The following is a 57,671-nucleotide window of genomic DNA, read 5'->3' as shown; positions in this document are numbered from 1 at the left end:
ACTGCGAGTCCAGGCCGGACCGCTGCTGGAGGGCGTGCAGCTCACGCAGATGGGCACGGTCGTCGGCGTCGAGGGCGACGGCGAGCGTGCCACAGGCGCGGTAGCCGGTGTCCTGGCCGCTCGCTTCCTCCAGCTCGGCCGTGAACGCCGGATAGCGCCGCGCGGAGGCCAGATTCAGGGCGAGCAGCCGCTGCTCGCCGTGGTGCAGCTCCGTCACGGCGGCGAGCATGCCCGCCGCGACCAGGGCCGCGCCGCCGCCGGGCGCGGGGTCCGCGACGACCGTGCGCAGACCGCGCTGCGCCGCGCGCCACGCCGTGACGAGACCGATGACACCGCCGCCGACGACGAGCACGTCGCAGACGGTGTCCGACGGCGTGCCCCGACTCAAAGGCATGGTGGAAGACGCGTGCATGGGCGTCCAGCTCCTCCCTTCGCCGGCATGACCCGGATCAGGTTCGTACGGTCGGAGGCCGTCCAGCCTCCCTCTCAGCCCGGTCGTCCGGGCTCCCGCGAGTGCTTTGCACGGCCACCCTAGTACGCGCCGCGAAAGGACCGGAAGGGCGGCCGGACGGGGGAGCGTCGTACCGTTCCGCGGCCCCCGACGGCCAAACCCGGTGACGCTGTGTCAGAGGTCTCCGTACCCGGTGCTCCGGTACGGCCCGGCCGCAGCCCTACAGTGATCGGGTGAGCGAGCACGGGAAAGCAGCGAAGACCTCCACCGAGCAGCGGGTCGTCATCGTCGGCGCCGGGATGGCCGGGGTACAGACCGCCGTCGCCCTGCGCGAGCAGGGCTGGCGCGGCGCGATCTCCGTCCTGGGCGCCGAGCCCCACCAGCCCTACGACCGGCCGCCGCTCTCCAAGGCCGTCCTGCTCGGCAAGGCGGAGGGGTCGGCCTTCGAGGTGGACTTCGAGTCGCTCGGCATAGAGCTGGAACTCGGCCGGGAGGTCACCGGCCTGCGCGCCGACGAGCACCTGCTGGAGACCGGGGCCGGGACCGTGCCGTACGACGTGCTGGTCATCGCGACCGGCGCCGAGCCGCTCGCCCTGCCCGGCAGCGAGGACATGCCCGGCGTGCATCTGCTGCGCACCCTCGACGACGCCGAGCGGCTGCGCCCGGTGCTGGCCCGGCAGCACGACGTGGTGGCCGTCGGCGCGGGCTGGATCGGCGCGGAGTTCGCGACCGCCGCGCGCGAGGCGGGCTGCCGGGTGACGGTCGTGGAGGCCGCCGAGCTGCCGCTGGCGGGCGCCATGCCGCCCGAGGTCGCCGTCCACATGTCCCGCTGGTACGCCGACAGCGGAGCCCGGCTGCTGACCGGCGCGCGCGTGGCCGCCGTGGAACCGGGCGCGGTGCTGCTGGCCGACGGCACCCGGCTCGCGGCGGACGCGGTGGTCGTCGGCATCGGCGCGCGGCCCGCGACCGGCTGGCTGGCCGGTTCCGGCATCGCACTCGCGGCGGACCACTCCGTCGTCACCGACGACCGGCTGCGCACGTCCCTGCCCGACGTCTACGCCGTAGGCGACTGCGCGTCCTTCCCCTCCGCGCGCTACGGCGAGCGGCTGCTCGTGCACCACTGGGACAACGCCCTCCAGGGCCCCCGGACCGTCGCCGCGAACATCGTCCACGGCCCGGCCGAGAGCCCGGTCTACGACCCGGTGCCCTACTTCTGGTCCGAGCAGTTCGGCCGCTTCGTGCAGTACGCGGGCCACCACGCGGCCGCCGACGAGCTCCTGTGGCGCGGTGACCCCACCGGCGCCGCCTGGACGGTGTGCTGGCTGCGCGCGGGCGTCCTGGTGGCCCTGCTGGCCGTGGGCCGGCCCCGCGACCTGGCCCAGGGGCGCAAGCTCATCGAGCGCGGCGCGGCCATCGACCGGGCGAAGGCCGCGGACGCGTCCGTGCCGCTGAAGTCCGCCGCTCTGTGACATGCCGTTCGCCTGTCCGGCGAATCGCCGGACAGGCTTGTCCGGGCCCGGCTCGGGTCAACCCGGCTACCGACTGTCAGTCCTAGATGGCAGGCTTGTCCCGTGACCGAGATTGACGCAAAGATCGATGCTCTCGTCCCCGCCTGGCTCAACCTCCCCGACATCGCCGAAATTCTCGATGTCGAGGTGACGCGCGTCCGGCAGCTGGTCAAGGAAGGCCAGCTGATCGCCGTGCGCCGTGGCGAGAACCGAGTGCTCCAGGTGCCCGCCGACTTCGTCGGCGAGGGCAAGGTCGTCAAGGGCCTGGCCGGGACCCTGACGCTGCTGCGGGACGACGGCTTCAGCGACGAGGAAATGCTGGAGTGGCTGTTCACCCCGGACCCGACCCTGCCCGGGACCCCCGCGCAGGCGCTGCGCGAGAATCGTGGCACGGAGGTGAAGCGCCGCGCCCAGGCGCTCGCCGTCTGACACGCCACGAGGCGCCGTAGACGCGAAGTGAAAACCGTCCGGCGTACGGGCACGGGAGCCTCCCGTGCCCGTACGCCGCCGACCCGGGGGGACCCACCGAATGTCCGTCACCGCACGCGAGCGGCTCGCCGACGCCCGGCTGTATCTGTGCACCGACGCCCGTAAGCGCCAGGGCGACCTGCCGGAGTTCCTGGACGCCGTGCTCGGTGACGGAGGCGTCGACATCATCCAGCTGCGCGACAAGGGCATGGAGGCGGGGGAGGAGCTGGAGCACCTCGCCGTCTTCGCCGAGGCGGCCCGCCGCCACGGCAGGCTCCTCGCGGTGAACGACCGCGCCGATGTCGCGCACGCCATCCGCTCCGACGTCCTCCACCTCGGCCAGGGCGATCTGCCGGTACCGGCCGCGCGGGCCGTCCTCGGCGACGACGTACTGATCGGCCGCTCCACCCACGCCGAGGCGGAGGTGGCCGCCGCGGCCGCCGAGCCCGGCGTCGACTACTTCTGCACCGGCCCCTGCTGGCCGACCCCGACCAAGCCCGGCAGGCACGCCCCGGGCCTCGCCCTGGTGCGCTACGCCGCGTCCCTGGAGACCGAGGGGCCCGGGCGGCCCTGGTTCGCCATCGGCGGCATCGACGCCGGCAATCTGGACGAGGTGCTCGAAGCCGGCGCGCGCCGGGTCGTCGTGGTGCGCGCCATCACCGAGGCGGACGACCCGGGCGAGGCTGCGGCCCGGCTCGCGCGGCGCGTGCGCGATTACGCGGGGTAACCCCACCCGGGGTGACCAGCGGCGCGAGGGGCGGACGGTCATGGAGCGCCCACGATATTTCCACGGAATGTCCAAGGTGTGGACAGTGGTCGGGCGAAAAGGGCATATCGAAAACGTTGGTTGGGGCGTCCGCCGCACCGCTGGTTAACTTGCCGGTATGGCCCTTGGCACTGCTTCCACCAGGACAGACCATGCGCACACCGTGCGTGAGCTACTCGCCCGCGGCGAGCGGTCGTATTCGTTCGAGTTCGCGGCCCCGAAGACCGAGAAGGGCGAGCGGACGCTGTGGAACGCCATTCGCCGCATCGAGGCCGTCGCGCCCACATTCGTCTCCGTGACCTATGGTGCGGGCGGCTCCTCCCGTGAGGGCACCGTGCGGGCGACCGAGCGCATCGCGACCGACACCACCCTCACCCCCGTCGCGCATCTGACGGCGGTCAACCACTCCACGGCCGAACTCCGCAACGTCATCGGCCAGTACGCCGACGTCGGCATCCGCAACATGCTCGCCCTGCGCGGTGACCCGCCCGGCGACCCCATGGGCGAGTGGGTGCGCCACCCGAAGGGCATCGACCACGCCGCCGACCTGGTGCGGCTCATCAAGGAGTCCGGCGACTTCTGCGTCGGCGTCGCGGCATTTCCCGAGATGCACCCGCGCTCCACCGACTGGGAAACCGATATCGGGCACTTCGTGGACAAGTGCCGCGCGGGCGCGGATTTCGCCATCACCCAGATGTTCTTCTACCCCGAGGACTATCTGCGGCTGCGTGACCGTGTCGCGGCGGCGGGATGCGACACCCCGATCATCCCCGAGATCATGCCCGTCACGAATGTGCGCCAGATCGAACGATTCGCACAGCTCAGCAACGCGGCGTTCCCACCGGATCTGGCGGAACGGATCCTCGCGGTCAAGGACGACCCGGCGGCTGTACGCTCGATCGGGATCGAGTACGCCACGCAGCTGTGCACTCGATTGATGGCCGAGGAGATTCCCGGGCTGCATTTCATTACCCTGAACCACTCCACGGCGACTCTGGAAATCTACGAGAATCTGGGACTGCACCAGCGGTCCTGACGGCCGGCCCGCGAACGGCGGCCGTACGAGAGGGGCGTTAATGGGCTGGACGGTCCTCTACATCGCGTTCGGCGTCGTCGCGCTCTGGCTGCTGGGCGAGGTGCTGCTGCAGTACAAGGCGCGGTTGCGCTGGCGGCTCCTCGCCTTCGTCGGCTTCCTCGGGGTGGTCGTGGGCGTGCTCATCCCCTCCGTGGTGGTCATCGGGGTGGGCGCGATCGCCTTCGCCATCGGGCAGACCTATGTGACGCTCTCCTTCCGTCGCGGCTTCTCCACCGGCTGGGCGATCCGCCGCGGCAAGGCCGACGCCGCCGACGCCGGGGACGGCAAGGAGTCCGCGGGCGCGGAGAAGACCCGGGCGGGCCGCCGACGCCGGGGCGGCGGCGCGGCCCCCCTCGCCGAGCCGACCCTCGAGGTCTCCGGTCTGGAGGTCCACCCGGTCCCCGAGGCCGACCCGGGCCCGGCCCTGCTGCCCAACGCGGCCCACCAGCCCGCCCCCGCGGCGTCGGAGGAGACCGCCCCCGGCCCGTACGGCGGCTACGGCGACTCCACCGGCTACGACCAGGGCCAGGACACGAGCGTCTTCGGCACCTACGACCCGTACGGCGGTCAGACCCCCGGCGCCCCCACCCAGGGCGATCAGAGCGGCCAGGGCGCCTACGCCGGGCAGTTCGACTACGGGCAGGGGCAGTACGCGCCCTACTCCGACCCCTACATCGGCAACCGCCAGCAGACCTACGAGACCTACGAGGGCTACGGACAGCAGGACGCCTACGCCCAGCAGCAGTACGGCACGGCCGCGCCCGCCGGCTACCCCCTCGACGCGTACGGCATGCCGCAGCAGTACGACATCGACACCCCGCCCGGCGGTGTCTGGGTGCCGCAGCAGCGCGACACCGACACCCCGCCGCCGCCCCCCGGGCAGCAGCCGCCCCACCCCGAGCAACTGCCGGGCCACGGCTACGACGGGCAGCCCTACCGCTACTGACGCACGGCCGGCCGCCCGAGCCGTCCACCTCGCCTCTCGCATCCGCCCGGCGGGTGCGAGAGGCGATGCTCATTGCGAGCCGCGCCAGTCGGCCCCGGACACGATGAGACCGGCGACCAGTGCCCCGGACATCCCGGCATGGGCGAGCCCGCCGCCGGGGTGGGCGAAGCCGCCCGCGAGATGGAGACCGGGCACCGAGGTCGCGTTGCCGGGGCGGAGGAAGCGGCCGTCCGCACCCGCCAGCACCGGCGCGGGCACCCCGCCGCCCTCGGCCCCGAGGGCGGCTTCCGTATCGGCCGGAGTGCGGACCTCCCGCCACAGCAGTCGCTCCCGCAGCCCCGGCACCGCCGCCGCCGCGGCGTCGACCATCCGGTCCGCGAAGCCGTCGGCGGTCGGCCCGTCGGTCCAGTCGACGCGTCCGTGCGGTGCGACCGTGGCGCTGAGCGTGACGGCCTCGTGCCCGTCGTCCGGGCGGGTGGCCGGATCGTCCGGACGCAGCACGGTCACCGTCGGCCGGTAGTCCGCCCGACCCGAACCGGAACCGGATGCGGAACCCGCACCGCGTCCTGGGGCCGGCCGGTCGTCGTCGCCGAAGACGGCCGCCAACTCCGCCGCCCGGTCGCCGGTGTGGACCACCGTACGGTGGACGACGTCTTCGGGCCGGGCCCCGCGCAGCGCGAGGAAGACCGTGAACCTGCCGGGCGGCACCGGCGCGTCATGCGGCGCGGCCGCGCCCGGCGCGATCTGTGCCAGCCGCCCGGACGAGACCCCGGCGACCACCTGATCCGCCTCGGCCACGCTCCCGTCGGCCAGCTCCACCCCGGCGGCGCGCCCGTCCTTCTCCAGCAGCCGGACCACCTCCGCCTCGAAGTGGAACTCCACCTTGCGGGCCCTGCACCGCTCGTACAGCGCGTCGGCGAGCGCCCGCACGCCCCCGCTCACATACCAACTGCCGAAGGTCTGCTCCATGTAGGGCAGCACGGTCGCGCTCCCGGGCGCGTGGCGCGGGTCCAGCCCGTACGCCAGGGCGTGGCTCTCCAGGAGGGCGGCCAGCCGTGCGTCCCCGAGCTCCCGCTCCGCGACGGACGCGAGGGTGACCGGGCCGCGCCGCCTGAACAGACCGCGCTTGCGCACCGCGGGGTAGGGATCCTGGCCCAGGGCCGTGCGGTCCTCGCGCAGCGGCTCCTCCAGCAGCGGCCGCCGGGTCGCGTCCCAGACCTCGCGCGCCCGGTTGACCAGGTCGCTCCAGCGCTCGCCCGCACCCGGGCCGATGGCGTCGTCCAGGGCGCGGACGACCCCGGCCCGGGAGGCGTTGGGCAGCGAGACGTCCGTGCCGTCCGCGAAGACGTGCCGGCTCGCCGGGTCGACCTGGGACAGGCCGACGCATCGCTCCAGCGGCTCCTTGCCCGTCTTGACGAACAGGTCGCGGTAGACGGCGGGCAGATGCAACAGCCCCGGCCCCGTGTCGAAGACGAAGCCGTCCCGGTCCAGGCGCCCCACGCCGCCCCCGTGCGTCGCCGCGCGCTCGTACACCGCTACCCGGTGGCCCGCGACGGCCAGCCGGGCGGCGGCTGCCATCGCGCCCATCCCGGCGCCGATCACCACAATCCGTGCCATGCCAGTGACTTTATCCGGCGGCACCGGCGCCTTTCCCCCGGCCGCCCGGCACCTTCCCCCGGCGCTGAACGCTCAGGCGTGAGTACACGTACTCAGTGCCGGAGATGAGTAGCTGCGCGGATGGGGCGGGGCCCGCTCGGAAGGAAGAGTGGTGCCCACGGAAGAGCCGGAGCGCCGGACCGCCGACACGGGGCGGCGGAACGGGGCGACGGCTCGGCCGTGACGGGGGAGAACCGGGTCTCCACGGGGGAAACGCGGAGGCCCGGGGAGCACGGGGGGAAGACGGGGGAAGTACGGGGGAACACTGTTCCGGTGCGGACCGAGGGGGATCGGACCGCACCGGAACAGCGCCGTTCCCGTCAGCGGCCGGCGCCGCCGACCCGCCCCTGCAGCAGCCGTGACAGCGCCGAGTGCACCTCCTCGACCGACCGCTCCGGCTGGTACGACTGCCAGTCCAGGGCCGCCACCAGCACCATCCCGAACAGCGCCGACGCCGTCAGCGGCACGTCGATCTCCGGGCTCAGCTCACCGGCGGCGACCGCCTCCCGCAGCACGGACTCGATGACCGCGATCGCCTTCTGCCGCACCTGCATCAGCGTCGACTGCCAGGCCCGGTTGGTGCGCCACAGCTCGGCCACGTACAGCTGGGTGAGCGCCGGATAGCGCGAGATGAAGTCCAGCCCGGCCCCGACCATCGCGTCCAGCGCGTCGACCCTGCGACCGCCGCGCTCGGCGCTCTCGTCGGCAGCCCGCTGCAGGGAGTCGGCCAGCAGCTCGATGCCGTGCCGCAGCAGCTCCTCGAACAGCACGGACTTGCTGGCGAAGTTGTAGTAGACCGTGCCCTTGGCGACGCCGGCCCGTTCGGCGATCTCGTCCACCGTGGTGGAGGAGAAGCCCTGCTCGGCGATGAGGGTGACCGCCGCCTCGAAGAGCTTCCGCCGGGTGTTCTGACGGCGCGTACCGCTGCTGTCCATGGGGATGATTCTCCCTGCCGACGAGGTGCCGTCGCTCACACGGCTCACGCGGCTCACAGGCTCAGCTCCGGATGCAGCCGGTCCACCGTCCAGACCTGCTTGCGCCGGGCCGTCCACGCGGTGAGCGTCAGCGCGCCCAGCGTGAACGCGGCCAGCACACCGCAGGCCTGCCACACCGGGGCGGGACCGCCCCCGGTGATGAGGTGGCGCAGCCCGTCCACCACGTAACTCATCGGCAGGAAGGGGTGGACGGCGTTGAAGAACCCCGGGCTGGTCTGCACCGGATACGTGCCGCCCGCCGACGTCAGCTGGAGCATCAGCAGCGCCAGGACGAGGATGCGCCCGGCCGGGCCGAAGCGGGCGCCCAGCCACTGCACGATCGCGGCGAAGCATGCCGTGACCAGGACGAGGAAGCCCATCGTGGCCGCGGCGCGCGGCAGTTCCAGCCCGAGCAGCCAGTGCAGCACGGACAGCAGTGCCCCGGCCTGGAGCACCCCGATCGCGGCGACCGGCAGCCAGCCCGCGAGGGCGATCCGCCAGCCGCCCGCACCGATGGCCAGGGCCCGCCGGTTGAGCGGCTGGATCAGCATGTAGGCGACCATCGCGCCCACCCAGAGGGAGAGCGGGATGAAGTAGGGCGCGAAACCGGTGCCGTAGTTGGCCGCCTTGTGCGTGGCCTCGGAGGCCAGCGCGACCGGGTCGGCCATCACCCGGGTACGGGCGTCACGCTCCTTCTTGCCGTAGTCGGGGATCCGGTCCACGCCGTCCCGCAGCCCGTCGGCGAGTTCGGCGGAGCCGTCGGAGAGTTTGAAGATGCCGCCCTGGAGCGTGCCCGCGCCCTCGCGCAACTTCCCGATCCCGCCGTCCAGATCGCCGGCGCCCTCCTTTGCGGTGCCGAGTCCGCTGTACAGCCTCCCGGCCCCGGAGTGCAGCGCCCCGGCGCCCTCGGCGACCTTCCGCGCGCCCGCGTCGAGGGCGTTGACCTTGCGTACGGCACCGTCGATGTCCCGGGCGAGGTGCGGGGCCTCCTCGGCGAGCCGCACGGCGTAGGTGTGGAGGGTGTCCAGTGTGCCCGGCAGCCGGTCCAGTGCGCCGTTCTCGTTGTGGACCAGGGCGCTGAGGGCCGCGGCGCCGTCCGCCGACTTCCGGGCGGCGAACACCGCCTTGCGCAGCTCCGGGCAGACGGTATCGGGGGCGGCCGGTGCCGCCGTCCCGCACGACCTCTCGTACGCGGCGGACAGGGCGTCCGCGGCGCGGCGGCTGCTCTCGGCGAGACGGGCGGCGGTGGCGGGGGAGGGCAGGTCGTCCAGATGGTCCCGCAGCGTCTTCGTCTCCCTGGCGACGACGCGGGCGGTGCGGCCGATCTCCTCGGCGTTCTCCTTGACGAAGGCGCCCTCCTCGGCCGCGGCGCCGTTGACCTTGGCGGCCAGTTGCCGGGTGCCGTCCGCGACCTTCCGTGCGCCCGTGGCCAGCTCCTGGGACTTGGTGTCCAAGGTGCCGGCTCCGGTGTGCAGTTCGGCCACGCCCTCCTGGAGGTCGCCGCTGCCCTTCTTCGCGTCGGCCAACCCCTTTTGGAGGTCCCCGGCGCCCTTCTTCGCCCTGCCGATCCCGTCGTCGAGCTGCCCAGCGCCCTTCGCGGCCTGCGCCGTCCGGTCGTGGAGGTCGGCGAAGGAGACGAAGATCTTGTCGTAGAAGGACCGGGAGGTCTTGCGGGAGGCGGCGGCCCGCACCTCGGAGAAGACCGTGCGGGAGATCTGGCCGACGATGTAGTTGTTGGAGTCGTTCGTCCGCACCTGGAGCGCGCCCGTCCGCGGGGTCCGGCCCGAGCTGGAGGCGACCTGTTCGCTGAAGTCGGCGGGAACGGTCAGCGACAGGTAGTACGTGCCGTTCTCGACGCCCTTGCGCGCCGCCTCGGCGCTCGTTTCGTGCCACTGGAACGACTTGCTGTCGCGCAGTCCCTTGGCGATCGTGTCGCCCGCGCCGATCCGGTGACCGTCCACGGTGGCGCCCCGGTCGGCGTTGACCAGCGCCACGGGCACCTTGTCGAGGCGCCCGTAGGGATCCCAGAAGGACCACAGGTACAGCGCACCGTAGAGCAGCGGCAGCAGCAGGAGCGCGACGAGTGCCGCGCGGGGGAGCCTTCCCCTGCCGAACCGCCTCAGCTCAAGCGCGGCCAGTTTCGGCGAGCGCATCTGCCGGGCCCTCCTCTTCGCCGGTGTCCCGCACGGCTTCGCGGCGGGCGGTCGAGACGACGACCGTGGCCTCGGGCGGCGCCGTGCCGCACACCGCGAGCACGGTCGTGCCGGCGTCGGCCACCGACCGCAGCAACGCCCACGCGCGCGTGCGCTCCGCGTCGGAGAGCTTGAGATCGGTGTCGTCCACGGCGAGCAGCCGTGGACCGCCGATCAGCGCGAGGGCCACCGACAGCCGCAGCGACTCCAGCCGCTCCAGGTCCCGTACGGCCGTGCGGCCGCCTTTGGGCAGGGCCGTCGGGTCCAGCCCCGCGGCCGCCAGCGCCGCCTCGACGCGGGCCCCGGCCTCCGCCGTCCGCTCGGCGCGCGGCCGCAGCAGGCCGCGCAGCGGGCCACCGAACCGGCGGCGCAGCAGCGCGCGTTCACGCAGGTGCTCGGCGACGGTCAACGAGGTGTCGAGCTCGGCGACGCCGGGTACGTGCGCGAGAGCGCTGATGCGCCGGACCGCCGCCATGTTCCTCCGGTGCGCGCCGCGGCCCGTCCCGGACAGCGGCAGTCCGGCGACCTCGGCCCGGCCGGCGCCGACCCGCATCCGGCCGGTGAGCGCGAGCAGCAGACAGGTGCGGCCCGAGCCGGAGGGGCCCTCGACGGCGACGAGTGCGCCGGGCGGGGCCGTGAGGTCCACATCGCGGAAGGCCCAGCCGCGCGGGCCCCGGACGCCGAACCCCTCGGCCGTGACGGCGGCCCCGGGCGGGGCGTCGGTCGGCGGAGCGCTGTTCACACGAACCTCCCGTACCAGAACCTGCACTGACCGGTCAGTGCAAAAGCATGTGGGGGAGGACCCCGCGACCGTCAACCACGGACGCACGTTTTCGGCCTCCCCCGCCCGCGGTCGAACGCGCCAACTGCCCCCAGGCACGGTGTTCGCGCAGGTCAGGGCGATTGTCAGTGGTGTGCCCCACGATGGGGGCATACGGCGGCTCCGCCCGTGTGCGGACCGCCCCCGACGAAGGAGGTTCGTCATGGCCGGTAGCGCGAGCGACGTCCGTCCCGTCCCGCCCCTCCAGCCCGTCCCGCCCGTCCCGCGCCGCGCGGCGACCCCGCCCGCGGCCCTCGACCTGCTCGACCAGGCCCGGCACGGGCTGGCGGAAGCCGCCACGCTGCAGGCCCCGCACGAGCGGTACGCCACCGCGCACCTCGCCGCCCTGCGCACGGCGGCCGCCGTCCTCGCCGTGCGGGGCCGCCCCGAGACCTCCGAGCGGCGTCGCCGCAGGATCCGCAGCGCCTGGGACGTGCTGCCGGAGGTCGCGCCCGAACTCACCGAGTGGAGCGCCCTGTTCGCCTCCGGTGCCCCTCGCCGGGCCCGCGCGGAGGCGGGCATCCGGTCCGCGGCGAGCCGCCGTGACGCGGACGATCTGCTGCGGGACGCCGCGGTCTTCCTCCGGCTCGTCGAGCGGATGGTCGTGCTCCAGCCGAAGTTGCCGCTGGAGCAGCCCGACCGCCCTGCCCGGGCCGGCCGCCCGATGCTGCCCCGGCAGCCGGCCGCCGAGCGCGACAAGGCGGGCTGACGAGGGTCGACGTGGGCGGGTTGAGGTGGGCCGCCCCGCGGCCGCGGCGGCCCCGCCGGGCGCGGGCGCGAGGGTTGTGTGGCCCCGCCGCGCCGCCCATTAGGCTGGGCACCGCCGAACAGTCCTTCGTTCGCCGCCGCCGAGGCGGCGACACCGCGCCGAGGAGCCACCCGCCGTGTCAGACCCGCTGCGCCCCCGGGCGTCCCTCCGTACCGCCGTGGTCTGGGAGGTCCTGCGGGACGCCCTCGGCCGCCGGGCCAAGGCCGTCGGCGGGGACGCCGCGGGCGAGCTCGAGGTCCTCGACACCGGTGGCGGCTCCGGCTACTTCGCGGTGCCCCTCGCCCGTCTCGGACACCGGGTCACCGTCGTCGACCCCAGCCCCAACGCCCTGTTCGCCCTGGAGCGCCGGGCCGCCGAGGCCGGGGTCGCCGACCGGGTGCGCGGGGTCCAGGGCGACGCCCACGGCCTGTTCGACGTGGTCGAGCGCGGCGGCTACGACGCCGTCCTGTGCCACGGCGTGCTGGAGTACGTCGACGACCCCGCCGAGGGCATCCGTAACGCCATCGACGCGCTCCGCCCGGCCGGCACCCTCAGCCTGCTGGCGGCGGGCCAGGGCGGTGCCGTCCTCGCCCGGGCCCTCGCCGGTCACTTCAGCGAGGCCCGGCAGATCCTCGCCGACCCGGCCGGCCGCTGGGGCGACGGCGACCCGGTCCCGCGCCGCTTCACCGCCGACCAGCTCACCGAGCTGGTCACCGACGCCGGGCTGGCCGTCAGCTCCGTGCACGGCGTGCGGGTCTTCGCCGATCTGGTGCCCGGCGTGCTCGTCGACACCGAGCCCGGAGCCATCGACGCGCTGCTCCAGCTGGAGGCCGCGGCGGCCGAGCTGCCCGCCTTCCACTCCGTGGCCACTCAGCTGCACGTCCTGGCCGAGCGTGGCTGACCGCAAGCGGTAGGTCACAGGCCACCCGATCAGCCCGTTCGCCCCGTATGATCGGTGCACACCGTCCGGCATGGCGGATCGGCGGGCAGGGAATGTACGTCCCGACGTCATCGATCGCCACACCACATCGGTGGGCGGATTGGCGCAGAGGGGCGGGTTTCACGGGGGCGATTCCCTGCCTATCCTGAAAGGGTCGCACCCCGGTCGCCCCCCGCGACCGACGAGTAGGAGGACTCCGTGCCGCTCTCGGAGCACGAGCAGCGCATGCTCGAGCAGATGGAGCGAGCGCTGTACGCCGAAGATCCCAAATTCGCCACAGCGCTCGAGGGCAGCGGCCTGCGCACGTACACCCGGCGACGGGTCTACCAGGCGGTCGCGGGTTTTCTGGTGGGCATCGCGCTCCTCATGGCCGGAATGGTCGCCCAACAGATCTGGATCAGCGTGGTGGGGTTCCTCGTCATGCTGGGATGTGCCGTGCTCGCGGTGACGGGGTGGCGCAAGGCGCCCAGGCCCGGAGCACAGGCGGGACCCGCCGCGATGGGCGGGGCACCCCGGCGGCAGGCCCGACAGCGCCGTACCGTGATGGACCGGATCGAGCAGCGCTGGCAGCGCCGCCGTGACGAACAGGGCCACTGAGCCCCGCATTTCTCGCAGGACCGCGCGGCTGACGCGCGCGGAGTGCTTCGCAGGCGGCAGGGGCCGGGACATCGTCCCGGCCCCTGCCGCCTTTCCGTCTCCCGCTACCGAGGGCTGAACCCCGCTGAACCCCCGGCGGCGGTCAGCCCCGCTGCCGCGAGGGGCGCAGTGCCCCGCCCGCCCGGCGCCACACCGCCACGATCCGCCCCGTCCGCAGCCGCTCCCGCGCGGCCGACCAGCGCCGCGAACAGGCCCACGCCACACGGGCGGCCGAGCGCGGAGCCAGCACGGCCCGCAGCCGCGCCCCCCGCCCCGCCGCCGCGCGCAGCCCGGCCCGAACGGACTCGACCTCGGCCGCCAACGCCCCGGCCGGGCGGGGCGCCGGTGCGTACAGTGCCTGCTCCACCGCGGTGGCCACCCGGACGGCGGACTCGGCCGACGGGCCGTCCAGCGCGCCGATCCGCACGATCCGCGCCGCCGCCCTCCGCGGGGTCTGGGCGTCGTCCGGCAGGATGCCGTAGTCCCAGGCGGAGTCGGTCAGCTCCCGCCAGGCCGCCAGCGTGCGCTCCACCGTCTCCCGAGGATCGTCGTCCGGCAGCACCGCGGGCGCCCCTGGCCGACCTGCCGCTCCCTCTCCTTGGCCGGGGCCGCTCGGCTGAACCACGGCGGCGCTCGCGGGGCGAAGACGCCGGGCCCGTACCCGGCGGCGCCACAACATCGGCAGCACGGGCAGCAGGAGGACCACCAGCGCGGCCACCACGAGGGCCGTCACCGTGCCCGTCGGCGGCCCGTCGCCGGCCCGGCCGCCGCCCGGCTGCTGGGCGAGGGCCGGGCAGCCGTCGACCTTCTTCAGCTGCGGGGTGCAGTCGTCACCCGGCCTGGCCGGCGCCGACGGCGCGGCGGACCGGTCGGGGCGTGCGGAGGGCGCGCCCGGGCCCGACCCGGCGGGCGTCTCGGCGACCGTGTACTCCGGCGGGGTGCCGCGGCTCGGCGTGGGCTCGAAGCGGGTCCAGCCGGCGCCCTCGAAATACAACTCGGGCCAGGCGTGCGCGTCCTTGGAGCCGACCGACATCGAGCCGTCCGCCTGCGGGGTGCCCGGGGTGAAGCCGACGGCCACCCGCGCGGGGATGCCCAGCGTCCGTGCCATGGCCGCCATGGCGAAGGAGAAGTGGACGCAGAAGCCCTCCTTGGCCTGGAGGAATCTGGCGACCGCGTCGGGCCCGCTGCCCGAGCGCACCTCCGTGTCGTAGCGGAAGCCGCCGTCGACCGCGAACCACTCCTGGAGCTTCACGGCCTGCTGGTACGGGTTCGCCGCCCCGGCCGTCACCTTGCGCGCCGTCTGCGCCACCACCGCCGGCAGCGAGCCCGGCACCTTGGTGTACTCGCGCAGCAGCCGCTGCGGGGGCGCGGGCGCGGCGGCGAGCTGCGCCGCCGTCGGCTCCACCAGCAGGCTCGTCACCTGATAGCGGGCGCCCCGGGTGGTCTGCGCGTGGCCGCCGACCACCATCCGCCCCTCCGGCTCGTACCGCCACCGGCCGCCGATCCGCACCTGCTCGGCCGGATAGGGGAGGGGCAGATAGGTCTGCGCGTACGAACCGGACGCCGCGACGGAGGTGTTGACCGGGTCCGTGCGCACCCCGGGGGCCAGCCCGGCGGGGGTGGGCAGCGGGTCCGGCACCGCGGTGACGGGGCGGCCGGGGGAGGTGCGCCAGGTCGAACCGTCGAACTGGTCGAGCGTGACGATGCGCAGATACAGATCGCCGGTGTTCCGCGTGGAGGTGCGATAGCGCAGCACCTCGCGGTTCTCCGGCTGGCGGAGGCTGTCCTGGAGGGCGACCAGCGGGCTGACCGCGCCGGTCCCGCCGCCCGTGCCGCCCTCGCCGGGGCTCTGGCCGTGCGCCTGGAGCAGCCCGCTGTCCATCGTCGGCAGCACGGCCGGCACCAGCAGGGCGATGCCGAGCGCGAGCGCCCCGATCCGCCGGCCCGTACGGACCGGCGCGATGGCCGACGCCTGACCGGGGCCCAGCGGATGCGCCGCCGGGCCCGGCCGGGCACCGCCACCACCGAAGACCCGGCCCCACTGGGCGAGCCGGTCGCGGCCCTCGGCCAGGAGCAGCAGCAGATAGCCGGCCGCCGCGGCCAGGAACCACAGCCAGTCGGTGCCCTCCGCCAGTCCGGCCGCCACGGAGTACAGCGCGAGCAGCGGCAGCCCGGCCGGGGCGGCGCTGCGGTACGTGACCGCCAGCGCGTCCACCACCAGGCCGATCACCAGCACCCCGCCGACCAGCAGCAGCCGGATGGCCGTGGTCGTCGGCGCCGGGATGGCGTACCGCCCGACGTCGGACGCGCCCTCCCGCAGCAGCTGGCCGAACTCCTGGAAGACGTCCGGGCCCGGCAGCAGCCCGCCGATCGCGTGCGCCCGCGCGAAGACCACGGTGAGCAGCAGCAGCGCCACCAGGGCCTGCACCGCCACCGTCAGCGCCCGGGCCAGCGGCACCCGGCGGGCGAGCATGCCCACCGACGTCTGGATCGCCAGCAGGAACGCCGCCTGGACGATCCACACGGACCGGTCCACCAGCGGCAGCAGCGCACCCGCCGCCGCCAGCGTGGCCGCCGCCGCGCACACCGCCAGCCGGATTCCCCCGCTCATGACCTGCCTCCCGCCACGCCGCTCCAGCCGCCTGCCGCCCCGCCCGTCGCGTCGCCCGGGGCCGGGCCGGCGGAACCCGCCAGCCGCCACAGGTCCGCCAGCGGCGCGCCCGGGGTGACGGGCAGCGCCGTCCACCCGGCCTCCCGCAGCATGCGCAGCCGCCGCTCGCCGTCGAACCCCGCCCGGGAGCCCTGGCCCCCTCGGCCGGGCGGGTCGTACGCCCACGCGGCGGGGTCCAGGACGAAGGCGACCGCCGTCACGCCGCGCTGCCGCATCCGCCCGGCCAGCACCGTCTGCTCCTCGTCCAGCTCGCCGAAGAACGCCACCAGCAGCCCGCCGGCACCGCCGCGCAGGATGTCGTGGGCGGCGGCCAGCCCGGTCTCCTCGGAGTGGTCCACCACCGCGAGGGTGTCCAGCATCAACCCGGCCGCGTCCGCGGAGTCGTGCGCGGAACCGCCGTACCCGCCCGTGCCGTCGGGGCCGGGCACCGAGCTTCCGGTGTCGGTCAGCAGCCGCACCGAGAAACCCCGCTCCAGCAGATGGACCGCCGTGGAGGCCGCCCCCGACACCGCCCATTCGAAGGGGGAGTCGGGCCCGGCGCCCTCGTAGGCGATGCCGCGGGTGTCCAGCAGCACCGTGCAGTGCGCCCGGTGCGGCTGCTCCTCGCGGCGCACCATCAGCTCGCCGTAGCGCGCGGTCGAACGCCAGTGCACCCGGCGCAGGTCGTCGCCGTGGCGGTAGCCGCGCGGTATGACATCGTCCTCGCCGGCCAGCGCGAGGGAGTGGTGCCGGCCGTCGCCGTAGCCCGACGCCTCGCCACCGAGCCGAACGGGCGGCAACGGCTCCACGCGCGGCACGACCGTCAGGGTGTCGAAGGCGCTGAAACCCCGGGTCAGCTCGCACATCCCGAACGGGTCCGTCAGCCGCAGCTGCAACGGCCCCAGCGGATAGCGGCCGCGCAGATCCGAGCGGACCCGGTAGGACACCTCGCGGCGGCCGCCCGGCTCGATCCGGTCCAGGACGAAGCGCGGGCGCGGCCCCAGCACGTACGGCACCTGGTCCTGGAGCATCAGCAGCCCGGTGGGGAGCCGCGAGACGCTGTCGATCCGCAGGTGCACCCGCGCCTCGGCGGTCGCGGGCACCCGCGACGGCGAGAGCCGTCTGCTGCCGGTGACCCGGTGCCGGGTGCGGTGCAGCACGATCACGCACACCACGGGCAGCACGGCCAGCAGCAGCCCCACCCGCAGCAGGTCCGACTGGCCGAGCACATACGAACACCCGGCGGCGGCGACGCCCGCCGCCAGGAAGGAGCGGCCACGGGTGGTCAGCCCGCCGAACGCCGCCCACAGGCCGCTGCGCGCGGCCCCCCTCGCCCCGGCCCCGGCCGGGCCTCGCGAGGGGGATCCCCCGGATGACATCACAGCCTCCGCGCCCCCGGGGGCTGGTGGGCGGGCGGCGGCGGCAGCCGCCACGCCTGCGCCGACGGATCGGGCACCGGGGTCCGCTGGAGGATGTCGACAACGACCTGCTCGGCCGTGCGCCGGCCCAGCTGCGCCTGCGCGGTGGGCAGCAGCCGGTGCGCGAGCACCGGCACGGCCAGCGCCTGGACGTCGTCGGGCAGGGTGAAGTCCCGGCCGGCCAGCGCCGCCGCGGCCTTGGCGGCCCGCAGCAGGTGCAGCGTCGCCCGCGGCGACGCCCCGAGTCTCAGATCGGGGTGCTGCCGGGTCGCGCCCACCAGGTCCACCGCGTACCGCCGCACGGACTCGGCGACGTGCACCGCCCGGACCGCCTCGACGAGCTTGACGATGTCGTGCGCGTGCGCGACGGGCTGGAGGTCGTCCAGCGGCGAGACGCCGCCGTGCACGTCCAGCATCCGCAGCTCGGCCTCCGGGTGCGGATAGCCGATCGAGACCCGCGCCATGAAGCGGTCGCGCTGCGCCTCGGGCAGCGGATAGGTGCCCTCCATCTCGACCGGGTTCTGCGTGGCCACCACCATGAACGGGCTGGGCAGCTCGTAGCTGTGCCCGTCGACGGTGACCTGGCGCTCCTCCATCGACTCCAGCAGCGCCGACTGGGTCTTGGGCGAGGCGCGGTTGATCTCGTCGCCGATCACGATCTGGGCGAAGATCGCACCGGGCTTGAACTCGAAGTCCCGCCGCTGCTGGTCGAAGACGCTCACGCCGGTGATGTCGGACGGCAGCAGGTCCGGCGTGAACTGGATGCGCCGCACCGAGCAGTCGATGGACCGCGCCAGCGCCTTGGCGAGCATGGTCTTGCCCACCCCGGGCACATCCTCGATCAAGAGGTGCCCCTCGGCGAGGAGCACGGTCAGCGAGAGCCGTACGACCTCCGGCTTGCCCTCGATCACACCCTCCACCGCTCTGCGGACCCGCTCCGCTGTGGTGGTCAGATCGCTGAGGCTCGCTCGTTCGTCATAGGTCGTCACCCGGCCCTCCTCGGCCCTTCCCCGCGCTCTTCCAGGAGCAGGGGGTTCCCCAGTCCGAGCCGGGCCCGTGGGTACGGACCGGCCCTCCCCGAAACGTGTCCGCCGCACCCCCGCAGGTCGCGGGGGCGGGCGTCACGTACGCATTCTGGCCGCTCAGGCGGTCTTGCGTCACCGCCTGTGGACAATCAGCGCTGCGGGTCGATCTCGCGCAGCAGACCCGTCGTCACGTCGAAGACGAAGCCGCGCACGTCGTCGGTGTGCGGCAGGAACGGCGAGGTGCGGACCCGCTGCATGGACTGCCGGACATCCTTGTCGAGGTCCTTGAACGCCTCCACCGCCCACGCCGGGCGCTGCCCGACCTCCGCCTCGATCTCGTGCCGGAAGTCCTCGGTCAGGTTCAGCAGACCGCAGCCGGTGTGGTGGATCAGCACCACCGAGCGGGTGCCGAGGGCCCGCTGGCTGATCGTCAGGGAGCGGATGATGTCGTCGGTGACCACACCGCCGGCGTTGCGGATGGTGTGGCAGTCGCCGAGCTCCAGGCCGAGCGCGGCGTGCAGGTCGATGCGGGCGTCCATGCAGGCCACCACGGCGACCTTCAGCACGGGACGGGCGTCCATGCCCGGGTCGACGAACGCCGAGGCGTATTTGGCGTTGGCCTCGACCAGACGGTCGGTGACCGTCCGGTCGGAGTGGTCGCGGTCGGAGGTCGGCTGCGAGGGCTGAGACGCGGATATCGACATATGCACGAAGGTAGTCGGCCAGCGGCTGATCGGCCCGCTATAAGGGCGGGCAAACATCGCCAACGCGGCTTCTGTGAGGTAAGCCACAGGCCGGACGCCCCTGCCGCCGTACGGGTGAGGGCGCCCCCGCCGCGGCCCGGTCACGGCGTCCTCCGCCCGCCCCCGGCGCGTTCTGACGGCCGCGCCCAAGGCCGGGGCGGGACGCGCTGGCCGGTTGATTGACCGAAGGGACGAGTGGACTAAAGTGGCGCGAAGTGGGAGGCCTGACGCTCCCCTTGGAACCGAAAACCCGCACGTGCGCGCCGCGTACGTACCCCTCGGCCTCCTCCCGCTCCCCGGTCGCCCGACACCACTTCCCCGGTGCCGGACCGGCCGCTTCCCCTTCGAGCGGGCGGGGACCCGGGGATGCGTACGCCCGCGGACCTCCCCGGACTCTCAGAAGGGCGCATGAGCAGCAACGCGCGACACGTCCCCGTCATGCTCCAGCGTTGCCTGGACATGCTCGCCCCCGCTCTCACCGAGCCCGGCGCGGTCGTCGTCGACTGCACCCTCGGCGCCGGCGGCCACAGCGAGGCGCTGCTCACCCGCTTCCCCGAGGTCCGGCTCGTCGCCCTCGACCGCGACCCCACCGCCCTGGCGCTCGCCGGGGAGCGGCTCGCCCCCTTCGGCGACCGCGCCACGCTGGTGCGCGCCGTCTACCACGAGCTCCCCGAGGTGCTGGACAAGCTGGGCATCCCGCGCGTCCAGGGCGTCCTCTTCGACCTCGGCGTGTCCTCCATGCAGCTCGACGAGGCCGACCGCGGCTTCGCCTACGCCCAGGACGCCCCGCTGGACATGCGGATGGACCAGACGACGGGCCTCAGCGCCGCGGAGGTCCTCAACACCTACGCGCCCGGCGAGCTCGTCCGCATCCTGCGCGCCTACGGCGAGGAGAAGCAGGCCAAGCGGATCGTCAGCGCCATCGTCAAGGAGCGGGCGAAGGAGCCCTTCACCAACAGCGCCCGGCTCGTCGAGCTGATCCGCGACGCGCTGCCGCAGGCCGCCAAGCGCACCGGCGGCAACCCCGCCAAGCGCACCTTCCAGGCCCTGCGCATCGAGGTCAACGCGGAGCTCGCCAGCGTCGAGCAGGCCATCCCCAACGCCGTCGCCGCCCTCGCGGTCGGCGGCCGGATCGCCGTGCTGTCCTACCAGTCGCTGGAGGACCGCATCGTCAAGCAGGTCTTCGCGGCGGGCGCCGCCAACACCGCGCCGCCTGGGCTGCCGGTCGTCCCCGAGCGCTACCAGCCGCGGCTGAAGCTCCTCACCCGCGGCGCCGAGCTGCCCACCGAGGAAGAGATCGCCGAGAACCGCCGGGCCGCCCCCGCCCGGCTGCGCGGCGCCGAGCGCATCCGCGAGGACGCCCCGTGACACCGGCCGCCCGTGGCCCGGGCGCGCGCCTGATCCGGCTGCTGCCCGCCGGAGCCGTCGGAGCGAAGCGGACCCCCTTCGTCCTGCTGGTCGTGGTGCTGCTCGGCTCCGGGCTGCTCTCGCTGCTGGTGCTCAACTCCTCGCTCAACCAGGGCTCCTTCGAGCTCAGCCGGCTCCAGCGCAAGACCACCGAGCTGACCGACGAGCAGCAGGCGCTGCAGCAGGAGGTCGACCAGCTCGCCGCCCCGGACGCCCTGGAGCGCCGCGCCCGCGAGCTCGGCATGGTCCCCGGCGGCAGCCCCGTCTTCCTCGACCCGGACGGCACCGTCCACGGCGCCCCGTCCCCGGCCGCCGCCGACCCCGCCTCCATGACCGCCCCGCTCGAGACCCCGGTCGAGACCCCGGTCGAGGCAGACACCCCGCCCCCGGCTCCGGCGGCCCCCGCCCCACCGCCGCTCCCGGTTCCTGTCCCCGAGGCCCCCGCTCCCCAGGCGCCCCGGAATCCCCAGGTCCCCGCCCCCGACGCCCGTACGGCAGTGAAGACCGTTCCGACCACCGGCAGGTGACGCAGTGCCGCAAACCCCCGGGGTACGGCCCCCGCGCTTCTCGCAGGCCCACCCGGCCACCGGTCCGGCCGGGCCCACGGCCGCGCACCGGCGGCGGCCCCGGAGGGGGAGCGCGACATGACGGCCCCCCGCCGCCCCCGAGAGCCCCGCGACCCCCGCAAGCGCGTCCCCGGGCCCGCCCGCCCCGCCCCCCGGCCCGCGGGCTACCGCGGCGGCGCCCGGCCACTGCGGCTCGGCAGCCCCCGGCCACGGCTGCGGATGGTCGGCGCCGGGCTCACGCTCGTCCTGCTGGTCTTCACCGTGCGGCTGCTCCAGGTGCAGGCCGTGGACGCCAGTGCCTACGCCGCCAAGGCGAACGTCAACCGCTACATCCCGGTCACGCTGGCCGCCGAGCGCGGCGCCATCACCGACCGGGCCGGCATCGACCTCGCCACCACCGTCGACGCCTACGACATCACCGCCGCCCCCGACCTGCTGACCCCCGAGCGGATCAAGACGCCCGACGCGGCCCGCCAGGCCGCCGAGCTGCTCGCCCCCCTGCTCGCCGAGCGGCCGGCGGAGCTGGAGCAGAAGCTCACCGCCAACCCCAAGTCGAAGTACGTCGTGCTCGCCCGCCGGCAGTCCCCCAAGGTCTGGAACCGGATCAAGGAGCTGAAGAAGACCGTCGCCGACCGGGCGAAGGCCAAGCAGGGCGCCGACGTCCTGGCGGGCGTCAACCGCGAGTCCCACAGCAAGCGCGTCTACCCCAACGGTGACCTCGCCGCCGGGATACTGGGCTTCGTCAACGCCGAGGGCCGGGGCGGCGGCGGCATCGAGGCCCAGCTGAACAAGGAGCTCGCGGGCAAGGACGGCAAGCTCGTCTACGCCCAGTCCGGCGGCCGCCAGGTCCCCACCGGCGACCTCAAGGAACAGCCCGCCGTGCCCGGCTCCGACGTCGAGCTGACCATCGACCGCGACATCCAGTGGGCCGCCCAGAACGCCATCGCCGAGCAGGTGAAGGAGTCCGCCGCGGACCGCGGCTACGTCGTCGTCCAGGACACCCGCAGCGGCGAGATCCTGGCCATGGCCAACGCCCCCGGCTACAACCCCAACGACCTCGCCCACGCCGACGGCAACGCCATGGGCAACGCCGCGCTCCAGGACGCCTACGAGCCGGGCAGCGTCAGCAAGGTGATGACCATCGCCGCCGTCCTGGAGGAGGGCAAGGCCACTCCGGCCACCCATGTCGAGGTGCCGAACCGGCTGCCCCGCGCCGACCGGGCCTTCGCCGACGACATCGACCACGCCACCTGGCACCTCACCCTCAACGGGGTGCTCGCCAAATCCAGCAACATCGGCACGATCCTCGCCGCCGAACAGCTCGGCAAGGACCAGCCGCAGGCCAACCGCGTCCTCTACTCCTACCTGCGGAAATTCGGCATGGGAGCGCCCACTGGCCTCGGCTTCCCGGGCGAGACGCCCGGCATCCTCGCGAAGCCGCACAAGTGGAGCGCCTCCCAGCAGTACACGATCCCCTTCGGCCAGGGACTGTCCCTGAACGCCGTACAGGCCGCGTCCGTCTACTCCACCATCGCCGGCGGCGGCGAGCGGGTGCAGCCCACGCTCGTCCGCGGCATCAAGGGCCCCGACGGCCGCTTCACCCCCGCCCCGGCCCCGCCGCGCACCCGCGTGATCAGCGAGCGGACCGCCAAGACCCTGTCCACCATGCTGGAGTCCGTCGTCGACGACCGGGAGGGCACCGGCACCAAGGCGAAGATCCCCGGCTACCGCGTCGCGGGCAAGACCGGCACGTCCAACCGGGTGGATCCGCAGACCGGCCGCTACCACGGCTACACCGCCTCCTTCGCCGGATTCGCCCCCGCCGACCAGCCCCGGATCACCGTCTACTGCGCCATCCAGAACCCCACCGAGGGCAGTTACTTCGGCGGCCAGATCTGCGGCCCCGTCTACAAGAAGGTCATGGAGTTCGCGCTCAAGACCCTCCAGGTGCCGCCGTCCGGCACCCAGCCTCCCCGGCTGCCGGTGAACTACGGCGACCGCTGAACCGGGGGCGGCCGTGACGACGATCACTCCTGATCCGGGGAACCACGACCCGGCGCGCCCCTCGCTTCGCGGCCGGGCGGGTGCGCCCGGTACGCTCACCGCCGTGCCCCACGCTGATCAGTCCCACACCAGCCCCACGGACGCCCCCGCCATGTACCCGGGAGCGCCCCGCCCCACCCAGGTCCGCCCCGCGCCCCTCGCGGAGCTCGCCGGTCAGCTGGGCATCGCCGCCACCCGTGACGCCGGGGCCGCCGACGAGGCCGCCGCGACCGCCACGGTCACCGGCATCACCCACGACTCGCGAGCCGTGCGCCCGGGCGACATCTACGCCGCCCTGCCCGGCGCCCGCTTCCACGGCGCGGACTTCGCCGCCCAGGCCGCCGGGCTCGGCGCGGTGGCCGTGCTGACCGACCCGTCCGGCACCGACCGTGCCCGGGCCGCCGGCCTGCCCGTCCTCACCGTCGACGACCCGCGCGGCCGCATGGGCGCGCTCGCCGCGACGATCTACGGCGAGCCGGGCCGCGATCTGCTCCAGATCGGCATCACCGGCACCTCCGGCAAGACCACCACCGCCTACCTCATCGAGGGCGGGCTGAAGGCCGCCGCCGGCGCGTCCGGGGGCCTGACGGGCCTCATCGGCACGGTGGAGTCCCGGATCGGCGACGAGCGCATCAAGTCCGAGCGCACCACGCCCGAGGCGACCGACCTCCAGGCGCTCTTCGCGGTCATGCGCGAGCGCGGCGTCCGCTCGGTGGCCATGGAGGTCTCCAGCCACGCCCTGATGCTCGGCCGCGTCGACGGCTGCGTCTTCGACGTCGCGGTCTTCAACAACCTCAGCCCGGAGCACATGGAGTTCCACTCCGGCATGGAGGACTACTTCCAGGCCAAGGCCCGGCTGTTCACCAAGGCCCGCAGCCGCCTCGGCGTCGTCAACCTCGACGACGAGTACGGCCGGCGCCTCGCCGAGGGCGCCTCCGAGGTCCCGGTCATCACCTTCTCGGCGGAGGGGCACCCCGACGCCGACTGGCGCGCCACGGACGTGCACGTCGGTCCGTTCGACTCGGACTTCACCGTCCTCGGCCCGCAGGGGCAGTCGATCACCGCCCGGGCGCCGCTGGCCGGCCCGTTCAACGTCGCCAACGCCCTCGCCGCCATCACCGCGCTCGTCGCCGCCGGCATCGACCCGCAGACCGCCGCCGACGGCGTCGCGGCCGTGCCCGGCGTGCCCGGCCGGCTGGAGCGCGTCGACGCGGGCCAGCCCTACCTCGCCGTCGTCGACTACGCCCACAAGACGGACGCCGTCGAATCGGTTCTCCGCGCCCTGCGCAAGGTCGGCAAGGGCCGGATCCACGCCGTGCTCGGCTGCGGCGGCGACCGCGACCAGACCAAGCGCGCCCCGATGGGCGCGGCCCTGGCCCGGCTCGCCGACACCGCCGTACTGACCTCCGACAACCCCCGCTCCGAGGACCCCCTCGCGATCCTCGCGACCATGCTCGCGGGCGCCGCCGAGGTGCCCGTCCACGAGCGCGGCACCGTCCTCCTCGCGGAGGAGCGGGCCGACGCCATCGCGGCCGCCGTCGCCCGCGCCGAGCCGGGTGACACCGTCCTCGTCCTGGGCAAGGGCCACGAGCAGGGCCAGGACATCGCCGGAGTGGTCCGCCCCTTCGACGACCGCCAGGTGCTGCGCGAGGCCATCGAGGCCGAGCGACTGCGCCTGTCGACCAAGCACCGGAACGACCAGGGATGACAGACCGCCATGTGCGCACAACCCTCCCCACGGAAGCCCTCCCGAACGGCCGGAGGTAAATCTCAGTGATCGCTCTGTCTCTCGCCGAGATCGCCGCCATCGTCGGCGGGCAGCAGCACGACATACCGGACCCGGGCGTCGCCGCCCACGGCCCGGTCGTGATCGACTCCCGTGACGTGCGGCCCGGCAGCCTCTTCGCGGCGCTGCCCGGGGAGAACGTCGACGGCCACGACTACGCCGAGCGCGCGGTCGCCGCGGGCGCGGTGGCCGTACTGGCCGCCCGGCCCGTCGGCGTGCCCGCCATCGTCGTCGAGGACGTCGTCGCCGCCCTCGGCGCCCTCGCCCGCGCCGTCGTGGAGCGGCTCGGCACCACCGTCGTCGCGCTCACCGGCTCGGCCGGCAAGACCAGCACCAAGGACCTGATCGCCCAGCTCCTGGAGCGACTCGGCCCGACCGTGGGGCCGCCCGGCAACTTCAACAACGAGATCGGCCTGCCGCTGACCGCGCTGCGCGCGCAGGAGAGCACCGCCCACCTCGTGCTGGAGATGGGCGCCCGCGGCGTCGGCCACATCCGCTACCTCGCCGAGCTCACCCCGCCGCGCATCGGCCTCGTGCTGAACGTCGGCACCGCGCACATCGGCGAGTTCGGCGGCCGCGAGCAGATCGCCCTGGCCAAGGGCGAGCTGGTCGAGGTGCTGCCCACCGCGGCGGAGGGCGGCATCGCCGTGCTCAACGCCGACGACCCCCTCGTCCGGGCCATGAGCACCCGCACCAAGGCCCGTACCGTCCTGTTCGGCGAGTCCGAGGACGCGGACATCCGGGCCGAGAACGTCCGCCTCACCGCGACCGGGCAGCCCGCCTTCACGCTTCACACACCCACCGGGTGCGGGGACGTGACCATGCGGCTGTACGGTGAGCACCACGTGTCGAACGCGCTCGCCGCCGCCGCCGTCGCCCATGAGCTGGGCATGCCCGCGCAGGAGATCGCCACCGCGCTCTCCGAGGCGGGCCAGCTCTCCCGCTGGCGGATGGAGGTCACCGAGCGTGCGGACGGCGTGACGATCGTCAACGACGCCTACAACGCGAACCCCGAATCCATGAGAGCCGCGCTGCGCGCGCTGGCCGCCATGGGCCAAGCCGCCACGGCGAAGGGGGGCCGCACGTGGGCCGTGCTCGGTCAGATGGCCGAGCTCGGCGAGGACTCACTCGCCGAGCACGACGCGGTCGGGCGGCTCGCCGTCCGGCTCAACGTCAGCAAGCTCGTGGCAGTCGGGGGCAGGGAAGCGGCCTGGCTGCAAATGGGTGCCTATAACGAGGGTTCGTGGGGTGAGGAGTCGGTGCACGTGTCCGACGCGCAGGCGGCGGTCGACCTGTTGCGCAGCGAGCTGCGTCCGGGAGACGTCGTGCTGATGAAGGCGTCCAGGTCGGTCGGCCTGGAGCGGGTCGCGGCCGCGCTGCTCGCGGCCGATGGTGAGGTCTCCGGCTGATGAACCAGATCCTGTTCGCGGGTGTCATCGGCCTGCTGCTGACCCTGGTCGGCACCCCGCTGCTGATCAAGTTCCTGGCCCGCAAGGGCTACGGCCAGTTCATCCGTGACGACGGCCCGCGCGAGCACCACAGCAAGCGCGGTACGCCCACCATGGGTGGCATCGCCTTCATCCTGGCCACGCTCATCGCGTACGCCCTCACCAAGGTCATCACCAGCCACGAGCCGACGTTCTCCGGCGTGCTGGTGCTGTTCCTGATGGCGGGCATGGGCCTGGTCGGCTTCCTCGACGACTACATCAAGATCGTCAAGCAGCGGAGCCTGGGCCTGCGCGCCAAGGCCAAGATGGCCGGCCAGCTCATCGTCGGTATCGCCTTCGCGGTCCTCGCGCTGCAGTTCGCGGACACCCGGGGCCAGACCCCGGCCTCCACCAAGCTGTCCTTCACCCAGGACTTCGGCTGGTCCGTCGGCCCCGTGATCTTCGTGGTCTGGGCGCTGTTCATGATCCTCGCGATGTCGAACGGCGTGAACCTCACCGACGGTCTCGACGGCCTCGCCACCGGCGCGTCCGTGATGGTCTTCGGCGCCTATGTCTTCATCGGCACCTGGCAGCACGGCCAGTCCTGCGGCAACCCGCTGACCGCCGGCGCCGCCTGCTACGAGGTCCGCGACCCGCTCGACCTCGCCGTCGTCGCCTCCGCCCTGATGGGCTCCTGCTTCGGCTTCCTGTGGTGGAACACCTCGCCCGCCAAGATCTTCATGGGTGACACCGGCTCGCTCGCCCTCGGCGGCGCCCTCGCGGGACTGGCCATCTGCTCCCGCACCGAGCTGCTGCTCGCCCTCCTCGGCGGTCTGTTCGTCCTCATCACGATGTCCGTCGTGATCCAGGTCGGCTCGTTCCGTCTCACCGGGAAGCGCGTCTTCCGGATGGCCCCGCTCCAGCACCACTTCGAACTCAAGGGGTGGAGCGAAGTCCTTGTGGTGGTCCGCTTCTGGATCATCCAGGGCCTCTGCGTGGCCGTCGGTCTCGGACTCTTCTACGCCGGATGGCTGGCCATCAAGTGACCCCCACCACCTCTTCCGCCGCCCAGGAGTGGGCCGGTAAGCACATCACCGTCGCCGGCCTCGGCGTGAGCGGCGTCAGCGCCGCCCGCGCCCTGGCCGGCCTCGGCGCGCGGGTGACCGTCGTCGACGGCGGTGACAGCACCACCCACCACGAGCGCGCCGCCGAGCTGGAGCGCGAGGGCATCGCCGTCCGCCTGGCCGACGCCGACACCCTGCCCCCGGGCACCGAACTCGTCGTCACCTCGCCGGGCTGGAAGCCGGGGAGCCCGCTCTTCGCCGCCGCCGCCGAGGCCGGCGTGGACGTCGTCGGCGACGTCGAGATCGCCTGGCGGCTGCGCGGCGAGCAGGCGGCCCCCTGGCTCGCCGTCACCGGCACCAACGGCAAGACCACCACGGTCCAGATGCTCGCCTCCATCCTGGAGGCCGCCGGACTGCGTACCGTCGCCGTCGGCAACATCGGCACCCCGATCATCGACGTGGTGCTCGCCCAGGGACGCGACGGAGCCGAGCCGTACGACGTGCTCGCCGTCGAACTCTCCAGCTACCAGCTGCACTGGGCGCCGTCCGTGCGCGCCCACTCCGCGGCCGTGCTCAACCTCGCGCCCGACCACCTCGACTGGCACGGCTCCATGGAGGCGTACGCCGCCGACAAGGGCCGCATCTACGAGGGCAACGAGATCGCCTGCGTCTACAACGTCGCCGATCCCGCCACCGAGCGCCTGGTCATGCAGGCCGACGTCGAGGAGGGCTGCCGTGCCATCGGCTTCACCCTCGGCACCCCCGGCCCCTCCGAGCTCGGGGTGGTCGACGGCATCCTCGTCGACCGCGCCTTCGTGGAGAACCGCCGGGAGCAGGCCCAGGAGCTGGCCGAGATCTCGGACGTGACCCCGGCCGCCCCGCACAACATCGCCAACGCCCTCGCGGCGGCGGCCCTGGCCCGCGCCTTCGGCGTCCCGGCCACGGCCGTGCGGGACGGACTGCGCGCCTTCCGGCCCGACGCGCACCGCATCGCCCACGTCGCCGACGTCGACGGCGTCGCCTACGTGGACGACTCCAAGGCCACCAACACCCACGCCGCCCAGGCGTCCTTGGCGGCCTACGAGTCGATCGTGTGGATCGCGGGCGGCCTCGCCAAGGGCGCCACCTTCGACGGCCTGGTCACCGCCTCCGCGCGACGGCTGCGCGGCGTCGTCCTCATCGGGGCCGACCGGGAGCTGATCCGCCAAGCGCTGGCGCGACACGCCCCCGATGTGCCGGTGGTGGACCTCGACCGGACCGACACTGGGGCGATGGCGGCGGCGGTCCGGGAAGCGGCGCGGCTCGCCCGGCCCGGGGACACCGTCCTCATGGCCCCGGCGTGCGCCTCGATGGACATGTTCGCCAACTACAACAAGCGCGGCGAGGCCTTCGCCGACGCGGTCCGGGGACTGGCCTCCGGCCGACACCCGGAGGAGTAGCCGCCGGAACCCCCCGCGGCGCGGGCCGGCGGCGCAGGAGACCAGCGGAGGGGACACCCGGATGCACGCCGACGACACCGCGCGCCCCGGGGGCGCACCGGGCGGCCTGTGGGCCCTGCGCGGGGCCCCCGCCCGGCCCCGGCCCCAGCGCGCCCCCCGCCCCGCACGGATCCGCGCGGGGGGCCCGCGCCCGCCCGGGCGGCCGTCCGGCAGTGGACTGCGCGCCCTGCACGCGCGCGTGAAGCGCGCCTGGGACCGCCCGCTGACCGCGTACTACCTGGTCCTGGGCGGCTCCCTGCTGATCACCGTGCTCGGCCTGGTGATGGTCTACTCCGCGTCCCAGATCAAGGCCCTGCAGAACGGCCTGGCGCCCAGCTTCTTCTTCCGCAAGCAGCTGCTCGCCGCCGCCATCGGCACCGTGCTCCTGCTGGCCGCCGCCCGACTGCCCGTCAAGCTGCTGCGGGCGCTGGCCTACCCGCTGCTCGCCGGTTCGCTCTTCGCGCTCTGCCTGGTCCAGGTGCCCGGCATCGGCGAGACCATCAACGGCAACACCAACTGGATCTCCCTCGGCGGGCCCTTCCAGCTCCAGCCCAGCGAGTTCGCCAAGCTCGCCCTCGTGCTGTGGGGCGCCGACCTGCTGGCGCGCAAGCAGTCCAAGAAGCTGCTCACCCAGTGGAAGCACCTCCTGGTGCCCCTGGTGCCCGTCACCTTCCTGCTGCTCGGCCTGATCATGCTGGGCGGCGACATGGGCACCACCGTCGTCCTCACCGTGGTCCTGCTCGGCCTGCTGTGGGTGGCGGGCGCCCCGACCCGGCTCTTCGCGGGGATCTTCGGCGTCACCGCGGTGCTCGCCGCGCTGTTCATCAAGACCAGTGCCAACCGCATGTCCCGTCTCGCCTGCATCGGCGCGACCGAACCGGGCACCGACGACCGCTGCTGGCAGGCCGTGCACGGAATCTACGCCCTCGCCAACGGCGGCTGGTTCGGCGCGGGACTGGGAGCGAGTGTGGAGAAATGGGGCGAACTCCCCGAACCCCACACCGACTTCATCTTCGCCATCACCGGCGAGGAACTCGGTCTCGCGGGGACGCTGTCGGTACTCGCCCTCTTCGCGGCTCTAGGCTATGCGGGTATCCGCGTGGCCGGACGCACGGAGGACCCCTTCGTGAGGTACGCAGCGGGAGGTGTGACCACCTGGATCACGGCGCAGGCCGTGGTCAACATCGGTGCGGTGCTCGGCTTGCTGCCGATCGCCGGTGTCCCCCTGCCGCTGTTCTCCTACGGGGGTTCCGCCCTGCTGCCGACCATGTTCGCCATCGGACTGCTGATCGCCTTCGCGCGCGACGAGCCCGGTGCGCGGGCAGCGCTCGCCATGCGGCAGCCTGGGGTGAGATGGAAGACGATGAGACGGCGCGTCAAGAAGCGACCGTCCGGAGAGCGGTGAATTTCGGTGCATGTCGTACTCGCCGGCGGGGGGACCGCCGGCCACATCGAGCCCGCGCTCGCCCTCGCGGACGCCCTGCGCAGGCAGGACCCGACCGTGGGGATCACGGCGCTCGGCACGGAGCGGGGCCTGGAGACCCGGCTCGTGCCCGAGCGGGGCTATGAACTGGGACTGATCCCCGCCGTACCCCTGCCCCGCAAGCCCACACCCGAGCTGATCACCGTCCCGGGACGGCTGCGCGGCACCATCAAGGCCGCCGAGCAGATCCTGGAGCGGACCAAGGCGGACTGCGTGGTGGGCTTCGGCGGCTATGTGGCGCTGCCCGGCTATCTGGCCGCCAAGCGGCTCGGAGTGCCGATCATCGTCCACGAGGCCAACGCCCGCCCCGGCCTCGCCAACAAGATCGGCTCGCGCTACGCCGCGTCGGTCGCGGTGAGCACCCCGGACAGCAAGCTGCGCAACGCCCGCTACGTCGGCATCCCGCTGCGCCGCACCATCGCGACCCTCGACCGGGCCGCGGTCCGGCCCGAGGCGCGCGCGGCGTTCGGCCTCGACCCCAACCTGCCGACGCTGCTGGTCTCCGGCGGCTCGCAGGGCGCCCGCCGGCTGAACGAGGTCGTCCAGGCGGTCGCCCCGATGCTCCAGCGCTCCGGCATCCAGATCCTGCACGCGGTCGGTCCGAAGAACGACCTGCCGCACGTGGACAACATGCCCGGAATGCCGCCCTATATCCCGGTACCGTATGTGGACCGGATGGACCTCGCGTACGCCGCGGCGGACATGATGCTCTGCCGTGCGGGCGCGATGACCGTCGCCGAGCTGTCCGCCGTCGGGCTTCCGGCCGCCTACGTCCCGCTGCCCATCGGCAACGGCGAACAGCGGCTCAACGCCCAGCCGGTGGTCAAGGCGGGCGGCGGTCTGCTGGTCGACGACGCCGAGCTGACCCCCGAGTGGGTCCAGAGCCATGTGCTCCCGGTGCTCGCCGACCCGCACCGGCTGTACGAGATGTCCCGCGCCGCCTCCGAGTTCGGGCGCCGGGACGCCGACGAGCTGCTCGTCGGCATGGTGTACGAGGCGATTGCCGCACGCAGGGCCCGCTGACGGCCCGTAGGAGCAGGAGGCGGGGAGCGTGGCCGGACCGACGACCGCCCGGCGCGGTGGCGGCAAGAACGGCAAGCCGCCGCGTTCGCGGCAATCGCCTCGCCCGCCCCGCTCCGGCGGGCCGCCGGGCAAGGCGAAGCCGCGCCGCCCCCGCCTCCACCCGCGCCGGCGCAGACTGCTCGGCTGGGCGGCCGTCACCGTGGCTCTCGGTGCGGCCGTCGGCTGGGCGCTCTACGGCTCCAGCTGGCTGCGGGTCACCCATGTGGAGGTCAGTGGCACCGCCGTACTGACGTCCGGAGAGGTCCGCCGGGAGGCCGATGTCCCGTTCGGCGACCCCCTCGCCGCCGTCGACACCGACGCCATCGCGGACCGGCTGCGCGACCGGCTGCCGAGGATCGAGTCGGTGGCGGTCGAACGGTCCTGGCCACACGGAATCAGTCTGAAAGTGACCGAGCGGCAGCCGAAAGCCGTCCTCGAAAAGGGCGGGAAGTTCATCGAAATCGACGGTACGGGCGTGCGGTTCGCCACAGTCGATCAAGCCCCGAAGGGGGTGCCCCGGCTGACGATGGCGGCCGAGGACTCGGCCGGTGCCCGCCGGTTCGGCCCCGAGCGACTCGAACGGGAGGCCGTCCGGGTCGCCGTGGACCTGCCCCCCGCCGTCCGCCGGGACACCCTCGCGATCCGCGTACGCTCGTACGACTCCATCACCCTGGAGCTGACGGGCGGTCGGACGGTGGTCTGGGGGAGTGGTGAACGGGGGGACGCGAAGGCCCGTACGCTCACGGCATTGCTCAAAGCCGCCCGGGGCGCGGACCACTTCGACGTCAGCGCTCCCGGGGCTCCGGCGGCGTCGGGGAGTTGACGCGAATCCGGGCCCGCCAGCACCCTGGTTGGCTACGACTATGGGTGATCACATAGGGTGAAAAGAAAAACGGGAGGTTCGGCGTGTTCATTGAACGCGCACCGCTTGTCGACTTAGTGTCCTGTTCAGAGAACCCACACAACAGTGACACCGGTAACCCTAAACTTCAACGTTAGGGTTCGGGTCGGCATTGAGAACCGCCCCCAGGCATACGTAACTCGAGGCGAGAGGCCTTCGACGTGGCAGCACCGCAGAACTACCTCGCAGTCATCAAGGTCGTCGGTATCGGCGGCGGTGGCGTGAACGCCATCAACCGGATGATCGAGGTCGGTCTCAAGGGCGTCGAGTTCATCGCGATCAACACCGATGCGCAGGCTCTCCTGATGAGCGACGCCGACGTCAAGCTCGACGTCGGCCGGGAGCTCACCCGCGGCCTCGGCGCCGGCGCCAACCCCGACGTCGGCCGCAAGGCCGCCGAAGACCACCGCGAGGAGATCGAGGAGGTCCTCAAGGGGGCCGACATGGTCTTCGTGACCGCGGGCGAGGGCGGCGGCACCGGCACCGGTGGCGCCCCCGTCGTCGCCAACATCGCCCGCTCGCTGGGCGCCCTGACGATCGGTGTGGTCACCCGCCCGTTCACCTTCGAGGGCCGGCGCCGCGCCAACCAGGCGGAGGACGGCATCGCGGGGCTGCGCGACGAGGTCGACACCCTCATCGTCATCCCCAACGACCGATTGCTGTCCATCTCGGACCGTCAGGTGAGCGTGCTCGACGCGTTCAAGTCGGCCGACCAGGTGCTGCTCTCGGGCGTCCAGGGCATCACCGACCTGATCACCACCCCGGGCCTGATCAACCTCGACTTCGCCGACGTCAAGTCCGTGATGTCCGAGGCCGGCTCGGCGCTCATGGGCATCGGCTCGGCGCGCGGCGACGACCGCGCGGTGGCCGCCGCGGAGATGGCGATCTCCTCGCCGCTCCTGGAGGCGTCCATCGACGGCGCCCGCGGTGTGCTGCTCTCCATCTCCGGTGGCTCCGACCTCGGTCTCTTCGAGATCAACGAGGCGGCGCAGCTGGTCAGCGAGGCCGCGCACCCCGAGGCCAACATCATCTTCGGCGCCGTCATCGACGACGCCCTCGGCGACGAGGTCCGGGTCACCGTCATCGCGGCCGGCTTCGACGGCGGCCAGCCGCCGGCCAAGGGCAGCCGCGACAAGGTGCTCGGTTCCTCCTACGGCGGCCGCGAGGAGAGCGCGCCGGCCACAACGGCCACGAGCCGGCCGGCCGAGCGGCCCGAGCCGTCCCGCCCGTCCTTCGGCGGACTCGGCAGCGTGACCCCGCGCACCGAGGAGCCCGTACCGTCCGACCCCAGCCCGGTCAACGAGATCCCGGCGCCGCCGGTCTCCTCGCCGCAGGTCCCGCCGGCCCGTCCGTACCAGGACTCGACCGCCGAGGAACTGGATGTTCCCGACTTCCTGAAGTAGTCCGGCGGCAGCGAGTGAGCGGCCCCCAGTGATAGGGCAACAGCACGCAGTGACATCCGAAGAGCACGCGAGCGGCGCGCACTTCGCCTTCACCGACAGGTGGGGCGGGGTGAGCGCCGCTCCGTATGACGAGCTGAATCTCGGTGGCGCGGTCGGTGACGACCCCGCGGCCGTACGGACCAACCGCGAGCGGACGGCGAAGGCACTCGGCCTCGACCCGGCCGCGGTGGTCTGGATGAACCAGGTGCACGGCCGGGACGTGGCCGTGGTCGACGGGCCGTGGCACGGCTCCGGTTCCACCGCCCCGATCCCGGCCGTCGACGCGTTGGTGACGGCCCGCCGCGGTCTCGCCCTCGCGGTGCTGACCGCGGATTGCACCCCCGTTCTGCTCGCGGACCCCGTCGCCGGGGTCGCGGGGGCGGCCCACGCCGGACGCCCGGGACTGGTCGCCGGAGTCGTCCCCGCGGTCGTCGAGTCGATGACCGCGCTCGGCGCGGAACCCGCCCGGATCGTCGCCCGGCTCGGCCCCTCGGTCTGCGGACTCTGCTACGAGGTGCCCGAGGAGATGCGCGCCGAGGTCGCGAAGGCCGTACCCGAGGCCTGGGCCACCACCCGCCAGGGCACCCCGGCGGTGGATGTCGCGGCCGGGGTCCGGGCCCAACTCTCCCGACTCGGCGTGCAGATCAGCGGACAATCTCACATTTGTACGCTGGAGTCGAAGGACCATTTCTCGTACCGCCGCGAGCGCACCACGGGTCGACTCGCGAGTTATGTCTGGTTGGACACCGAGCTGTGACGGACCGTAGAACGCAACTGGCCCAGAACCTGGCGCAGGTGGAGGAACGTATCTCCTCCGCCTGCGCGGCCGCCGGCCGCGAGCGCGAGGAGGTGACCCTGATCGTGGTCACCAAGACCTACCCCGCGAGCGACGTCCGGCTCCTCGCCGAGCTGGGTGTCCGTCATGTCGCGGAGAACCGCGATCAGGACGCGGCCCCCAAGGCCGCTGAATGCTCGGATTTGCCCCTTAACTGGCACTTCGTCGGACAGCTGCAGACCAACAAGGTCCGGTCCGTGGCGAATTACGCCGATGTCGTGCAGTCGGTTGACCGGCTCAAGCTGGTCAACTCCCTCTCCGCAGCGGCTGTTCGGACCGGTCGGAAGCTCGACTGCCTGATCCAGGTGGCTCTTGACGCCGAGTCGGGACAGACCGGGCGGAACACGGCGGATCGCGGCGGTGCCGCGCCGGAGGAAGTGGCGGCGCTCGCCGACGCTCTCGCCGAAGCCGAAGGGCTGCGGCCGGCCGGGCTGATGACGGTCGCTCCGCTCGTCGGACCATATGCGGGACGGCAACGGGCCGCCTTCGACCGGCTGATGGAAATCGCAACGGACCTGCGCTCGGCCCATCCTGCTGCGAACATGGTGTCAGCAGGGATGAGCGCGGACCTCGAGGACGCCGTTGCTGCCGGGGCGACACATGTACGTGTCGGCACAGCGGTACTCGGAGTCCGACCCAGGCTCCGGTAACGTCGCCAAGAAGTCGGACCACAGCAGAAAATATGGTCATTACCGTCAAAAGACGGACAGACCAAGTGGATCCAAGGCGCCCGTTGGCGGAGCCGATCCACCACAGAGCGGAGGACGCAGAGAATGGCCGGCGCGATGCGCAAGATGGCGGTCTACCTCGGCCTCGTGGAGGACGATGGGTACGACGGCCCGGGGTTCGACCCCGACGACGAGTTCGAGCCCGAGCCGGAACCCGATCGGCGCCGGCAGCAACACCAGCCACAACAGACGCAATCGGACGAACCGGTTCGAGTCGCCCAACCCCCTGCCCAGCGCGAACCCGCTCCGCTCGTAGCGGAAACGGGACGACCCGCGCGAATCGCCCCCGTGGCGTCCATCACACCAGAACGCCACTCTTTGGAGAAGAACGCACCGGTGATCATGCCCAAGGTTGTGTCCGAGCGGGAGCCCTACCGCATCACGACATTGCACCCCCGGACCTACAACGAGGCCCGTACCATCGGGGAACACTTCCGTGAGGGCACCCCGGTGATCATGAATTTGACGGAGATGGACGACACCGACGCGAAGCGACTTGTCGACTTTGCCGCCGGTCTGGTCTTCGGTCTGCACGGGAGCATCGAGCGGGTGACGCAGAAGGTGTTTCTGCTGTCTCCTGCTAACGTCGATGTCACGGCGGAGGACAAGGCCCGTATCGCAGAGGGCGGGTTCTTCAACCAGAGCTGAGACGCAACACCGGGCAAACCGGGTGAAACGGCCAACAGGCCGAGTACGGGCAAGGGGAGAGGGAAGCGCGGGAGATGGACATCGCACTGCAGGTGATCTACATCGCGCTGTATTGCTTCCTGGTTGTGCTGATCTTCCGATTGGTGATGGATTACGTCTTCCAGTTCGCCCGCTCATGGCAACCCGGTAAGGCGATGGTGGTCGTTCTGGAGGCCACCTACACTGTCACCGATCCGCCACTCAAGCTTCTGCGGCGGTTCATTCCGCCGCTGCGTCTCGGGGGCGTGGCGCTCGACCTGTCCTTCTTCGTATTGATGATCATCGTCTACATCCTGATCGCCGTCGTCAGGCGGGTGTTGGTGTGAACGATACGGTCTTGCCGGTTGCCGACGACTACGTTGAGGTGAAGAAGAGATGCCGTTGACCCCCGAGGACGTGCGGAACAAGCAGTTCACGACCGTCCGTCTCCGAGAAGGCTATGACGAGGACGAGGTCGATGCCTTCCTGGACGAGGTCGAGGCCGAACTGACCCGTCTGCTGCGGGAGAACGAGGACCTGCGCGCCAAGCTGGCCGCGGCCACGCGGGCCGCCGCGCAGAACCAGCAGCAGGGAATGCGCAAGCCCGAGCAGCAGGACCAACGACCAGGTGCTCCGGTGCCCGCCGCCATATCCGGACCGCAGCCGGTGCCGCAGCAGCAGCAGATGGGCGGCCCGCCGCAGCTTCCGGGCGGTGCCCCGCAGCTGCCGGCCGGCCCCAGCGGTCACGGCCACGGCCCGCAGGGTCCCCACGGTCCGGGTCCCATGGGACAGAACGGTCCGATGGGCGGCCCCATGGGCGGTCCGATGGGACAGAACGGTCCCATGGGGCAGAACGGCCCGATGGGTCAGAACGGCATGGGTCAGAACGGTCCCGGTCCCATGGGCCAGGGCATGGGCCAGAACGGTCCGATGGGCGGCCCCGGCCAGCAGATGCAGCAGCAGGGCCAGGGCCCGGGCGGCGACAGTGCTGCTCGTGTGCTCTCGCTCGCGCAGCAGACCGCCGACCAGGCGATCGCGGAGGCCCGTTCCGAGGCCAACAAGATCGTCGGCGAGGCACGCAGCCGCGCCGAGGGCCTGGAGCGGGACGCCCGCGCCAAGGCCGACGCGCTGGAGCGGGACGCGCAGGAGAAGCACCGCGTCGCGATGGGCTCCCTGGAGTCCGCTCGCGCCACGCTGGAGCGCAAGGTCGAGGACCTGCGCGGCTTCGAGCGCGAGTACCGCACCCGGCTGAAGTCCTACCTGGAGAGCCAGCTGCGCCAGCTGGAGAACCAGGCGGACGACTCGCTCGCCCCGCCCCGTACCCCGGCGACCGCGTCGCTGCCGGCGGCCCCCTCGATGAGTGGGTCCATGGCCTCGGCCGGTGCGGGCATGGGTGGCCACAGCATGGGCGGTAACCCGTCCATGGGCGGTCACGGCGGTGCGACGGGTGCCCCGTCGTACGGCGGTCAGCAGCAGATGTCCCCGGCGATGACGCAGCCGATGGCACCGGTCCGGCCGCAGGGCCAGCAGCCGATGCAGCAGGCTCCGTCCCCGATGCGCGGCTTCCTGATCGACGAGGACGACAACTAAACGCTCGGCGCCACGCGTCGGCAATCAACGGGCCGGGCCCGGGACTTCATGTCCCGGGCCCGGCCCGTTTGCGTCGTCCGCCCACCCGCCGTGCGGGGTGCGGTACGACAAAACCCGGTGTGCTGGGGGGCCTTGACCCCCGGGCACACCGGGTCGAGTCGTCAGGCGGCAGACGCCGCCCGGCAGTTACGCCTTACGGAGGCGGAACGTCAGGCCAAGGCCCTCGTCCTCGAACGACTCGCCGTAGGAGTCGTCGCCCTCGCCCTGGGCGAAGTCGAGCGCGAGGACCTCGTCCGCGATCAGGCCCGCGTGCTCGGTCAGCGCACCGGCCGTCTCGGCGTCCGGCGCGGACCAGCGGACCGCGATCCGGTCGGCGACGTCCAGGCCGCTGTTCTTACGGGCCTCCTGGATCAGACGGATCGCGTCACGGGCGAGACCGGCACGACGCAGCTCCGGGGTGATCTCCAGGTCCAGCGCCACGGTCGCACCCGAGTCGGAGGCCACCGACCAGCCCTCGCGGGGGGTCTCGGTGATGATGACCTCGTCGGGGGAGAGCGAGACGGCCTCCCCGTCGACGACCACCGAGGCGGTGCCCTCGCGCAGAGCCAGCGACAGCGCGGCGGCGTCCGCTTCGGCGACGGCCTTGGCCACCGCCTGGACGCCCTTGCCGAACCGCTTGCCCAGGGCGCGGAAGTTGGCCTTGGCCGTGGTGTCGACCAGCGAACCGCCGACCTCGCTCAGCGAGGCCAGGGACGAGACGTTCAGCTCCTCGGCGATCTGCGCCCGCAGCTCCTCACCCAGCGACTCGAAGCCGGCGGCCGCGACCAGCGCGCGGGACAGCGGCTGACGGGTCTTGACGCCCGACTCGGCGCGCGTGGCACGGCCGAGCTCGACCAGGCGCCGGACGAGCAGCATCTGCTGGGACAGCGTCGGGTCGATGAGGGCGGTGTCCGCCTTCGGCCAGGTGGAGAGGTGGACCGACGCCGGGGCCTCGGGGTCGACGGGCACGATCAGGTCCTGCCACACCCGCTCGGTGATGAAGGGCACCAGCGGGGCCATGAGCCGGGTGACCGTCTCGACGACCTCGTGCAGCGTGCGCAGCGCGGCCTTGTCGCCCTGCCAGAAGCGACGGCGCGAACGCCGCACGTACCAGTTGGACAGGTCGTCCACGAAGGAGGACAGCAGCTTGCCGGCGCGCTGGGTGTCGTAGGCGTCCATGGCCTGCGTGACCTCGTCGGTCAGCGCGTTGAGCTCGCTGAGCAGCCAGCGGTCCAGCAGCGGCCGCTCGGCGGCGGCCGGGTCGGCGGCGGACGGCGCCCAGCCGGACGTCCGGGCATACAGCGCCTGGAAGGCGACCGTGTTCCAGTAGGTGAGGAGCGTCTTGCGGACGACCTCCTGGATCGTGCCGTGCCCGACGCGGCGCGCGGCCCACGGGGAACCGCCGGCCGCCATGAACCAGCGGACGGCGTCGGCGCCGTGCTGGTCCATCAGCGGGATCGGCTGGAGGATGTTGCCCAGGTGCTTGGACATCTTCCGGCCGTCCTCGGCGAGGATGTGGCCGAGGCAGACGACGTTCTCGTAGCTCGACTTGTCGAAGACGAGCGTGCCGACCGCCATCAGGGTGTAGAACCAGCCGCGCGTCTGGTCGATGGCCTCCGAGATGAACTGCGCCGGGTAGCGCTTCTCGAAGATCTCCTTGTTCTGGTACGGGTAGCCCCACTGCGCGAACGGCATCGAACCCGAGTCGTACCAGGCGTCGATGACCTCCGGCACACGGACGGCGGTGTGCGAGCAGCCGTCGGCGGTGCAGGTGAAGGTGACGTCGTCGATGTACGGGCGGTGCGGGTCCAGCGCGCTCTGGTCGGTGCCGGTCAGCTCGCCGAGCTCGGCCAGCGAGCCGACGCAGGTGAGGTGGTTGTCCTCGCAGCGCCAGATCGGCAGCGGGGTGCCCCAGTAGCGGTTGCGGGAGAGCGCCCAGTCGATGTTGTTGTTCAGCCAGTCGCCGAAGCGGCCGTGCTTGACCGACTCGGGGAACCAGTTGGTCTTCTCGTTCTCCTCGAGAAGCCGGTCCTTCACGGCGGTGGTGCGGATGTACCAGGACGGCTGCGCGTAGTAGAGCAGCGCGGTGTGGCAGCGCCAGCAGTGCGGGTAGCTGTGCTCGTAGGCGATGTGCTTGAAGAGCAGGCCGCGCTCGGAGAGGTCCGCGACGAGCTTCTCGTCGGCCTTCTTGAAGAACTCACCGCCGACGAGGCCGAGGCCCTCCTCGAAGGTGCCGTCGGGGCGGACCGGGTTCACGACCGGCAGGCCGTAGGCGCGGCAGGTCTTGAGGTCGTCCTCACCGAAGGCGGGAGCCTGGTGGACGAGACCGGTGCCGTCCTCGGTCGTCACGTACTCGGCGTTGACGACGAAGTTGGCGCCCTCCAGCTCGACCAGGTCGAACGGGCGGCGGTAGGCCCAGCGCTCCATCTCGCGGCCGGTGAAGGACTGGCCGGTGGCGGTCCAGCCCTCGCCGAGGGACTTCTCCAGCAGCGGCTCGGCGACGACCAGCTTCTCGTTGCCGTCGGTGGCCACGACATAGGTGACGTCCGGGTGCGCGGCGGCGGCGACGTTGGAGACGAGCGTCCACGGGGTGGTCGTCCACACCAGCAGCGCCGCCTCGCCCGCGAGCGGGCCGGAGGTCAGCGGGAAGCGGACGAAGACGGACGGGTCGACGACCGTCTCGTAGCCCTGCGCCAGCTCGTGGTCCGACAGGCCGGTGCCGCAGCGGGGGCACCAGGGGGCGACGCGGTGGTCCTGGACCAGCAGCCCCTTGTTGAAGATCTCCTTCAGCGACCACCACACGGACTGGACGTACGCGGGGTCCATCGTGCGGTACGCGTCGTCCAGGTCGACCCAATAGCCCATGCGGGTGGTCAGCTCGGTGAACGCGTCGGTGTGACGGGTCACGGACTCGCGGCACTTCGCGTTGAACTCGGCGATGCCGTACTTCTCGATGTCCTGCTTGCCGTTGAAGCCCAGCTCCTTCTCCACCGCCAGCTCGACCGGCAGGCCGTGGCAGTCCCAGCCGGCCTTGCGGCCGACGTGGTAGCCCTGCATGGTGCGGAAGCGGGGGAAGACGTCCTTGAAGACGCGGGCCTCGATGTGGTGCGCGCCCGGCATGCCGTTGGCGGTCGGGGGGCCCTCGTAGAAGACCCACTCGGGGCGGCCCTCGGACTGCTCCAGGGTGCGGGCGAAGACCTTGTTCTCACGCCAGAAGTCGAGCACGGCGTGCTCGAGGGCGGGTAGGTCGACCTGGGCGGGCACCTGGCGGTACTGCGGCTGCGGATTCATCTGGGTCTGCCTCCGGCGGAACGTCATTGCGCTGTCGCGCTCTCCGTCGGAGGGACGAGAGCCTCTCGCTCCCGCGGTACCACCCTCCTTGGCCGCAGGCAGCACGCCTGTGGCCCCCTCATTGGGCCGCGACACCGGTTCTACTGACCCCGCGCGGGGCGTTCTTCCGGCGGCTCGGGGGTGATCTTCACACCGCGCACACCTCCGGGCTCGCACCGTCCCCGGATCGCTCATGGCTGCGTGCGGCGCTACTCGTCCCTTCCACGCCTTTCGCTGCGCCCAGTGTAAAGGGCCACGCCGAGGACGGCCGACCGAATTTCCCCTGCCGGCCGCGGGCCGCCGATTACAGGGCCGGGTGCGGGGCACAAGGGTTGAGACCGGCGTGGCCCGTTGCCGCGTGCCCGGAGCCGATTTATCGTTCCGGCACGATTCGCGCGCAAGATCATAAAATGTGAAGGGGTCGCGGGCCATGGTGGCGAAGAAGTCCGTGAAGACGGCCGCACCGGCCAAGAAGGCCGCGCCCGCGGCCAGGAAGACCACCAAGACCGCTCCCGCTCCGGCCGCTGCCAAGAAGGCCGCTCCCGCGAAGAAGACCGCCCCCGCGAGGAAGGCTCCGGCCAGGAAAGCCCCGGCCGAGTCGTCTGCGGCCGCCAAGAAGGCCGCTCCGGCCAAGAAGACCGCCGCCAAAAAGGCCCCGGCCACGAAGACCGTCACCCAGAAGGCCGTAGCCAAGAAGGCGGCGACGAAGACCGCACCGGTGAAGAGGACCGCGACCGCGAAGGCCGCGACCGCGAAGAAAGCGCCTGCGAACGCTGCGCCTGCGAAGGCCGCCAAGAAGACGATCACCAAGGCCGCGACCACGACCACGACCAAGACTGCCGACAAGGCTGCGACCAAGACCGCGGCGAAGTCCGCGACCAAGATCTCCACCAAGGCGGCGCCCGAGAAGGCCGCGCCCGCCGAGGCCACGGCCGCACAGGCCGCCCCGGCCGTTCACGCCGCGAGAGCGGCATCCGCCAAGAAGACGGGAGACAGGACGGTGGCCGCGAAGAAGACCATGAGCGAGGCGCAGGCCGCGACGACGGTGCCGGGGGCCCGGGCGGGCGCCGCGGAGCCCGGGGCCCTCGCCGTACGCCCCGGCGAGGAGCCCTGGTCGCCCGGGGAGGTGGCTGAGGCCCGGACGGAGCTGCAGGGCGAGGTCCTCCGCCTACGGGCCGAGATCGACACCGCCCAGGAGGCCATCAGCGGCCTGATGCGCGACTCGGGCGACGGCGCGGGCGACGACCAGGCCGACACCGGCACCAAGAACATCACCCGCGAGCACGAGCTGGCCCTGGCCGCCAACGCCCGGGAGATGCTGGAGCAGACCGAGCGGGCGCTGGAGCGGCTCGACGCCGGTACGTACGGGATCTGTGAGAACTGTGGCAATCCCATCGGAAAGGCCCGGATGCAGGCCTTCCCGCGGGCCACGCTGTGTGTCGAGTGCAAGCAGCGTCAGGAACGTCGCTGACCGGGCGCCCACGCCGTGCCGTACCCTCGACCTCAGCCAGGCAGGGCCCTGGCGTGGGACGACGTCGAGGGACTCACGTGACAGAGGCGGAACAGGCCACCGGTATGCCGGAGGGCGCCGACGGGGCCGGAGAGGCGACGGCCGGCGAGAACAGCGCGGCCAAGGGCAAGCGGCGGATCGGCGTGCTCCTCTCGGTCGCCGCTTTCGCCTACCTGCTCGACCTGCTCAGCAAGCTGCTCGTGGTGGCCAAGCTGGAGCACCACGATCCGATCCAGGTGTTCGGCACCTGGCTCCAGTTCAACGTGATCCGCAACCGTGGCGCGGCCTTCGGTATCGGCGAGGCGATGACCATCGTCTTCACCGTGATCGCCACCGCCGTGATCGTGGTCATCGCGCGCCTCGCCCGCAAGCTCTACAGCCTGCCGTGGGCGATCGCGCTCGGCCTGCTGCTCGGCGGCGCCTTCGGCAACCTCACCGACCGGCTCTTCCGGTCGCCCGGCGGCTTCGAGGGCGGGGTGGTGGACTTCATCGCCCCCGCGCACTTCGCGGTCTTCAATCTCGCGGACTCCGCGATCGTCTGCGGCGGCTTCCTGATCGTGATCCTCTCCTTCCGTGGCCTGGACCCGGACGGCACCGTCCACACCGACGACTGACGGCCCTGCCCCGACGCCCGGCGGCCCGGTCCGCGAGGGCCGGGGCCGTCGTCGCCCGGGACGGGCGTACGGGCGGGTCCGGCCCGTCCGGCATACTCGACGGGTGAGCACCATTCCCGAGATCCGCGCCCTTCCCGTCCCCGATGGCCTCGAAGGCGAGCGCGTCGACGCCGCCATCGCCCGCATGTTCGGTTTCTCCCGCACCAAGGCGGCCGAACTCGCGGCCGCGGGCAAGGTCCAGCTCGACGGGGCCGAGGCCGGGAAGTCCGACCGGGTCACCGGCGGGGCCTGGCTGGAGGTCGAGATGCCCGCCGCGCCCGCGCCGGTGCAGATCGTCGCGGAGCCCGTCGAGGGCATGGAGATCGTCCACGACGACGACGACATCGTCGTGATCGTCAAGCCGGTCGGGGTCGCCGCGCACCCGAGCCCCGGCTGGACCGGCACCACCGTCATCGGCGGTCTCGCCGCCGCCGGCTACCGCATCTCCACCTCGGGCGCGTCCGAGCGCCAGGGCATCGTGCACCGCCTGGACGTCGGCACCTCCGGCCTGATGGTCGTCGCCAAGTCCGAGCGCGCCTACACCCTGCTCAAGCAGCAGTTCCGCGAGCGCACGGTCGACAAGCGCTACCACTCGCTGGTCCAGGGCCACCCGGACCCGATGAGCGGCACCATCGACGCCCCCATCGGCCGTCACCCCAACCACGACTACAAGTGGGCCGTCACCGCCGAGGGCAAGCCGTCGGTGACCCACTACGACCTCATCGAGGCGTTCCGGGCCGCCAGCCTCCTCGACATCAAGCTGGAGACCGGCCGTACGCACCAGATCCGGGTGCACATGGCCGCGCACCGGCACCCCTGTGTCGGCGACATCACCTACGGCGCCGACCCGACCCTCGCCAAGCGGCTCGGGCTCACCCGGCAGTGGCTGCACGCCATGCGGCTCGGCTTCGAGCACCCCGAGGACGGGCGCTGGGTGGAGTTCGAGAGCGCCTACCCCGAGGACCTGCAGCGGGCCCTGGACATCGTGCGCGCCGAAAGCTCGTGAGCCCGGACACCCCCTGCGTCATCCGCCCGGCGGGCCCGGCGGAGCTCGCGGACTGCTTCGCCGTGCGCCGTGAGGTCTTCGTCGTGGAGCAGCGGATCCCGGAGGCGGAGGAGATGGACGCGTACGACGCCGACGCGGTCCATCTCCTGGCCACCGGCCCGGCCGGTCCCCTCGGCACGGTGCGCTTCCTGCACGGTGGTCCCGCCCGCAGGAAGTACGCCCACGCCGGTGTCGACGACGACACCACGGCCGTCCTCGGCCGGCTCGCGGTCGGCGGCGCCGCCCGGGGCAGCGGCCTCGGTGCCGCGCTCGTGCGGGCGGTGGAGGACGAGGCCCGGCGGCTGGGGCTGGCCCGGGTCTATCTCGAGGCGCAGACACACGCCCTCGGCTTCTACGAGCGCCTGGGGTACACCGCGTACGGACCGGAGTTCGACGAGGGCAGCGGCATCCCGCACCGGGCGATGACCAAATCGCTCTGAGCTGCCCCGAGGCGCCGAGAGGCGCCCGGCATCACGGGGTTTGCCCCGTTCCATGGCAGGCTGGGGCCTGAACGTCTGTTCCCCACCCGCCCGGAGGGCCTCCGTGGACCAGCTCGCCCTGCTGTTCGTCCTGCTCATCGGGGCTGTGGTCATGGTGCCGCTCGGGGACCGGCTGGGGCTGCCCTCACCGGTGCTGATGACCCTGGGCGGGATCGTCCTCGCGCTGCTGCCGTTCGTGCCGAACGTGGACATCTCACCGGAGTTCATCCTCCCGCTGGTGCTGCCGCCCCTGCTCTACGCCTCCGTGCAGCGCACCTCCTGGCGGCAGTTCGCGGCCAATCTGCGACCGATCTTCCTGCTCGCCGTCGCGCTGGTCTTCGTCACGACCGCCGCTGTCGCCGCCGTCGCGGGGGCCATCGTGCCGGGTCTGCCCATCGCCGCCGCCGTCGCGCTCGGCGCGCTCGTCGCCCCGCCCGACCCCGTCGCCGCCACCGCCGTCGCGGGCTCCCTCGGGCTGCCCCGCCGCCTGGTCTCCATCCTGGAGGGCGAGGGGCTCTTCAACGACGTCACCGCCATCGTGCTCTACCACGTGGCCATCGCCGCGGCCGTCAGCGGCAGCTTCTCGCTGCCCCGGGCCGTCGCCGAGCTGGTGCTGTCCGCCGTGGTGGCCCTGGCGGTCGGGCTGGGCCTCGGCTGGGCGGCCAAGAAGCTCATGGACGTCCTCGGTGACGCGACGCTCCAGATCGGGCTCACCCTGCTGGTGCCGTTCGTCTCCTACGTCCTGGCCGAGGAGTTCAAGGGCTCCGGCGTGCTCGCCGTGCTCGTCACCGCGCTCTTCCTGGCCGAGTACGCCACGGACCCCGACGACGTCCTCGGCCGGCTGGCCGGGCACACCTTCTGGGAGGTCGTCGACACCCTCGTCACCGGCGTCGCCTTCGGGCTCATCGGCCTGGAGCTGCACAACGTCTTCCACGTCGCCTCCGGCCGCTGGGGCGAGATGTTCCGGACGGGGGCCGTCGTCGTCGCGGTCGTCATCGGCGTACGTCTGCTGTGGCTGCTGCCCGCCGCGTGGCTCGCCAAGAAGCTGCACCGGCACCGGGACCTCGACGAGGAGATCCCGATGAGCTGGCGCGAGACGGTCGTGATGTGGTGGTCCGGGATGCGCGGCGTCGCCTCCGTCGCGCTGGCCCTCGCCATCCCGCTGCACACGGACGACGGCCTGCCCTTCCCCGCCCGCGACGAGATGCTCTTCATCGCCTTCGCCGTCATCGTCGCCACCCTCGTCGTCCAGGGGCTCACCCTGCCCTGGCTGGTCAAGCGGCTCGGCGTGGAGTCCGACACCGACGCCGAGCGGGAGCTGTCACGACAGCTCGCCGTGCGCGTCTCCAAGGCCGCCAAGCGCCGGCTCAAGGAGATCGAACAGGAGGAGGACCTCCCCGAGGACCTCGTCGAACAGCTCCACCGGCGGGCCTACGAGGTGGGCGCCCGGATCAGCCCCGACATGGTGGACGAGGAGCGCCGCGAGGCCCACGCCCAGCGCGTCGAGCGGATCCGCACCGTCCAGCGCATCCAGAACGAGATGCTCTCCGCCGCCCGGCACGAGGTGCTGGCCGCACGCAGCGAGCCCGGCGCCGACCCGGAGGTCGTCGACCGGGTGCTGCGTCACCTGGACGTCCGAAGCCTGCGCGGCTAGCCGCCTGGGCCCGGCCCATGTGCACCTCCGCTGCGCGGCGGTGTCCTCAAACGCCGGGCGGACTGGATTCGCGCGCCCTAGTTCATCCCCGGCCCCGGCCCTATGTCGTCCGCGGTGGGCGGGGCCTGCCGGCGGGAGGGCGCCTCCTCCAGGCCCGGCGCCGGGGCGGTGTTGATCCGCGGCAGCGCGTACGGATGCTCCCGCCGCAGCCACTCGATGAGCTGCTCGCGCACCAGACAGCGCAGCGTCCAGATGTCGTCGGCGTCCTTGGCGGTGACCAGCGCCCGCACCTGGATGGTCGAGGGCGTGGTGTCGGTGACGACCAGACCCCAGGCCCGCTCGTCCCACTCGTGGCTGCTCTTGAGCACGTTGTGGAGGTAGTCGCGCAGCAGGTCTATCGGGGTCGAGTGGTCGAGGTGGAAGAACACCGTGCCGGTCATCCGGGGGTTGCCGCGCGACCAGTTCTCGAACGGCTTGCTGGTGAAGTACGACACCGGCATCGTGATCCGCCGCTCGTCCCAGGTGGTCACCACCAGATAGGTGAGCGTGATCTCCTCGACCTTGCCCCACTCGCCGTCCACCACGACCGTGTCACCGATACGGACCAGGTCGCCGAAGGCGATCTGCAGCCCGGCGAAGAGATTGCCGAGCGTGGACTGCGCCGCGACACCGGCCACGATGCCGATCACACCGGCCGACGCCAGCATCGACGTCCCCACGGTCTTCATCGCCGGGAAGGTCAGCAGCATCGCCGCCACCGCCACCACACACACGGCGGCCGCGACGATCCGCTGGATCAGCGTGACCTGGGTGCGCACCCGGCGCACCCGGGCGGGGTCCGCCGCGTGCGCGGCGTAGCGGGCGTACGTCGACTCGACCACGGCGGTGGCCACCCGGACCACCAGCCAGGCACACGCGCCGATCAGCACCAGGGTCAGCGTCTGGCCCACCCCGGCCTCATGCCCGTCGGCCACGCCGGAGGACTCGTAGCTGCCGCGCAGCAGCGCCGCGCACAGCACCAGGCGCACCGGCAGCCGACAGCGGCCCAGCAGGCCCCACAGCGGCATCTCGGGGTGTCTGGCGGCGATCCGGTTCAGTACCTGATCGGCCACCCAGCCGACCACCGCAGTGATGAGCACCGCCCCACCGACGACGATGATCGGACGCAGCACGTCCTCCATGGACACGTGTGGCTCCTTCCGGCCTGCGGGTCCTCGCTGCTCTCCGGTGGGCGTCCTCCCGACCGTAACTGGCACGATGGGGGCACGCGATCCACCCGTAAGGAAGTGACTCCAGTGGCGTCCCCTACCACGATTGTCCTGTTTCATTCAGCCTTCGGGCTGCGGCCCGCGGTGCACGCCGCCGCCGAGCGTCTGCGTGCCGCCGGTCACGAGGTGCACGTTCCGGACCTTTACGACGGCCGGACGACGGACACCGTCGAGGAGGGCATGAAGATCAAGGACGAGATCGGCCAGGAGGAGCTGCTGCGCCGGGCCATCACCGCGGTCGCTCCGCTGTCCGACCGCGGAGTCGTCTACGCGGGCTTCTCGCTCGGCGGATCCATCGCGCAGAACCTCGCGCTGGGCGACGAGAAGGCGCGCGGTCTGCTGCTGCTGCACGGCACCTCCGACCTCGCCGAGGACGCGTCCGTCGACGAGCTGCCCGTGCAGCTGCACGTCGCGGACCCCGACCCGTTCGAGCCGCACGACTGGCTCAACGCCTGGTACCTGCGGATGCAGCGGGCGGGCGCGGACGTGGAGGTCTACCGCTACGCGGGGGCCGGGCACCTGTTCACCGACCCCGAGCTGGCGGACTACGACAAGGAGGCGGCCGAGGCCGCCTGGAAGGTCGCGCTCGGCTTCCTCGACGGCCTCGGGGAGTAGGGCCTCTCCGGGGGAGTGCCCTAGCCCGCGGGGGTCTTCACCCGCTCGACGCGCTGGGTGCCCGTGCGGGTCCGGTAGGACCGGGACCAGGACGACGTGGCCTTCGGGTCCTTCTTGTCGGACAGCACGTAGTAGTCCATCTGGGCGTGCTCGGCGGTGATGTCGAGGACGCCGTAGCCGTGCGAGTCCATGTCGAGCCACTTCACATGCCGGTTGGCGGCCTTGATCGCGGTGGCGGCGGCGAGGGAGACCGTGTGCGGCGGCACGTGCAGCAGGTCGTCGATGTTGTCCGAGGTCACCGAGGTGACCACGAACTCGGTGGCCACGGACGGCGTCAGCGGGTACGTCGCGGCCGTGCGGGGCACGTCGTTGGCCCAGGCCATGTGGATGTCGCCGGTGAGGAAGACGGTGTTGCGGATCGCGCGGTCGGCGAGGTGGGCGAGCAGCTCGCGCCGGTCGTCGGTGTAGCCGTCCCACTGGTCGGTGCTGATCGTGAGGCCGCCCGTGGGCAGCCCGAGCAGCTTGGCCAGTGGCTCCAGCAGATGGGCGGGCAGGGCGCCGAAGGCCACCGGGGAGATCATCACGGAGTTGCCGACGAGGCGCCAGGTGGTGTCGGACGACGCCAGGCCCGCCTTGAGCCAGTCCAGCTGGGCCCGGCCGGTGATGGTGCGCTCGGGGTCGTCGACGCCGCCGCCCTTGGTCTGCTGCGAGCGGAACGAGCGCAGGTCCATCAGGTGCAGGTCGGCGAGCTTGCCGAAGCGCAGCCGCCGGTAGGTGGTGCCCTCCACGGACGGGCGGACCGGCATCCACTCGAAGTAGGCCTGCTTCGCGGCGGCCATGCGCGCGGCCCAGTCGCCCTCCGCGCCGGGCGTGTGGTTCTCGGCGCCGCCCGACCAGGCGTCGTTGGCGAACTCGTGGTCGTCCCAGATGGCCACCGTCGGGTGCGCCCGGTGCAGCGCCTGCAGATCGGGGTCGGTCTTGTAACGGCCGTGGCGGACGCGGTAGTCGGCCAGGCTGACGATCTCGTGGGCGGGGGAGTGCGGGCGCACGGTGTACTTCGCGGCGGGGTAGGTGCCGGTCCCGTACTCGTAGATGTAGTCGCCGAGGTGCAGCACCGCGTCCAGGTCTCTTCGCCCGGCGAGGTGGCGGTACGCGGAGAAGTGGCCCGCCTCCCAGTTGGCGCAGGAGACCACACCGAAGCGGACGCCGGTGGTGGCCGAGCTGTGGGCGGGGGCGGTGCGGGTGCGGGCGGCGGGGGAGACGGCGTCGCCGGTGGTGAAGCGGAAGTGGTAGTCGGTGGCCGGACGCAGACCCCGGACGTCGGCCTTGACGGTGTGGTCCGTCGCGGTCGTCGCGGTGGCCGTGCCGTGCGCGACGACCCGGGCGAAGGCCGCGTCCTCGGCCACCTCCCAGCGGACCTCGACGTCCGGCCCCAGCCCCGAGCCGGGAACGGCTTCGGGGGCGGGCGTGACCCGCGTCCACAGCAGGACACCGTCGGGGAGCGGGTCGCCGGAGGCGACGCCGTGCAGGAAGCCGGTGGCCCGGGCGGCGGGGGCCGCGGCGGGCGCGGGCACGGCGGGCCGCGCATGGGCGGCGGTGGCGGTGGCCAGGGGCAGCAGGGCCGCGGTGGTGGTGGCGGCTACGGCCGTGACGGCCGTGCGGCGCGATATCGGGTCAGATGAGGTCACGGACCGTCATATTACTTTCCGGTAAAACCGGAGGTAAGGCCATGGGGCGGACGGACTCCAAGAGTTCGCCCGCCCGTCGGCCCGGCGACCACGGATCATTACCGTGGCCGCCGGTACGCGGCTACTTCTTCAGCGCCGCGTCCACCAGCGAGGTGAACTCCTGGGGCGAACCCGGGGCACCGCCGCCCGCGCCCGTCAGCTTCTCGCCGTTGAGCTTGAAGGTGGGCGTGCCGGTCACGTCCTTGGCCTTCTTGAAGTTGTCGGCGACGGCCAGGGCCCACTTGTCGTAGGTGCCCTTCTCGACGGCCGCGTCGAACTCCTTGTTGCCCTTGAGCTCCTTGACCGACTGGGCGATCTCGATCAGCTTGGCGTCGTCGGAGTAGGCGTCGTCCGTCTCCTGCGGGTGGTTCTTCTTGTCGAAGAGCGCCTTCTTGTACTCGAGGAAGACGTCCGGGCCGACGTTCAGCGCCGCGCCCAGCGCGCTCAGGGCGTTGCGCGAACCGGAGCCCGCGATCTGCGGGTTGTCGTCGAGGAAGGCGCCCATCGTGAACTGCGCCTTGTACTTGCCGTCCTTGATGTCCTTCAGGATGGTGTCGCCCGTGGTGGCCTCGAAGTCCGCGCAGATCGGGCAGCGCATGTCCTCGAAGATCTCGAGGGTGTTCTTCGCGTCCTTCTTGCCGATGACGATCGTGGTGCCCTTGTCGCCGGTGGTGTTGGCGGGCTGCTTGTAGTCCGTCTTGTCGGACGCGGCCTTCCAGGCCTTGGCGGAGACCTTGTTGTTCTTGCTGCCGTTGGTCATGTTGGTCACCGCGTAGCCGATGCCGCCGGCTATCGCGAGCACGACGACGATCGACCCGGCGACGACGAGCTGGCGGCGCGTCTTGTCCTTCTTGGCCTGCCGCTCCCGCTCGGCACGCAGCCGCTCGCGGGCGGCCTGCTTGTTCTGCTGGTTGTTGCGGTTGCTCATGAGGTCTTCTCCGGGTGATGAACGTACGAATGAGGGGGAACGCTGGTGCTCAGGCGACTGCCGGGCACAGGGGCGGACCGCGTCGCACGACGGAGTGGACGAGCAGGGGCAACGAGCGGGGCACGCGCGCGTGGCGCACGGGCCGCGGGCCCGCGCCCGCGGGGCGCGCGAGATGGCCCACCGCGGCGATGGCGAGCAGCAGCGGGCGGAAGGCGAGGCCCGCGACCGCGCGCAGCAGCCGGGCCAGCGCCACCTCGCCGCGGCGCAGCCACGCGGCGGCCAGCAGACCGACGGCGACATGTCCGGCGAGCAGCAGCCACGGGGTGGCGGAGCCCGCCGCGGGGACCGCGGGGAGCGGGCCCGTGCCGCTCCGGGCGGCCATCCGGGCCAGCGGGGTGCCGAAGTCGCCGCCGCGGCAGACCAGATCGACGCCCATCGAGCGCAGCGGACCCGCGATCGGACCGCCCGCCCGGCCGTAACAGGTGTGCTGCCCGGCGGTGAAGACGGTGTCGGCCACCAGCTCCAGGGGGACGAGAAGGGCGGCGATCTGCCCGTAGCCCCGCTCCCGGCCGGCCAGCGCGTAGGCGATCGTGAAGAACGCGGCGGCCAGCACGGCGACCGTGGACAGCGGCAGCGGCATCCGGGAGAACAGCACATGGGAGGCGGCGGACAGCGTGAGGCAGAAAGCCGTGAAGAGCGCCGCGCGCAGTGCTCTCAGTCGAACTCCCGTCCCCTCCATGAAGCCGAAGTTTGCCACGATCGTGGGTATGTGTCGTGTCAAGATTCGGCATCGACGGCGGGGACGGGAGACCCCGGGGCGGGGGTCAGGACTTCAGCGCGGCGTCGACCGCCTTGGTGTACTGGTCGGGGGTGATCGGGACGTTCTTGCCGTCCGTGGTCAGCTTCTTGCCGTCGATCTTGAGCGTCGGGGTACCGGTGACGTCCTTGGCCTTGTCGAACTCGGCGGACACCTCCAGCGCCCACTTGTCGAAGGTGCCGTCCTCGACGTTCTTGCGGAACTCCGCGTTGTCCTTGAGTGCCGGGACCTCGTTCGCGATCTTCAGCAGGACGTCGTCCTTCGCGTAGTCGTCCTTCGTCTCCTGCGGGTGGTTGGCCTTGGCGTAGAGGGCCTTGTTGTAGGCGCTGAACGCCTCGGGGCCGACGTTCAGGGCCGAGCCGAGCGCGCTCAGCGCGTTCTTCGAGCCGTCGCCGCCGAAGTTGCGGTCGAGGAACGTGGCGACGTGGTACGAGACCTTGTACTTGCCGTCCTTGACGTCCTTGTCGATCGTGCCGCCGACGTTCTGCTCGAAGACCGAGCAGATCGGGCAGCGCATGTCCTGGTAGAGGTCCAGGGTGTGCTTGGCCTTCCTGTCGCCGATGACGATCTCGGTGCCCTTGTCGCCGGCGGTGTTCGCGGGCTTGACGAGCTCCTTCTTCGCCGCCGCCGCCCAGTCGGAGTCGTTGCCCCCGCCGAGCTGGGTCACGGCCACGACGATGCCGGCCGCGACCGCCAGGACCGCGGCGACCGCCCCGCCGACGACGAGCTGGCGGCGCGTCTTCTCCTTCTTGGCCTGCTGCTCGCGCTCGGCGCGCAGCCGCTCGCGGGCCGACTGCTTGTTCTCCCAGTTGTTGCGCTTGCTCATGATCCGACTTCTCCGTGCTGTCCGTGCTGTCTGCGTAAGGGTCCGTACCGCCTCAGGCGAGGGCGGGGGCGGGCGGGGGACCGCGACGCACGACGGAGTGCAGAAGCAGAGGAGGGGCGAGCGGCACGCGCGCGTGGCGCACGGCCCGTACCCGCGAGCCGCCACGGCGCGCGAGGGGGGCGGCCGGCGTGACGGCCAGCAGCAGCGGACGGAAGGCGAGGGCCGCGACAGCGCGCAGCAGCCGGGCCAGCGCCGCTTCGCCGCGCCGCAGCCAGGCGGCGGCGAGCAGCCCGACCACCAGGTGCGCGCCGAGCAGCAGCCAGGACGCCGTGCCCGGGCCGCCCGCGGGGGCGAACGGCCCGTCGATCCCGCCACCGCCGCACAGCGCGGTGAGGGCGCCCGGCACAGGCCGGCCGTCCGCGCCGTAGCAGGTCCGCTGCCCGGCGGTGAAGAGGGCGTCGACCGCCAGCTCCAGCGGAAGGAGGAGGGCGGCGATGTGCCCGAAGCCCCGCTCGCGGCCCGCGAGCGCGTAGGCGAGCGCGAAGACGGCCACGGACGCCGCGGCGACGGCTCGCAGGGGCAGCGGGGTGCCGGACAGCAGCACATGGGAGGCCGCGGACAGCGTCACGCACAGCGCTGTGAACAGCGCCGCGCGCAATGCCCGCAACCGTGCCGCCGAAATGTCCATGACTGACAAGTCTGGCACGGCCGGCGATAAAGGCGGATTAAGCCGCTCATCAGGGGGCGGAACGGGCCGTAGGGCCCGGAATCACCCCGGGTCCTACGGGTGGGCCCCGCTGTTCCTACAGGCCCGGGATCCGGCCGTTGCGGAAGAGGTCCACGAAGATCTGGTGGTCCGCGCGGGCCCGGGCGCCGTAGGAGTGGGCGAAGTCGACGAGCAGATCGCCGAAGCCGTCCTCGTCGGCGGCGATCACGGCGTCGATGGCCCGCTCGGTGGAGAAGGGGACCAGTGAGTGCCCGCTCTGGTCGTCGGCCGCCGCGTGCATGGTGGCGGTGGCCCGGCCCAGGTCGGCCACGACGGCCGCGATCTCGGCCGGGTCGTCGATGTCCGACCAGTCGAGGTCCACCGCGTAGGGGGAGATCTCCGCGACCAGCTGCCCGGCCCCGTCCAGCTCCGTCCAGCCCAGCCACGGGTCGGCGTGGGCCTGGAGGGCGCGCTGGGAGATGACCGTGCGGTGTCCCTCGTGCTGGAAGTAGCCGCGCACCTTCGGGTCGGTGAGGTGCCGGGAGACCGCCGGGGTCTGCGCCTGCTTCATGTAGATGACGACGTCGTTCTCCAGGGCGTCGCTGTTGCCCTCCAGGAGGATGTTGTACGAGGGCAGGCCGGCGCTGCCGATGCCGATGCCCCGGCGGCCGACGACGTCCTTGACGCGGTAGGAGTCGGGGCGGGCCAGGCTGGTGTCGGGGAGCGTCTCCAGATAGCCGTCGAAGGCGGCGAGGATCTTGTAGCGGGTCGCGGCGTCCAGCTCGATGGAGCCGTCGTCCGCCAGGAAGCGGCGCTCGAAGTCCCGGATCCCGGTCATCGTGGACAGCAGTCCGAAGCGGGTCAGCGAGCGGGCCTCGCGCAGCGCGTCCAGCAGCGGGCCCTCGGCGGTGTCCAGGGTGAAGGGCGGCACCTCGTCGTTCTTGGCGCCGGTGGCCAGCGCGTGGATGCGCTCGCGGTAGGACGCGGCGTAGACGCGCACCAGCTCGGTGATCATCTCGTCGCTGAGCGCCTTGGTGTAGCCGATCAGGGCGATGGAGGCGGCGAAGCGCTTGAGGTCCCAGGTGAAGGGGCCGACGTACGCCTCGTCGAAGTCGTTGACGTTGAAGACCAGCCGGCCGTTGGCGTCCATGTACGTGCCGAAGTTCTCGGCGTGCAGATCGCCGTGTATCCACACCCGGCTCGTGCGCTCGTCCAGGTACGGGCCCGTGGCGCCCTCCTCGTGCTCGCCGGACCGCGCCAGGTCGGCGTAGAAGAGGCAGGCGGTGCCGCGGTAGAAGGCGAAGGCCGAGGCCGCCATCTTGCGGAACTTCACCCGGAAGGCCGCGGGGTCGGCCGCGAGGAGCGTACCGAAGGCGGTGTCGAAAACAGCGAGTATGTCCTCGCCGCGCTGCGTGGCCCGGACGTGCTCGAGCGCCATCGCTGGTCCTCCTGGGGTGGGTCATGAAACGGACAGGTGTCCTGCCGCTCTCAACGAGCGAGGCTACCGGCGCGTGCCCGCGATTGTCGGTGGGGGCCGGTAACCTTCAAAGCTGTCTCCCCCGCTGTCGCCGACCGTTCGCCGGAGGTCTTCCACCGTGACCAAGCCGCCCTTCACGCACCTGCACGTACACACGCAGTACTCCCTGCTGGACGGTGCCGCGCGGCTGTCGGACATGTTCAAGGCCTGCAATGAGATGGGCATGACGCACATCGCCATGTCCGACCACGGCAACCTGCACGGCGCGTACGACTTCTTCCACCAGGCCAAGAAGGCGGGCGTCACCCCGATCATCGGCATCGAGGCGTATGTGGCGCCCGAGTCGCGGCGCAACAAGCGACGCGTCCAGTGGGGCCAGCCGCACCAGAAGCGGGACGACGTCTCCGGTTCGGGTGGTTATACGCACAAGACCATCTGGGCGGCGAACAAGACCGGTCTGCACAACCTCTTCCGGCTGTCCTCCGACGCCTACGCCGAGGGCTGGCTGACCAAGTGGCCGCGGATGGACAAGGAGACCATCTCCCAGTGGTCCGAGGGCCTGATCGCCTCCACCGGCTGCCCCTCCGGCGAGGTGCAGACGCGGCTGCGGCTCGGCCACTTCGACGAGGCCCTCAAGGCCGCCTCCGACTACCAGGACATCTTCGGCAAGGGCCGCTATTTCCTGGAGCTGATGGACCACGGCATCGAGATCGAGCGCCGGGTCCGTGACGGCCTGCTGGAGATCGGCAAGAAGCTCGGCATCCCCCCGCTGGTCACCAACGACTCCCACTACACCTACGCGCACGAGGCGAGCGCGCACGACGCCCTGCTCTGCATCCAGACCGGCAAGAACCTCTCCGACCCGGACCGCTTCCGCTTCGACGGCACCGGCTACTACCTGAAGTCGACGGACGAGATGTACGCCATCGACTCCTCCGACGCCTGGCAGGAGGGCTGCGCCAATACGCGCCTGGTCGCCGACCAGATCGACACCGAGGGCTGGTTCCAGGAGCGGAACCTGATGCCGAAGTTCGATGTGCCCGAGGGCCACACCGAGGTCACCTGGTTCCGCGAGGAGACCATGCGCGGCATGGCCCGGCGCTACCCCGGCGGCATCCCGGAGGACCGGCTCAAGCAGGTCGAGTACGAGATGGGCATCATCATCGAGATGGGGTTCCCCGCGTACTTCCTCGTGGTCGCCGACTTCATCATGTGGGCCAAGAACAACGGCATCGCGGTCGGCCCGGGACGAGGCTCGGCGGCCGGTTCGATCGTCGCGTACGCCATGGGCATCACCGACCTCGACCCGATCGAGCACGGCCTGATCTTCGAGCGGTTCCTCAACCCCGAGCGCATCTCCATGCCCGATGTCGACATCGACTTCGACGAGCGCCGGCGCGGTGAGGTGATCCGGTACGTCACCGAGAAGTACGGCGCCGACAAGGTCGCCATGATCGGTACGTACGGCAAGATCAAGGCCAAGAACGCGATCAAGGACTCCGCCCGCGTCCTCGGCTACCCCTACGCGATGGGCGACCGGCTCACCAAGGCCATGCCCGCCGACGTCCTCGGCAAGGGCATCGACCTCAACGGCATCACCGACCCGAGCCACCCGCGCTACAGCGAGGCGGGCGAGATCCGGGGGATGTACGAGAACGAGCCGGACGTCAAGAAGGTCATCGACACCGCGAAGGGCGTCGAGGGCCTGGTCCGTCAGATGGGTGTGCACGCGGCCGGTGTGATCATGTCCAGCGAGACGATCACCGACCACGTCCCCGTCTGGGTCCGGCACTCCGACGGCGTGACCATCACCCAGTGGGACTACCCGAGCTGTGAGTCGCTCGGCCTGCTGAAGATGGACTTCCTCGGCCTGCGCAACCTCACGATCATGGACGACGCCGTCAAGATGGTGAAGGCCAACAAGGGCGTCGACATCGACCTCCTGGCCATCCCGCTCGACGACCCCACCACGTACGAACTGCTCTGCCGCGGTGACACGCTCGGCGTCTTCCAGTTCGACGGCGGGCCCATGCGCTCCCTGCTGCGCCTGATGAAGCCCGACAACTTCGAGGACATTTCCGCCGTCTCGGCCCTCTACCGGCCGGGCCCGATGGGCATGAACTCGCACACCAACTACGCCCTGCGCAAGAACGGCCAGCAGGAGATCACCCCGATCCACCCGGAGCTGGAGGAGCCGCTCAAGGAGGTCCTGGGCGTCACCTACGGCCTCATCGTGTACCAGGAGCAGGTGCAGAAGGCCGCGCAGATCATCGCCGGGTACTCGCTCGGCGAGGCCGACATCCTCCGCCGCGTGATGGGCAAGAAGAAGCCCGACGAGCTGGCGAAGAACTTCGTCTTCTTCAAGGAAGGCGCCAAGAAGAAGGGCTTCTCCGACGAGGCCATCCAGGCCCTGTGGGACGTGCTGGTCCCCTTCGCCGGATACGCGTTCAACAAGGCCCACTCCTCGGCGTACGGCCTGGTCACCTACTGGACCGCCTACCTCAAGGCCAACTACCCGGCCGAGTACATGTCCGCCCTGCTGACCTCGGTCAAGGACGACAAGGACAAGTCGGCGACGTACCTCAACGAGTGCCGCCGCATGGGCATCAAGGTGCTGCCGCCCAATGTCAACGAGTCCGAGTCGAACTTCGCCGCCCAGGGCGACGACGTGATCCTCTTCGGCCTCACCGCCGTCCGCAACGTCGGACAGAACGTGGTGGACTCGATCATCCGCTGCCGCAAGTCCAAGGGGAAGTACAGCTCCTTCCCCGACTTCCTCGACAAGGTCGAGGCCGTCGTCTGCAACAAGCGGACCGTCGAATCGCTGATCAAGGCCGGCGCCTTCGACGAGATGGGCCACACCCGCAAGGGCCTCACCGCGCACTACGAACCGATGATCGACAACGTGGTCCAGGTCAAGCGCAAGGAGGCCGAGGGGCAGTTCGACCTCTTCGGCGGCATGGGCGAGGCGGACAGCGACGAGCCGGGCTTCGGGCTCGACGTGGAGTTCTCCGACATCGAGTGGGAGAAGTCCTACCTCCTCGCGCAGGAGCGCGAGATGCTCGGCCTCTATGTCTCCGACCACCCGCTCTTCGGCATCGAG

48 protein-coding genes and 1 riboswitch (2 of these 49 running past the window's edge) are annotated in these 57,671 nt (G+C 72.2%); of the genes, 31 read left to right on the top strand and 17 right to left on the bottom strand.

The window, feature by feature from the left end; all coding sequences use genetic code 11:
• On the bottom strand, positions 1-412 hold the 5' end (the start) of the coding sequence (gene thiO / locus AB8O64_RS09960) for a glycine oxidase ThiO (RefSeq protein ID WP_370418816.1). It extends 788 nt beyond the left edge of the window; only the first 412 of its 1,200 coding nucleotides appear in the window; the start codon lies at positions 410-412; the stop codon falls past the left edge of the window.
• A riboswitch (TPP riboswitch) is annotated at positions 409-521 on the bottom strand. (Overlaps the previous gene by 4 nt.)
• Before the next feature lie 229 nt (positions 522-750).
• On the opposite strand from thiO, the gene AB8O64_RS09955 reads away from it, so the two are divergent.
• The 5 genes from AB8O64_RS09955 to AB8O64_RS09935 all read left to right on the top strand — a co-directional run bounded on the left by AB8O64_RS09955 (position 751) and on the right by AB8O64_RS09935 (position 5,214).
• Positions 751-1,920: an NAD(P)/FAD-dependent oxidoreductase gene (locus tag AB8O64_RS09955; protein ID WP_370423834.1), complete on the top strand. Its 1,170-nt coding sequence runs from the start codon at positions 751-753 to the stop codon at positions 1,918-1,920.
• A 102-nt stretch (positions 1,921-2,022) separates the two neighbouring features.
• A complete protein-coding gene (locus AB8O64_RS09950) occupies positions 2,023-2,388 on the top strand; it encodes an Rv2175c family DNA-binding protein (protein WP_130877347.1) in 366 nt (121 codons plus the stop codon).
• Positions 2,389-2,488: 100 nt separating this feature from the next.
• A complete protein-coding gene (gene thiE / locus AB8O64_RS09945) occupies positions 2,489-3,154 on the top strand; it encodes a thiamine phosphate synthase (RefSeq protein ID WP_370418815.1) in 666 nt (221 codons plus the stop codon).
• Between the two features lie 157 nt (positions 3,155-3,311).
• On the top strand, positions 3,312-4,229 hold the full coding sequence (gene metF / locus AB8O64_RS09940; protein WP_356450973.1) for a methylenetetrahydrofolate reductase [NAD(P)H]: 918 nt from the start codon (positions 3,312-3,314) through the stop codon (positions 4,227-4,229).
• 40 nt (positions 4,230-4,269) lie between these two features.
• Positions 4,270-5,214 carry a hypothetical protein gene (locus AB8O64_RS09935; protein WP_370418814.1) on the top strand — a complete coding sequence of 315 codons (945 nt, stop codon included), beginning with the start codon at positions 4,270-4,272 and terminating at the stop codon, positions 5,212-5,214.
• Between the two features lie 69 nt (positions 5,215-5,283).
• On the opposite strand, the gene AB8O64_RS09930 is transcribed toward AB8O64_RS09935, so the two are convergent.
• The 4 genes from AB8O64_RS09930 to AB8O64_RS09915 all read right to left on the bottom strand — a co-directional run bounded on the left by AB8O64_RS09930 (position 5,284) and on the right by AB8O64_RS09915 (position 10,778).
• Positions 5,284-6,831, bottom strand: a complete 1,548-nt coding sequence (locus tag AB8O64_RS09930) for a phytoene desaturase family protein (protein WP_370418813.1) — start codon at positions 6,829-6,831, stop codon at positions 5,284-5,286.
• Between the two features lie 359 nt (positions 6,832-7,190).
• The gene (locus AB8O64_RS09925) at positions 7,191-7,805 is read right to left on the bottom strand and encodes a TetR/AcrR family transcriptional regulator (protein WP_362221155.1); all 615 of its coding nucleotides are present in this window, start codon (positions 7,803-7,805) and stop codon (positions 7,191-7,193) included.
• A 53-nt stretch (positions 7,806-7,858) separates the two neighbouring features.
• Entirely contained in the window at positions 7,859-9,997 is a 2,139-nt protein-coding gene (locus AB8O64_RS09920; RefSeq protein WP_370418812.1) for a YhgE/Pip family protein, read from the bottom strand.
• Positions 9,969-10,778, bottom strand: a complete 810-nt coding sequence (locus AB8O64_RS09915) for an ATP-binding cassette domain-containing protein (RefSeq protein WP_370418811.1) — start codon at positions 10,776-10,778, stop codon at positions 9,969-9,971. Before AB8O64_RS09915 ends, AB8O64_RS09920 begins: the two co-directional genes overlap by 29 nt.
• Positions 10,779-11,019: 241 nt before the next feature.
• Here AB8O64_RS09915 and AB8O64_RS09910 point away from each other — a divergent pair, with 241 nt between their 5' ends.
• The 3 genes from AB8O64_RS09910 to AB8O64_RS09900 all read left to right on the top strand — a co-directional run bounded on the left by AB8O64_RS09910 (position 11,020) and on the right by AB8O64_RS09900 (position 13,141).
• Positions 11,020-11,565, top strand: coding sequence for an SAV_6107 family HEPN domain-containing protein (locus tag AB8O64_RS09910; protein ID WP_370418810.1), 546 nt, complete (start codon positions 11,020-11,022; stop codon positions 11,563-11,565).
• A 175-nt stretch (positions 11,566-11,740) separates the two neighbouring features.
• A complete protein-coding gene (locus AB8O64_RS09905) occupies positions 11,741-12,505 on the top strand; it encodes a methyltransferase (protein ID WP_370418809.1) in 765 nt (254 codons plus the stop codon).
• 237 nt (positions 12,506-12,742) lie between these two features.
• Positions 12,743-13,141 carry a DUF3040 domain-containing protein gene (locus AB8O64_RS09900; protein ID WP_130877337.1) on the top strand — a complete coding sequence of 133 codons (399 nt, stop codon included), beginning with the start codon at positions 12,743-12,745 and terminating at the stop codon, positions 13,139-13,141.
• Between the two features lie 142 nt (positions 13,142-13,283).
• On the opposite strand, the gene AB8O64_RS09895 is transcribed toward AB8O64_RS09900, so the two are convergent.
• The 4 genes from AB8O64_RS09895 to AB8O64_RS09880 all read right to left on the bottom strand — a co-directional run bounded on the left by AB8O64_RS09895 (position 13,284) and on the right by AB8O64_RS09880 (position 18,977).
• A complete protein-coding gene (locus AB8O64_RS09895) occupies positions 13,284-15,791 on the bottom strand; it encodes a transglutaminaseTgpA domain-containing protein (RefSeq protein WP_370418808.1) in 2,508 nt (835 codons plus the stop codon).
• Complete coding sequence (locus AB8O64_RS09890; protein WP_370418807.1) at positions 15,788-17,209, bottom strand: DUF58 domain-containing protein; 1,422 nt, start codon at positions 17,207-17,209, stop codon at positions 15,788-15,790. The genes AB8O64_RS09895 and AB8O64_RS09890 overlap by 4 nt, the downstream gene beginning before the upstream one ends.
• The gene (locus AB8O64_RS09885) at positions 17,209-18,237 is read right to left on the bottom strand and encodes an AAA family ATPase (protein WP_370418806.1); all 1,029 of its coding nucleotides are present in this window, start codon (positions 18,235-18,237) and stop codon (positions 17,209-17,211) included. The genes AB8O64_RS09890 and AB8O64_RS09885 overlap by 1 nt, the downstream gene beginning before the upstream one ends.
• Positions 18,238-18,422: 185 nt before the next feature.
• A complete protein-coding gene (locus tag AB8O64_RS09880) occupies positions 18,423-18,977 on the bottom strand; it encodes a beta-class carbonic anhydrase (protein WP_370418805.1) in 555 nt (184 codons plus the stop codon).
• Between the two features lie 447 nt (positions 18,978-19,424).
• Between AB8O64_RS09880 and rsmH the strand changes: the two genes are divergently transcribed.
• From rsmH to AB8O64_RS09800, 16 genes are all read left to right on the top strand, one after another.
• On the top strand, positions 19,425-20,384 hold the full coding sequence (rsmH, locus tag AB8O64_RS09875; protein WP_370418804.1) for a 16S rRNA (cytosine(1402)-N(4))-methyltransferase RsmH: 960 nt from the start codon (positions 19,425-19,427) through the stop codon (positions 20,382-20,384).
• Positions 20,381-20,950, top strand: a complete 570-nt coding sequence (locus AB8O64_RS09870; protein WP_370418803.1) for a septum formation initiator family protein — start codon at positions 20,381-20,383, stop codon at positions 20,948-20,950. The genes rsmH and AB8O64_RS09870 overlap by 4 nt, the downstream gene beginning before the upstream one ends.
• Before the next feature lie 117 nt (positions 20,951-21,067).
• Positions 21,068-22,993 carry a peptidoglycan D,D-transpeptidase FtsI family protein gene (locus AB8O64_RS09865; RefSeq protein WP_370418802.1) on the top strand — a complete coding sequence of 642 codons (1,926 nt, stop codon included), beginning with the start codon at positions 21,068-21,070 and terminating at the stop codon, positions 22,991-22,993.
• 13 nt (positions 22,994-23,006) lie between these two features.
• Positions 23,007-24,740, top strand: a complete 1,734-nt coding sequence (locus AB8O64_RS09860) for a UDP-N-acetylmuramoyl-L-alanyl-D-glutamate--2,6-diaminopimelate ligase (RefSeq protein WP_370418801.1) — start codon at positions 23,007-23,009, stop codon at positions 24,738-24,740.
• Positions 24,741-24,805: 65 nt separating this feature from the next.
• Positions 24,806-26,227, top strand: a complete 1,422-nt coding sequence (murF, locus tag AB8O64_RS09855; protein ID WP_370418800.1) for a UDP-N-acetylmuramoyl-tripeptide--D-alanyl-D-alanine ligase — start codon at positions 24,806-24,808, stop codon at positions 26,225-26,227.
• Entirely contained in the window at positions 26,227-27,291 is a 1,065-nt protein-coding gene (mraY, locus tag AB8O64_RS09850) for a phospho-N-acetylmuramoyl-pentapeptide-transferase (protein ID WP_356450942.1), read from the top strand. Before murF ends, mraY begins: the two co-directional genes overlap by 1 nt.
• Entirely contained in the window at positions 27,273-28,748 is a 1,476-nt protein-coding gene (gene murD / locus AB8O64_RS09845) for a UDP-N-acetylmuramoyl-L-alanine--D-glutamate ligase (RefSeq protein WP_370418799.1), read from the top strand. Before mraY ends, murD begins: the two co-directional genes overlap by 19 nt.
• Before the next feature lie 61 nt (positions 28,749-28,809).
• On the top strand, positions 28,810-30,192 hold the full coding sequence (gene ftsW / locus AB8O64_RS09840; RefSeq protein ID WP_370418798.1) for a putative lipid II flippase FtsW: 1,383 nt from the start codon (positions 28,810-28,812) through the stop codon (positions 30,190-30,192).
• Between the two features lie 6 nt (positions 30,193-30,198).
• Positions 30,199-31,293 (top strand): undecaprenyldiphospho-muramoylpentapeptide beta-N-acetylglucosaminyltransferase, encoded by a 1,095-nt coding sequence (gene murG, locus AB8O64_RS09835; RefSeq protein ID WP_130877325.1) that lies wholly within the window; start codon positions 30,199-30,201, stop codon positions 31,291-31,293.
• A gap of 28 nt (positions 31,294-31,321) precedes the next feature.
• On the top strand, positions 31,322-32,155 hold the full coding sequence (locus AB8O64_RS09830) for a cell division protein FtsQ/DivIB (RefSeq protein WP_370418797.1): 834 nt from the start codon (positions 31,322-31,324) through the stop codon (positions 32,153-32,155).
• Between the two features lie 239 nt (positions 32,156-32,394).
• A complete protein-coding gene (ftsZ, locus tag AB8O64_RS09825; protein WP_370418796.1) occupies positions 32,395-33,636 on the top strand; it encodes a cell division protein FtsZ in 1,242 nt (413 codons plus the stop codon).
• Positions 33,637-33,664: 28 nt separating this feature from the next.
• A complete protein-coding gene (pgeF, locus tag AB8O64_RS09820; protein WP_370418795.1) occupies positions 33,665-34,432 on the top strand; it encodes a peptidoglycan editing factor PgeF in 768 nt (255 codons plus the stop codon).
• Positions 34,429-35,160, top strand: coding sequence for a YggS family pyridoxal phosphate-dependent enzyme (locus AB8O64_RS09815; protein ID WP_370418794.1), 732 nt, complete (start codon positions 34,429-34,431; stop codon positions 35,158-35,160). Before pgeF ends, AB8O64_RS09815 begins: the two co-directional genes overlap by 4 nt.
• A 123-nt stretch (positions 35,161-35,283) precedes the next feature.
• On the top strand, positions 35,284-35,886 hold the full coding sequence (locus AB8O64_RS09810; RefSeq protein WP_130877828.1) for a cell division protein SepF: 603 nt from the start codon (positions 35,284-35,286) through the stop codon (positions 35,884-35,886).
• A gap of 74 nt (positions 35,887-35,960) precedes the next feature.
• On the top strand, positions 35,961-36,251 hold the full coding sequence (locus AB8O64_RS09805; RefSeq protein WP_130877321.1) for a YggT family protein: 291 nt from the start codon (positions 35,961-35,963) through the stop codon (positions 36,249-36,251).
• A 49-nt stretch (positions 36,252-36,300) separates the two neighbouring features.
• Positions 36,301-37,494: a DivIVA domain-containing protein gene (locus AB8O64_RS09800; RefSeq protein ID WP_130877320.1), complete on the top strand. Its 1,194-nt coding sequence runs from the start codon at positions 36,301-36,303 to the stop codon at positions 37,492-37,494.
• 186 nt (positions 37,495-37,680) lie between these two features.
• Here the strand turns inward: AB8O64_RS09800 and ileS are convergent, their stop codons facing one another.
• Positions 37,681-40,824 (bottom strand): isoleucine--tRNA ligase, encoded by a 3,144-nt coding sequence (gene ileS, locus AB8O64_RS09795; RefSeq protein ID WP_370418793.1) that lies wholly within the window; start codon positions 40,822-40,824, stop codon positions 37,681-37,683.
• 469 nt (positions 40,825-41,293) lie between these two features.
• On the opposite strand from ileS, the gene AB8O64_RS09790 reads away from it, so the two are divergent.
• The 5 genes from AB8O64_RS09790 to AB8O64_RS09770 all read left to right on the top strand — a co-directional run bounded on the left by AB8O64_RS09790 (position 41,294) and on the right by AB8O64_RS09770 (position 46,204).
• On the top strand, positions 41,294-42,334 hold the full coding sequence (locus AB8O64_RS09790; RefSeq protein ID WP_370418792.1) for a TraR/DksA family transcriptional regulator: 1,041 nt from the start codon (positions 41,294-41,296) through the stop codon (positions 42,332-42,334).
• Positions 42,335-42,411: 77 nt separating this feature from the next.
• Positions 42,412-42,987 (top strand): signal peptidase II, encoded by a 576-nt coding sequence (gene lspA / locus AB8O64_RS09785; RefSeq protein WP_356450926.1) that lies wholly within the window; start codon positions 42,412-42,414, stop codon positions 42,985-42,987.
• A 103-nt stretch (positions 42,988-43,090) separates the two neighbouring features.
• Positions 43,091-44,032: an RluA family pseudouridine synthase gene (locus AB8O64_RS09780; protein WP_356450925.1), complete on the top strand. Its 942-nt coding sequence runs from the start codon at positions 43,091-43,093 to the stop codon at positions 44,030-44,032.
• Positions 44,029-44,511, top strand: a complete 483-nt coding sequence (locus tag AB8O64_RS09775) for a GNAT family N-acetyltransferase (protein ID WP_370418791.1) — start codon at positions 44,029-44,031, stop codon at positions 44,509-44,511. The genes AB8O64_RS09780 and AB8O64_RS09775 overlap by 4 nt, the downstream gene beginning before the upstream one ends.
• A 103-nt stretch (positions 44,512-44,614) precedes the next feature.
• Entirely contained in the window at positions 44,615-46,204 is a 1,590-nt protein-coding gene (locus AB8O64_RS09770) for a Na+/H+ antiporter (protein WP_370418790.1), read from the top strand.
• A gap of 77 nt (positions 46,205-46,281) precedes the next feature.
• On the opposite strand, the gene AB8O64_RS09765 is transcribed toward AB8O64_RS09770, so the two are convergent.
• Positions 46,282-47,385 carry a mechanosensitive ion channel family protein gene (locus tag AB8O64_RS09765; protein WP_370423833.1) on the bottom strand — a complete coding sequence of 368 codons (1,104 nt, stop codon included), beginning with the start codon at positions 47,383-47,385 and terminating at the stop codon, positions 46,282-46,284.
• Positions 47,386-47,499: 114 nt separating this feature from the next.
• Here AB8O64_RS09765 and AB8O64_RS09760 point away from each other — a divergent pair, with 114 nt between their 5' ends.
• Positions 47,500-48,087 (top strand): dienelactone hydrolase family protein, encoded by a 588-nt coding sequence (locus tag AB8O64_RS09760; protein WP_370418789.1) that lies wholly within the window; start codon positions 47,500-47,502, stop codon positions 48,085-48,087.
• A gap of 20 nt (positions 48,088-48,107) precedes the next feature.
• Here AB8O64_RS09760 and AB8O64_RS09755 read toward each other — a convergent pair whose 3' ends face one another.
• From AB8O64_RS09755 to AB8O64_RS09730, 6 genes are all read right to left on the bottom strand, one after another.
• A complete protein-coding gene (locus tag AB8O64_RS09755; RefSeq protein ID WP_370418788.1) occupies positions 48,108-49,775 on the bottom strand; it encodes an alkaline phosphatase in 1,668 nt (555 codons plus the stop codon).
• A 121-nt stretch (positions 49,776-49,896) separates the two neighbouring features.
• A complete protein-coding gene (locus AB8O64_RS09750) occupies positions 49,897-50,742 on the bottom strand; it encodes a thioredoxin domain-containing protein (protein WP_370418787.1) in 846 nt (281 codons plus the stop codon).
• A 49-nt stretch (positions 50,743-50,791) separates the two neighbouring features.
• Positions 50,792-51,481: a hypothetical protein gene (locus tag AB8O64_RS09745; RefSeq protein WP_370423832.1), complete on the bottom strand. Its 690-nt coding sequence runs from the start codon at positions 51,479-51,481 to the stop codon at positions 50,792-50,794.
• An 85-nt stretch (positions 51,482-51,566) separates the two neighbouring features.
• A complete protein-coding gene (locus AB8O64_RS09740; protein ID WP_370418786.1) occupies positions 51,567-52,385 on the bottom strand; it encodes a thioredoxin domain-containing protein in 819 nt (272 codons plus the stop codon).
• 52 nt (positions 52,386-52,437) lie between these two features.
• Complete coding sequence (locus AB8O64_RS09735; RefSeq protein WP_370418785.1) at positions 52,438-53,073, bottom strand: hypothetical protein; 636 nt, start codon at positions 53,071-53,073, stop codon at positions 52,438-52,440.
• Positions 53,074-53,188: 115 nt separating this feature from the next.
• Positions 53,189-54,529, bottom strand: a complete 1,341-nt coding sequence (locus AB8O64_RS09730) for a DUF2252 domain-containing protein (protein ID WP_370418784.1) — start codon at positions 54,527-54,529, stop codon at positions 53,189-53,191.
• Between the two features lie 157 nt (positions 54,530-54,686).
• Between AB8O64_RS09730 and dnaE the strand changes: the two genes are divergently transcribed.
• Positions 54,687-57,671, top strand: partial view of a DNA polymerase III subunit alpha gene (gene dnaE, locus AB8O64_RS09725; protein WP_366685359.1) — the 5' portion only. 555 nt of this gene lie beyond the right edge of the window; the window shows 2,985 of its 3,540 coding nt (coding positions 1-2,985); its start codon is at positions 54,687-54,689; its stop codon lies beyond the right edge, outside the window.

The organism is Streptomyces sp. QH1-20 (assembly GCF_041283565.1).
GTDB lineage: Bacteria > Actinomycetota > Actinomycetes > Streptomycetales > Streptomycetaceae > Streptomyces > Streptomyces syringius.
This window is presented reverse-complemented; position numbering and strand designations above follow the sequence as displayed.

What these genes read in the sequence shown, in the direction of transcription:
- AB8O64_RS09955 (WP_370423834.1), top strand. Translation starts at nt 751, where the DNA reads ATGGCCGGGGTACAGACCGCCGTCGCCCTGCGCGAGCAGGGCTGGCGC.
- thiE (WP_370418815.1), top strand. Translation starts at nt 2,489, where the DNA reads ATGTCCGTCACCGCACGCGAGCGGCTCGCCGACGCCCGGCTGTATCTG.
- metF (WP_356450973.1), top strand. Translation starts at nt 3,312, where the DNA reads ATGGCCCTTGGCACTGCTTCCACCAGGACAGACCATGCGCACACCGTG.
- AB8O64_RS09935 (WP_370418814.1), top strand. Translation starts at nt 4,270, where the DNA reads ATGGGCTGGACGGTCCTCTACATCGCGTTCGGCGTCGTCGCGCTCTGG.
- AB8O64_RS09930 (WP_370418813.1), bottom strand. Translation starts at nt 6,831, where the DNA reads ATGGCACGGATTGTGGTGATCGGCGCCGGGATGGGCGCGATGGCAGCC.
- AB8O64_RS09925 (WP_362221155.1), bottom strand. Translation starts at nt 7,805, where the DNA reads ATGGACAGCAGCGGTACGCGCCGTCAGAACACCCGGCGGAAGCTCTTC.
- AB8O64_RS09920 (WP_370418812.1), bottom strand. Translation starts at nt 9,997, where the DNA reads ATGCGCTCGCCGAAACTGGCCGCGCTTGAGCTGAGGCGGTTCGGCAGG.
- AB8O64_RS09910 (WP_370418810.1), top strand. Translation starts at nt 11,020, where the DNA reads ATGGCCGGTAGCGCGAGCGACGTCCGTCCCGTCCCGCCCCTCCAGCCC.
- AB8O64_RS09895 (WP_370418808.1), bottom strand. Translation starts at nt 15,791, where the DNA reads ATGAGCGGGGGAATCCGGCTGGCGGTGTGCGCGGCGGCGGCCACGCTG.
- AB8O64_RS09890 (WP_370418807.1), bottom strand. Translation starts at nt 17,209, where the DNA reads ATGTCATCCGGGGGATCCCCCTCGCGAGGCCCGGCCGGGGCCGGGGCG.
- AB8O64_RS09880 (WP_370418805.1), bottom strand. Translation starts at nt 18,977, where the DNA reads ATGTCGATATCCGCGTCTCAGCCCTCGCAGCCGACCTCCGACCGCGAC.
- rsmH (WP_370418804.1), top strand. Translation starts at nt 19,425, where the DNA reads ATGAGCAGCAACGCGCGACACGTCCCCGTCATGCTCCAGCGTTGCCTG.
- AB8O64_RS09865 (WP_370418802.1), top strand. Translation starts at nt 21,068, where the DNA reads ATGACGGCCCCCCGCCGCCCCCGAGAGCCCCGCGACCCCCGCAAGCGC.
- mraY (WP_356450942.1), top strand. Translation starts at nt 26,227, where the DNA reads ATGAACCAGATCCTGTTCGCGGGTGTCATCGGCCTGCTGCTGACCCTG.
- murD (WP_370418799.1), top strand. Translation starts at nt 27,273, where the DNA reads ATGGCTGGCCATCAAGTGACCCCCACCACCTCTTCCGCCGCCCAGGAG.
- ftsW (WP_370418798.1), top strand. Translation starts at nt 28,810, where the DNA reads ATGCACGCCGACGACACCGCGCGCCCCGGGGGCGCACCGGGCGGCCTG.
- AB8O64_RS09810 (WP_130877828.1), top strand. Translation starts at nt 35,284, where the DNA reads ATGGCCGGCGCGATGCGCAAGATGGCGGTCTACCTCGGCCTCGTGGAG.
- AB8O64_RS09805 (WP_130877321.1), top strand. Translation starts at nt 35,961, where the DNA reads ATGGACATCGCACTGCAGGTGATCTACATCGCGCTGTATTGCTTCCTG.
- AB8O64_RS09800 (WP_130877320.1), top strand. Translation starts at nt 36,301, where the DNA reads ATGCCGTTGACCCCCGAGGACGTGCGGAACAAGCAGTTCACGACCGTC.
- ileS (WP_370418793.1), bottom strand. Translation starts at nt 40,824, where the DNA reads ATGAATCCGCAGCCGCAGTACCGCCAGGTGCCCGCCCAGGTCGACCTA.
- AB8O64_RS09790 (WP_370418792.1), top strand. Translation starts at nt 41,294, where the DNA reads ATGGTGGCGAAGAAGTCCGTGAAGACGGCCGCACCGGCCAAGAAGGCC.
- AB8O64_RS09765 (WP_370423833.1), bottom strand. Translation starts at nt 47,385, where the DNA reads ATGGAGGACGTGCTGCGTCCGATCATCGTCGTCGGTGGGGCGGTGCTC.
- AB8O64_RS09750 (WP_370418787.1), bottom strand. Translation starts at nt 50,742, where the DNA reads ATGAGCAACCGCAACAACCAGCAGAACAAGCAGGCCGCCCGCGAGCGG.
- AB8O64_RS09745 (WP_370423832.1), bottom strand. Translation starts at nt 51,481, where the DNA reads ATGGAGGGGACGGGAGTTCGACTGAGAGCACTGCGCGCGGCGCTCTTC.
- AB8O64_RS09740 (WP_370418786.1), bottom strand. Translation starts at nt 52,385, where the DNA reads ATGAGCAAGCGCAACAACTGGGAGAACAAGCAGTCGGCCCGCGAGCGG.
- AB8O64_RS09735 (WP_370418785.1), bottom strand. Translation starts at nt 53,073, where the DNA reads ATGGACATTTCGGCGGCACGGTTGCGGGCATTGCGCGCGGCGCTGTTC.
- AB8O64_RS09730 (WP_370418784.1), bottom strand. Translation starts at nt 54,529, where the DNA reads ATGGCGCTCGAGCACGTCCGGGCCACGCAGCGCGGCGAGGACATACTC.